The 57,671-nt window shown below is 64.3% G+C and carries 48 protein-coding genes and 1 pseudogene (2 of these 49 only partly in view); 32 read left to right on the top strand and 17 right to left on the bottom strand.

Features of this window, described 5'->3' with window-relative positions; translation table 11 throughout:
* Positions 1 to 420 carry the 3' portion of an alpha/beta fold hydrolase gene (locus B4M43_RS02120; protein WP_296263727.1) on the top strand. 357 nt of this gene lie to the left of the window's left edge, so the window shows 420 of its 777 coding nt (coding positions 358–777); the start codon falls outside the window, past its left edge; its stop codon occupies positions 418 to 420.
* Complete coding sequence (locus tag B4M43_RS02125; protein ID WP_296263730.1) at positions 420 to 1,217, top strand: SDR family NAD(P)-dependent oxidoreductase; 798 nt, start codon at positions 420 to 422, stop codon at positions 1,215 to 1,217. Before B4M43_RS02120 ends, B4M43_RS02125 begins: the two co-directional genes overlap by 1 nt.
* A 367-nt stretch (positions 1,218 to 1,584) precedes the next feature.
* Here B4M43_RS02125 and B4M43_RS02130 read toward each other — a convergent pair whose 3' ends face one another.
* From B4M43_RS02130 to B4M43_RS02150, 5 genes are all read right to left on the bottom strand, one after another.
* Entirely contained in the window at positions 1,585 to 2,934 is a 1,350-nt protein-coding gene (locus B4M43_RS02130; protein WP_296263926.1) for an NAD(P)/FAD-dependent oxidoreductase, read from the bottom strand.
* Positions 2,835 to 4,412: an aldehyde dehydrogenase (NADP(+)) gene (locus tag B4M43_RS02135; protein ID WP_296263732.1), complete on the bottom strand. Its 1,578-nt coding sequence runs from the start codon at positions 4,410 to 4,412 to the stop codon at positions 2,835 to 2,837. The genes B4M43_RS02130 and B4M43_RS02135 overlap by 100 nt, the downstream gene beginning before the upstream one ends.
* Before the next feature lie 91 nt (positions 4,413 to 4,503).
* Entirely contained in the window at positions 4,504 to 5,451 is a 948-nt protein-coding gene (locus B4M43_RS02140; protein ID WP_296263735.1) for a dihydrodipicolinate synthase family protein, read from the bottom strand.
* Positions 5,452 to 5,493: 42 nt separating this feature from the next.
* A complete protein-coding gene (locus tag B4M43_RS02145; protein WP_296263737.1) occupies positions 5,494 to 6,420 on the bottom strand; it encodes a 4-hydroxyproline epimerase in 927 nt (308 codons plus the stop codon).
* A gap of 22 nt (positions 6,421 to 6,442) precedes the next feature.
* The gene (locus tag B4M43_RS02150; protein ID WP_296263739.1) at positions 6,443 to 8,059 is read right to left on the bottom strand and encodes an APC family permease; all 1,617 of its coding nucleotides are present in this window, start codon (positions 8,057 to 8,059) and stop codon (positions 6,443 to 6,445) included.
* 242 nt (positions 8,060 to 8,301) lie between these two features.
* Between B4M43_RS02150 and B4M43_RS02155 the strand changes: the two genes are divergently transcribed.
* On the top strand, positions 8,302 to 9,075 hold the full coding sequence (locus B4M43_RS02155; protein ID WP_296263742.1) for an AraC family transcriptional regulator: 774 nt from the start codon (positions 8,302 to 8,304) through the stop codon (positions 9,073 to 9,075).
* Positions 9,076 to 9,101: 26 nt separating this feature from the next.
* On the opposite strand, the gene B4M43_RS02160 is transcribed toward B4M43_RS02155, so the two are convergent.
* Positions 9,102 to 9,632 (bottom strand): hypothetical protein, encoded by a 531-nt coding sequence (locus B4M43_RS02160; RefSeq protein ID WP_296263744.1) that lies wholly within the window; start codon positions 9,630 to 9,632, stop codon positions 9,102 to 9,104.
* Between the two features lie 413 nt (positions 9,633 to 10,045).
* Between B4M43_RS02160 and B4M43_RS02165 the strand changes: the two genes are divergently transcribed.
* The 4 genes from B4M43_RS02165 to msrA are packed head-to-tail and all read left to right on the top strand — an operon-like array spanning position 10,046 to position 14,562.
* Positions 10,046 to 12,115 (top strand): ATP-binding cassette domain-containing protein, encoded by a 2,070-nt coding sequence (locus tag B4M43_RS02165; protein WP_296263927.1) that lies wholly within the window; start codon positions 10,046 to 10,048, stop codon positions 12,113 to 12,115.
* Between the two features lie 16 nt (positions 12,116 to 12,131).
* The gene (locus B4M43_RS02170; RefSeq protein WP_296263746.1) at positions 12,132 to 13,181 is read left to right on the top strand and encodes a glycine betaine ABC transporter substrate-binding protein; all 1,050 of its coding nucleotides are present in this window, start codon (positions 12,132 to 12,134) and stop codon (positions 13,179 to 13,181) included.
* Entirely contained in the window at positions 13,178 to 14,098 is a 921-nt protein-coding gene (locus tag B4M43_RS02175) for a homocysteine S-methyltransferase family protein (protein ID WP_296263749.1), read from the top strand. The genes B4M43_RS02170 and B4M43_RS02175 overlap by 4 nt, the downstream gene beginning before the upstream one ends.
* Positions 14,095 to 14,562, top strand: coding sequence for a peptide-methionine (S)-S-oxide reductase MsrA (gene msrA / locus B4M43_RS02180; RefSeq protein ID WP_296263751.1), 468 nt, complete (start codon positions 14,095 to 14,097; stop codon positions 14,560 to 14,562). Before B4M43_RS02175 ends, msrA begins: the two co-directional genes overlap by 4 nt.
* A gap of 130 nt (positions 14,563 to 14,692) precedes the next feature.
* Here msrA and B4M43_RS02185 read toward each other — a convergent pair whose 3' ends face one another.
* A complete protein-coding gene (locus B4M43_RS02185) occupies positions 14,693 to 15,388 on the bottom strand; it encodes an SOS response-associated peptidase family protein (RefSeq protein ID WP_296263754.1) in 696 nt (231 codons plus the stop codon).
* A gap of 200 nt (positions 15,389 to 15,588) precedes the next feature.
* Positions 15,589 to 16,458 carry a DMT family transporter gene (locus tag B4M43_RS02190; RefSeq protein WP_296263757.1) on the bottom strand — a complete coding sequence of 290 codons (870 nt, stop codon included), beginning with the start codon at positions 16,456 to 16,458 and terminating at the stop codon, positions 15,589 to 15,591.
* Positions 16,459 to 16,577: 119 nt separating this feature from the next.
* On the opposite strand from B4M43_RS02190, the gene B4M43_RS02195 reads away from it, so the two are divergent.
* Entirely contained in the window at positions 16,578 to 17,960 is a 1,383-nt protein-coding gene (locus B4M43_RS02195; RefSeq protein ID WP_296263760.1) for a PLP-dependent aminotransferase family protein, read from the top strand.
* A 159-nt stretch (positions 17,961 to 18,119) separates the two neighbouring features.
* Here the strand turns inward: B4M43_RS02195 and B4M43_RS02200 are convergent, their stop codons facing one another.
* The gene (locus B4M43_RS02200; protein WP_296263762.1) at positions 18,120 to 19,367 is read right to left on the bottom strand and encodes an FAD-dependent monooxygenase; all 1,248 of its coding nucleotides are present in this window, start codon (positions 19,365 to 19,367) and stop codon (positions 18,120 to 18,122) included.
* A gap of 119 nt (positions 19,368 to 19,486) precedes the next feature.
* Between B4M43_RS02200 and B4M43_RS02205 the strand changes: the two genes are divergently transcribed.
* On the top strand, positions 19,487 to 20,428 hold the full coding sequence (locus tag B4M43_RS02205; protein WP_296263765.1) for a LysR family transcriptional regulator: 942 nt from the start codon (positions 19,487 to 19,489) through the stop codon (positions 20,426 to 20,428).
* A gap of 47 nt (positions 20,429 to 20,475) precedes the next feature.
* Here the strand turns inward: B4M43_RS02205 and B4M43_RS02210 are convergent, their stop codons facing one another.
* Positions 20,476 to 20,727 (bottom strand): hypothetical protein, encoded by a 252-nt coding sequence (locus tag B4M43_RS02210; RefSeq protein ID WP_296263767.1) that lies wholly within the window; start codon positions 20,725 to 20,727, stop codon positions 20,476 to 20,478.
* Positions 20,728 to 20,934: 207 nt separating this feature from the next.
* Here B4M43_RS02210 and B4M43_RS02215 point away from each other — a divergent pair, with 207 nt between their 5' ends.
* Positions 20,935 to 24,423: a DUF637 domain-containing protein gene (locus tag B4M43_RS02215; RefSeq protein ID WP_349681644.1), complete on the top strand. Its 3,489-nt coding sequence runs from the start codon at positions 20,935 to 20,937 to the stop codon at positions 24,421 to 24,423.
* An 8-nt stretch (positions 24,424 to 24,431) separates the two neighbouring features.
* Complete coding sequence (locus B4M43_RS02220) at positions 24,432 to 24,926, top strand: DUF2247 family protein (RefSeq protein ID WP_296263769.1); 495 nt, start codon at positions 24,432 to 24,434, stop codon at positions 24,924 to 24,926.
* On the opposite strand, the gene B4M43_RS02225 is transcribed toward B4M43_RS02220, so the two are convergent.
* Positions 24,923 to 25,778, bottom strand: a protein-coding gene (locus B4M43_RS02225; RefSeq protein ID WP_414707807.1) for an IS5 family transposase whose coding sequence is annotated in 2 segments (ribosomal slippage) — positions 24,923 to 25,426 and positions 25,428 to 25,778 — 855 coding nt in all. Because the reading frame shifts where the segments join, the coding sequence is not laid out codon by codon here. The two genes, B4M43_RS02220 and B4M43_RS02225, sit on opposite strands and share 4 nt — an antisense overlap.
* 841 nt (positions 25,779 to 26,619) lie before the next feature.
* Here B4M43_RS02225 and B4M43_RS02230 point away from each other — a divergent pair.
* Complete coding sequence (locus B4M43_RS02230) at positions 26,620 to 27,612, top strand: RHS repeat-associated core domain-containing protein (RefSeq protein WP_296263773.1); 993 nt, start codon at positions 26,620 to 26,622, stop codon at positions 27,610 to 27,612.
* A gap of 287 nt (positions 27,613 to 27,899) precedes the next feature.
* Here B4M43_RS02230 and B4M43_RS02235 read toward each other — a convergent pair whose 3' ends face one another.
* Positions 27,900 to 28,049, bottom strand: a complete 150-nt coding sequence (locus tag B4M43_RS02235; protein WP_296263774.1) for a hypothetical protein — start codon at positions 28,047 to 28,049, stop codon at positions 27,900 to 27,902.
* A 93-nt stretch (positions 28,050 to 28,142) separates the two neighbouring features.
* The gene (locus B4M43_RS02240; RefSeq protein WP_296263776.1) at positions 28,143 to 30,851 is read right to left on the bottom strand and encodes a LuxR C-terminal-related transcriptional regulator; all 2,709 of its coding nucleotides are present in this window, start codon (positions 30,849 to 30,851) and stop codon (positions 28,143 to 28,145) included.
* Between the two features lie 206 nt (positions 30,852 to 31,057).
* Here B4M43_RS02240 and B4M43_RS02245 point away from each other — a divergent pair, with 206 nt between their 5' ends.
* From B4M43_RS02245 to B4M43_RS02290, 10 genes are all read left to right on the top strand, one after another.
* The gene (locus B4M43_RS02245; RefSeq protein ID WP_296263778.1) at positions 31,058 to 32,017 is read left to right on the top strand and encodes a thiamine pyrophosphate-dependent dehydrogenase E1 component subunit alpha; all 960 of its coding nucleotides are present in this window, start codon (positions 31,058 to 31,060) and stop codon (positions 32,015 to 32,017) included.
* A gap of 11 nt (positions 32,018 to 32,028) precedes the next feature.
* Positions 32,029 to 33,048 (top strand): alpha-ketoacid dehydrogenase subunit beta, encoded by a 1,020-nt coding sequence (locus B4M43_RS02250; protein WP_296263779.1) that lies wholly within the window; start codon positions 32,029 to 32,031, stop codon positions 33,046 to 33,048.
* 2 nt (positions 33,049 to 33,050) lie between these two features.
* Positions 33,051 to 34,622 carry a 2-oxo acid dehydrogenase subunit E2 gene (locus B4M43_RS02255; protein ID WP_296263781.1) on the top strand — a complete coding sequence of 524 codons (1,572 nt, stop codon included), beginning with the start codon at positions 33,051 to 33,053 and terminating at the stop codon, positions 34,620 to 34,622.
* Positions 34,623 to 34,631: 9 nt separating this feature from the next.
* A complete protein-coding gene (gene lpdA / locus B4M43_RS02260) occupies positions 34,632 to 36,029 on the top strand; it encodes a dihydrolipoyl dehydrogenase (RefSeq protein WP_296263783.1) in 1,398 nt (465 codons plus the stop codon).
* A 55-nt stretch (positions 36,030 to 36,084) separates the two neighbouring features.
* Positions 36,085 to 36,843, top strand: a complete 759-nt coding sequence (locus B4M43_RS02265) for an SDR family NAD(P)-dependent oxidoreductase (RefSeq protein WP_296263786.1) — start codon at positions 36,085 to 36,087, stop codon at positions 36,841 to 36,843.
* Between the two features lie 73 nt (positions 36,844 to 36,916).
* Positions 36,917 to 37,612 (top strand): hypothetical protein, encoded by a 696-nt coding sequence (locus tag B4M43_RS02270; protein ID WP_296263789.1) that lies wholly within the window; start codon positions 36,917 to 36,919, stop codon positions 37,610 to 37,612.
* 300 nt (positions 37,613 to 37,912) lie between these two features.
* Positions 37,913 to 38,395: a formate dehydrogenase subunit gamma gene (locus tag B4M43_RS02275; protein ID WP_296263791.1), complete on the top strand. Its 483-nt coding sequence runs from the start codon at positions 37,913 to 37,915 to the stop codon at positions 38,393 to 38,395.
* Positions 38,392 to 39,942, top strand: coding sequence for a formate dehydrogenase beta subunit (locus B4M43_RS02280; RefSeq protein WP_296263792.1), 1,551 nt, complete (start codon positions 38,392 to 38,394; stop codon positions 39,940 to 39,942). Before B4M43_RS02275 ends, B4M43_RS02280 begins: the two co-directional genes overlap by 4 nt.
* On the top strand, positions 39,939 to 42,824 hold the full coding sequence (gene fdhF, locus B4M43_RS02285; protein WP_296263795.1) for a formate dehydrogenase subunit alpha: 2,886 nt from the start codon (positions 39,939 to 39,941) through the stop codon (positions 42,822 to 42,824). Before B4M43_RS02280 ends, fdhF begins: the two co-directional genes overlap by 4 nt.
* Positions 42,821 to 43,030 carry a formate dehydrogenase subunit delta gene (locus B4M43_RS02290; protein WP_296263797.1) on the top strand — a complete coding sequence of 70 codons (210 nt, stop codon included), beginning with the start codon at positions 42,821 to 42,823 and terminating at the stop codon, positions 43,028 to 43,030. The genes fdhF and B4M43_RS02290 overlap by 4 nt, the downstream gene beginning before the upstream one ends.
* Positions 43,031 to 43,088: 58 nt before the next feature.
* Here the strand turns inward: B4M43_RS02290 and B4M43_RS02295 are convergent, their stop codons facing one another.
* The 3 genes and pseudogenes from B4M43_RS02295 to B4M43_RS21070 all read right to left on the bottom strand — a co-directional run.
* The gene (locus tag B4M43_RS02295; RefSeq protein WP_296263799.1) at positions 43,089 to 43,874 is read right to left on the bottom strand and encodes a sulfite exporter TauE/SafE family protein; all 786 of its coding nucleotides are present in this window, start codon (positions 43,872 to 43,874) and stop codon (positions 43,089 to 43,091) included.
* Positions 43,875 to 44,179: 305 nt separating this feature from the next.
* Positions 44,180 to 44,920, bottom strand: a complete 741-nt coding sequence (locus B4M43_RS21065; protein ID WP_413048418.1) for a methyl-accepting chemotaxis protein — start codon at positions 44,918 to 44,920, stop codon at positions 44,180 to 44,182.
* A gap of 117 nt (positions 44,921 to 45,037) precedes the next feature.
* Positions 45,038 to 46,150 (bottom strand): annotated as a pseudogene (locus tag B4M43_RS21070) (HAMP domain-containing protein); the annotation flags it as partial.
* 254 nt (positions 46,151 to 46,404) lie between these two features.
* Here B4M43_RS21070 and B4M43_RS02305 point away from each other — a divergent pair.
* The 4 genes from B4M43_RS02305 to B4M43_RS02320 all read left to right on the top strand — a co-directional run bounded on the left by B4M43_RS02305 (position 46,405) and on the right by B4M43_RS02320 (position 49,515).
* On the top strand, positions 46,405 to 47,868 hold the full coding sequence (locus B4M43_RS02305) for a PLP-dependent aminotransferase family protein (RefSeq protein ID WP_296263803.1): 1,464 nt from the start codon (positions 46,405 to 46,407) through the stop codon (positions 47,866 to 47,868).
* Positions 47,865 to 48,482: a hypothetical protein gene (locus B4M43_RS02310; protein WP_349681645.1), complete on the top strand. Its 618-nt coding sequence runs from the start codon at positions 47,865 to 47,867 to the stop codon at positions 48,480 to 48,482. Before B4M43_RS02305 ends, B4M43_RS02310 begins: the two co-directional genes overlap by 4 nt.
* Before the next feature lie 139 nt (positions 48,483 to 48,621).
* Complete coding sequence (locus B4M43_RS02315) at positions 48,622 to 48,876, top strand: YkgJ family cysteine cluster protein (RefSeq protein ID WP_296263805.1); 255 nt, start codon at positions 48,622 to 48,624, stop codon at positions 48,874 to 48,876.
* Between the two features lie 33 nt (positions 48,877 to 48,909).
* Positions 48,910 to 49,515 carry an START domain-containing protein gene (locus tag B4M43_RS02320; RefSeq protein ID WP_296263929.1) on the top strand — a complete coding sequence of 202 codons (606 nt, stop codon included), beginning with the start codon at positions 48,910 to 48,912 and terminating at the stop codon, positions 49,513 to 49,515.
* A gap of 90 nt (positions 49,516 to 49,605) precedes the next feature.
* Here the strand turns inward: B4M43_RS02320 and gltA are convergent, their stop codons facing one another.
* The gene (gene gltA, locus B4M43_RS02325) at positions 49,606 to 50,895 is read right to left on the bottom strand and encodes a citrate synthase (RefSeq protein ID WP_296263807.1); all 1,290 of its coding nucleotides are present in this window, start codon (positions 50,893 to 50,895) and stop codon (positions 49,606 to 49,608) included.
* Positions 50,896 to 51,247: 352 nt separating this feature from the next.
* On the opposite strand from gltA, the gene sdhC reads away from it, so the two are divergent.
* The 6 genes from sdhC to odhB form a co-directional block, all read left to right on the top strand.
* A complete protein-coding gene (gene sdhC, locus B4M43_RS02330; RefSeq protein WP_296263809.1) occupies positions 51,248 to 51,634 on the top strand; it encodes a succinate dehydrogenase, cytochrome b556 subunit in 387 nt (128 codons plus the stop codon).
* Entirely contained in the window at positions 51,628 to 51,996 is a 369-nt protein-coding gene (sdhD, locus tag B4M43_RS02335; RefSeq protein WP_119142975.1) for a succinate dehydrogenase, hydrophobic membrane anchor protein, read from the top strand. The genes sdhC and sdhD overlap by 7 nt, the downstream gene beginning before the upstream one ends.
* Positions 51,997 to 51,999: 3 nt before the next feature.
* Positions 52,000 to 53,772, top strand: coding sequence for a succinate dehydrogenase flavoprotein subunit (gene sdhA, locus B4M43_RS02340; RefSeq protein WP_296263812.1), 1,773 nt, complete (start codon positions 52,000 to 52,002; stop codon positions 53,770 to 53,772).
* A 12-nt stretch (positions 53,773 to 53,784) separates the two neighbouring features.
* On the top strand, positions 53,785 to 54,489 hold the full coding sequence (locus B4M43_RS02345) for a succinate dehydrogenase iron-sulfur subunit (RefSeq protein WP_296263814.1): 705 nt from the start codon (positions 53,785 to 53,787) through the stop codon (positions 54,487 to 54,489).
* Positions 54,490 to 54,736: 247 nt separating this feature from the next.
* Complete coding sequence (locus tag B4M43_RS02350) at positions 54,737 to 57,568, top strand: 2-oxoglutarate dehydrogenase E1 component (protein ID WP_296263816.1); 2,832 nt, start codon at positions 54,737 to 54,739, stop codon at positions 57,566 to 57,568.
* A gap of 40 nt (positions 57,569 to 57,608) precedes the next feature.
* Positions 57,609 to 57,671, top strand: the 5' portion of a protein-coding gene (gene odhB, locus B4M43_RS02355; protein WP_296263818.1) for a 2-oxoglutarate dehydrogenase complex dihydrolipoyllysine-residue succinyltransferase. It continues 1,161 nt past the right edge of the window; 63 of the gene's 1,224 nt are visible here — the first part of the coding sequence; the start codon lies at positions 57,609 to 57,611; its stop codon lies off the right edge, out of view.

Genomic DNA, 57,671 nt, shown 5'->3' on the forward strand with positions numbered 1-57,671 from the left:
GAAGACCGCGCCCAGCAGCGCGCCTATACCGCGTCGCGTGAGGAAGCCGAAGCCTTCGTCGACGATTCCAGCCACCACCGCCTGCCAGAACCGCTGCGCGAGGTGGCCATCGCCGACGCGCAAGCGGTGAACCTCGACGCCTGGCGCGCCTGGGTCGACCACGGCAGCCGCGAGGACTGGCAACCGCGCATCGGCAGCCTGCCGTACCCGGCGCTGCTGGTCTGCGGCGCCGACGACGCTCAAGTGCCAGGCGCACAGGAACAGCAGCGCACGACGCTGTCGCACTTTCCCGACAGCACCTTGCTCACCCTCCCGGGTGCCGGGCACCTGATGCCCCTGCAAACGCCCCTCGCATTGGCCAAGCCGATGCTCGAATTCGCTCACCGTATCGCTGCTCGTACCCCTGAAGGAGATCGTTGATGGACTTAGGCTTGAAGAACCGTGTGGCATTGATCAGTGGCGCGGGTGGGGGCATCGGTCTGGCGACTGCACGCCTGCTGGCCGAAGAAGGTGTGAAGCTGGTGTTGACCGATCTGGATCAGGACAAGCTCAAAGAGGCCACGGCAGACGTCGCCGGCGAGCCGTTACTGGTGGCGGCGGACATGACCGATCAGGCCGCGGTCGACGACCTGGTGAAACAGGCCGAAGCCCGTTTCGGTCAGGTCGACATCGTGGTGCACACCGCCGGCGTGACCGGCGCCAAGGGCGACCCGCTGGAGGTATCGGACGACGACTATCAAGAGGCCTGGGCCACCGACTTCTTCAGCGCCGTGCGTGTCGCCCGCGCCACCGTGCCGGCCATGCGCAAGCGCGGCTGGGGCCGCCTGGTGTGCATCACTTCGGAGAACGCCGTGCAGCCCTATTGGGAAGAGGCCGTGTACAACGTGGCCAAAGCGGCGCTGGCGGCCTTCATCAAGAACCTGTCGTACAAGGAAGCGGCCCATGGCGTGCTGTGCAACACCGTCGCGCCTGCCTTCATCGAGACCGGCATGACCAACGGCATGATGGAAAAACGTGCGAAGGAATTGGGCGTCAGCTTCGACGAGGCGGTGCAGAGCTTCCTGGAAGAGGAACGCCCCGGCATCGTCCAGAAACGTCGCGGGCAGCCGGAGGAAGTAGCGTCGGCCATCGCTTTGCTGGTGTCCGAGCGGGCGTCGTTCATCAACGGCAGCAACCTGCGCGTGGACGGCGGGTCGGTGCAGAGCGTGCAGAACTGACGCGGTTGGTTGGCGCCGTGCGAATAACGCGGCCTGAGCCAGTCAACGCTTGGCATCACTGAAAAGAAGAGTGTGTCGTCGTTCGGCCCAAGCGTCCAAATGCCGATACCTCAATGCCTGTCAGCCAGCAATCGGGGCCGCTTTGCGGCCCATCGCGGCTAATCGGAGCGCCGAACCGGCCGCTCCCACAAGTTTTCGCCTCCCCTGTAGGAGCGGCTTCAGCCGCGATGGGCTGCAAAGCAGCCCTAACGCCTCTCCTGTAGGAGCGGCTTTAGCCGCGATGGGCTGCAAAGCAGCCCTAACCAACCCTATCTCGGCTTAGCCGGCTGGTACGAGCCAAGCCCCCGTTTTCCCAGTTCCGAATGCTTCAAAACCGGCCCAGCCGGTAAGCCTGCGTCATGGACGCATCCCCGTCGGCCGCCAATGCACCGATCCACTCCGCCGTGATCGCCGCCTGGGTCAGCCCCAGGTGCTGATGCCCGAACGCCATTAACACCCGCCCCTCGCATACCTTATCGATCACCGGCAACGAATCGGGCAGGGACGGCCGCATGCCCATCCACGGCGTGGCGCCCTCGGCGCTCAGCCCCTGTCGGAACAGCCCTTCGCTCAGGCGATGCAGTTGCCAGGCGCGCTGCATGTTCGCCGGTGCATGCAATCCAGCGAACTCCACCGTGCCGGCCAGGCGCAGACCGCCGTCCATGGGCGTCATGATGAATCGGCGCTCCAGCGAGGTGACGGCGAACGGCAGGCGCTGCCGTTCGTGGGGCAGCATCAGGTGGTAGCCGCGTTCGGTGTCCAGCGGCACGCGCGTGCCGGTCAACGCGGCGGTCAGGTGCGCCGAGTGCGCGCCGCAGCACAGCAGCACCTGGCGGGCGTGCAGCGGGCCGATGTCGCTGGTCAGGCTCACCCCGTCGGCACTCACCTGGCCGCCATCGACCCGGGCCTGGACGAAACGCACACCTTGAGCCTGGGCCGCATCGAACAACGCGCGCAGCACACGGTAGGGATCGACGAAATGGCCGGTCTCGGGAAAGAACAAGCCACCGAGCAGCGCCGGATTCAACTGCGGCGCGGCGGCTTGCACGTCTTGCGCGGACCATAGCTGCACCGGCACCCGTTGCTGTTGCATGCGCGCCTTGAGCGCCAGCAGCGCTTCGCGCGACTGCCCTTGCTCGAACACCAGCAGTGAACCGTCGCGATGGAACAGCTCGCTGCGCCCGATGGAGGCCAGCAGGCGTTGCCAGGCCTGCAAACTGCCCTCGTTCAGCGTACGGATGCCCGCAACGCTGCGCCGGAACGGCGCGGGGCGCAGGTTGAGCAGCAGGCGGGTGAACCAGGGCAGGGCCTGGGGCAGGTACTTCCAGTCCAGGCGCAGCGGCCCCATGGGGTCGAGCAGCATGCGCGGCAGGCGCTTGAGGATCGACAGGTCGGCGATGGGGAACACCTGCTCGGTGGCCAGGTGCCCGGCATTGCCCCAGGACGCGCCCTGGCCGGGTGCCTGCTGGTCCACCAGCAGCACCCGGCGGCCTTGCCGAGCCAATTGCAAGGCACAGGCGACGCCGATGATGCCGGCGCCGACCACGACGATATCGGTGGCGGGGGAGTGCTCCATGCTCAGCCTTCCCGCTTGCCGTCGAGCAGACGCCGCAGGCGCAGCGGGTTGCCGAGCTTGAGCGCCTGGGGCAGCAGCGTGTCGGGGAAGTCCTGATAGCAGACCGGTCGCAGGAAACGCAGGATCGCCGCCGTGCCCACCGAGGTGGTGCGCGCATCGGAGGTGGCCGGGAACGGCCCGCCATGGACCATGGCGTCGCACACTTCCACACCAGTCGGCCAGCCGTTTACCAGAAGGCGACCGGCCTTGCGCTCGAGCGTGGGCAGCAGCGCGCGGGCCGCGTCGAAGTCGGCGTCGTCCAGATGCAACGTGGCAGTCAGTTGGCCTTCCAAATGCTCGGCCACTGCCTTCATCTGCGCGTCGCTGGCGCAGGCGACCACCAGCGACGCGGCGCCGAACACCTCGGCCTGCAACGCCTTGTCGGCGAGAAATGCCTGCGCGTCAGTGACGAACAACTGCGCCTGGCCTTGGTTGGCACTCTGCGTTGGCTGACCGCTGGCCGCCGTGGTGGCTCGGGCATGGGCGGCCAGGGCCTCGATGCCGTGCTGGTAAGCGCTGGCGATGCCCGGGGTGAGCATGGTCTGCGCGGCAGCTTTGCCCAACTGCTCGCCAGCCGCATCGACGAAGCGCTGCAAGGCCGGCCCCTGGCGGGCGACCACCAGCCCTGGGTTGGTGCAGAACTGGCCGGCGCCTTGGGTGAGCGAGGCGACGAAGCCCTGCGCCAGGCTTTCGCTACGCGCTTGCAGTGCGGCCTGGAACAGAAACACCGGGTTGATCGAACTCATCTCCGCATACACCGGAATCGGCTCCGGCCGCGCCTGGGCGGCTTGGCACAGCGCAAGGCCGCCGCTGCGCGAGCCGGTGAAACCCACGGCCTTGATCCGCGGGTCGCCGACCAACGCGATGCCCACTTCGTTGCCCACCCCGTACAGCAGCGAGAACACGCCTTCCGGCAGGCCGCACCCCTGCACGGCGCGCGCCACCGCCTGGCCCACCAGCTCGCTGGTGCCGGGGTGGGCGCTGTGCGCCTTGACCACCACCGGGCAGCCGGCGGCCAGCGCCGAGGCGGTGTCGCCGCCGGCCACCGAAAAGGCCAGCGGGAAGTTGCTGGCGCCGAACACTGCCACCGGTCCCAGGGCGATCTGCCGTTGGCGCAGGTCGGGGCGCGGCAGCGGTTGGCGTTCGGGTTGCGCCGGGTCGATGCGCACGTCGAGCCATTCGCCGGCACGCACCACGCGGGCGAAGAGGCGCAACTGGCCGCAGGTGCGCGCGCGCTCGCCCTGGATACGCGCCTGGGGCAGGCCGCTTTCGGCGACGGCGCGCTCGATCAGCGCGTCGCCGAGCGCTTCGATCTGCTCGGCGATGGCTTCGAGCAGGTGCGCGCGTTGCTCCAGTGAGGTCTCGCGCAGTGCGTCGAAGGCCGACTCGGCCAGGGCGCAGGCCTGGGCCACCTGCGCCGCGCTGGCGCCGGGGTAGGGCGGTTGCAGTGCCTGACCGCTAGCCGGGTCGATGGCGTGAAGGGGGGCTTGGGTGCCGGTGACCGATGTCTGGCCGATCAGCAGAGTGCCGGTGAGGGTCATGGGGCGTCCTTGGTCTCGGAGAAAGGTAAAGCGCTGCCTGGCGCGGCGTGTGCGATACGCAGTCGCACGTGCGCCAGACAGCCTGTGGTCATCAGGCCAGGTTCTGCTCGGCCGACCAGTTGGCGTACCAGCTGCGGAACAGCGCGTATTGCTGTTCGGCGTAGTTGCGTTGCGCGTCGGTCAGGGCGTCGGTCTCGTTGAAGTGCAGGGCGTACTCGCGGTCGCCGTTGAGCACCATCAGGTGCTTGTAGTACAGCACCAGGTCGCAGCCTTCATCGAACGACGACAGCACACCCAAGGCGGCCTCCAGCTCGCGTGCCAGGCGGCGGGCGCGGGCGTCGCCCTTGGCCGCCTGCTTGCTCAAGCCCACCAGCTGCAGCACTTCGCGCGGCAGGGCGTTGCCGATGCCGGTGATGGCGCCGGTGGCGTTGCAGTTGACGAAGCCATGCACCACCTGAGTGTCGACGCCGACCATCAGCGTCACGGCGTCGTCCTGGGAGGTGATGTGCTCGGCGGCGTAGCGCAGGTCGGCGCCGCCGCCGAACTCCTTGAAGCCGATCAGGTTGGGGAATTCACGGCGCAGTTCGAAGAACAGGTCAGCGCGGGTGGCGAAGCCGTAATACGGGCTGTTGTAGATCACGGCGGGAAGGTTCGGCGCCGCGGCCAAGATCGCCGAGAAGTGGTGTTTTTGCGCGATCGGAGAGGCGCCGCGGCTGAGCACCCGTGGAATCACCATCAGCCCGGCCGCGCCGACCTTGGCCGCGTGGGCGGCATGGGCCACGGCCTCACGGCTGTTCACCGCACCGGTGCCGACGATGGTCGGAACGCCCGCCGCCACCAGCCGGGCCACGCCTTCCTGGCGTTCGGCCTCGCTCAGCAGCGGCCAGTCGCCCATCGAGCCGCAGTAGACCACGGCGCTCATGCCGGCCTCGATCAGTTCGTGGCCCTTGCGCACTAGGGCGTCGAAGTCCGGCGTGCGGGCGGCGGTGCAGGGGGTCATGAGGGCGGGCATGGTGCCGCTGAAGATGTTGTTGTCCACGGTGTTAGCTCCTGTTCGGTTCGAGTTGGAAAAGCGCTGGGCTCAGATGCCCCAGGCGAAAGGGTCCTGTTCGTCGATCAGCAAGGTGCTGTCGGCGGTCATGTAGGCGCGGCCGGTGATGAACGGGCGGATGTGCTCGCCGTCGCGTTCGTAGCGGCCCTGGAACTGGCTGCCGGTGATGCTCGCCTGCACCCATACCTCGCCCTCGGCCAGCGCGCCGTCGGCGGCCAGGCACGCCAGCTTGGCGCTGGTGCCGGTGCCGCAGGGCGAGCGGTCGTAGGCCTTGCCGGGGCACATGACGAAGTTGCGGCTGTCGGCCTGGGGGTCGTCGGCGAACAGCTCGACGTGATCGATGGGCGCGCCGTGTTCGCCGGTGATGCCTTGGTTTTCCAGGGCCTTGAGCAAGGCCCAGGTGTAGTCGGTGAGGGCGTCGCGGTTGTCCAGGTCGAGGCGCTGGCCATGCTCGCCGACCAGGAAGAACCAGTTGCCGCCCCAGGCGATGTCGCCGTGCACCACACCGTGGCCGGGCAGGTCGACGGCCACCTGCTGGCGGTAGCGGTAGGACGGTACGTTGCCGACGGTGACGCTGTCGTCGTCGTGCAGGGTGGCGCTGACCTGGCCGACCGGCGTGTCGATCAAGTGCACGCCGGGGGCGATGCGGCCCAGGTGCCGCAGCGAAGCGATCAGGCCGATGGTCCCGTGGCCGCACATGTTCAGGTAGCCGGCGTTGTTGAAGAAGATCACGCCGCAGGTGGCGCCGGGCGAGACGGGCGGGCAATACAGCGCGCCTACCAGCACGTCGTTGCCGCGCGGCTCCAGCAGGCAGGCGCGACGCCAATGGTCGTGCCGTTCGCGCAGCTCGTCGCGCTGCTCGGCCATGTCGCGCCCCAGCAGCGCCGGAAAGCCGTCGAGCACCAGGCGCGTGGGCTCGCCACCGGTGTGTGAATCGATGATGTGGATGGTCTTCATGGGCTTATCCGTCGGCAAGAGGTCAGGGGGCCAGTGCAGCGTTGTGCGGCCCGGTCGGCGCGTCGCTGGCGGCTTCGCTTTCGTCATCGCCTTCCAGCCGCACCAGGTGCGCCGGCACACCGGTGGCCGCGCCCCAGTAGTAGATGCCCAGGGCGCAGGCGGCCACGGCCAGGGTGTCGAGCGGGTGGCCGATCACGCCCAGGCCGCCGAAGCTGCCCAGCCACGACAGCAGAATGGTCACGGCGTAGAAGCCGATCAGCCAAGCCGACGAGCGCACCTGCTGGCCCAGCGACAGATGCTGGGTGGGCACGAAACGGGCGCACAGCAGGTACAGCACGAACATCAGGATCTGCAGGGCCAGCAGCCACGACACGGTGTTCCAGCCCGACCAGTAGACGATCAGCGCGGCGATGATGAACGACAGCGGGCCCAGCACGCCCATGCCCTTGACCCGGAACGGGCGCGGCATGTCGGGGGCGTTGCGGCGCAGGGCGGCCACCGTCACCGGCGCCACGGCGTAGCTCAGCACCAGCGCGGCGGAGACCACGTTGATCAGCGCCTCCCACGAAGGGAACGGCAGGGTCCAGAACACCGCCAGGGCGAAGGTCAGCCACAGCGCCGGGCGCGGGATGCCCGACTGCTCGTCGATGCGGGTGAAATAGCGGAAGAAGGTGCCGGTCTGCGCCCAACCGTAGACCACCCGAGGCGTGGCGTTCATGTAGATGTTGCCGCAGCCGCTGGGCGAGATCACCGCGTCGGCCACCACCAGGTACGCCAACCAGCCCACGCCCAGGGCCAGGGCGATGTCGCGGTAGGGCAGGGCCAGTTCCTTGGACACCGCGGCCCAGCCCTGGGTGAGCATTTCGGTCGGCACGCTGCCGAGAAACGCCAGTTGCAGCAGCGAGTAGATCGCGGTCGACAGCAATACCGAGAGGATCAGCGCGATGGGGATGGTGCGCTGCGGGTTCTTCACTTCGCTGGCCACCGAGATGATCGGCGTCAGGCCCAGGTAGGCGAAGATCACGCCGCCGGCCGACACCGCCATCTCCACGCCCGACAGGCCGAACGGGGCGAACCCCTGCACCGCGAAGTTTTCCGGCTTGAAGAAGGTGAACAGCACGCCGATCACCAGCAGCGGCACGATGAACTTGAACACGCTGACCAGGTTGTTGGCCTTGGCGAAAGTCTTCACGCTGCGGTAGTTGAGCACGAAGAACAGCCCGAGCAGCGCGAACTGCACCAGCCAGCCGAGCACCGTGGGGTCGCTGGAGCCGGCCTTGGTCAACTGCGGAAACCAGGCCGCCGCGTATTGGCGCGAGGCGACCACTTCGATGGCGATCAGGCTGGAAAAGGCGATCAGGGTGATGAAGCCCATCAGGTAGCCCAGCAGCGGGCCGTGGGAGTAGACCGGGTAGCGCACCACGCCACCGGCACGCGGCAGCGCGGCGCCCAGCTCGCAGTAGACGATGCCGAGCAGCAGCACGGCGAAGCCGCCGAGGAACCACGACAGGATGCCCGCCGGGCCGGCGATGGCCGACACATGGCTGGCCGCGAACAGCCAGCCCGAGCCGAAGATGGCGCCGAGGCCGATGAAGGTGAGGTCGAGCAACGACAGCTGTTTCTTGAATTTGCCTGACATGGGTTCGCCTTGTTGTTGGTTATTGGGTAGGCAGGTCTGATGTCACGAAAGGTGGCGCAGGGGCCGCGTTGTTGTAGGCGGTGGGCGGCTTGCGTAGGGCATAGCCTGAACCGATCGGGGCAAGGGTTCTTGATGGTTTTCTGCAAGGGTCATGACGAAATCGGCACAGTCGCCACAAAGCGCTGGCGCGCGCGCAGACCGTGGGGCTAGGCTCCAGGCCTCTTCGCACAAGGGCTCGCGAGATGACCGACACCCCCCTGGGCAGCCTGTTTCCGTACCTGGAGCACTACCGGCCGGCCAATCTCGAAGCCTTGCTCGCTGGGGTTTCGCTGCTGCTGCCGATCCTCGACGCCATTCCCAACGCGGCGATTTTCATCAAGGACCCCGCCGCCCGTTACGTGCTGGCCAACACCACCCTGGTGCAGCGCTGCGGGCTCAAGCGTTTGCAGCCGTTGCTGGGCAAGACCAGCGCCGAGGTCTTTCCGGCGCAACTCGGCCCCGGCTACACCGAGCAGGATCGCCGTGTGCTCAAGGACGGCCGGGTGCTGGAAGACCAACTGGAGCTGCACCTGTACGGCAGCCGCGAGCCCGGCTGGTGCCTGACCCACAAGCGCCCGCTGTACGGCCAGGCCGGCGACATCATCGGCTTGGTGGGGATTTCCGTGGATCTGCAGTCGGCCGCCCACACCCACCCGGCCTACCAGCGGCTGGCGGCAGTGGACGAACACATCCGCCAGCACTTCCACCAGCCGATCAGCCTCGGCGAGCTGACCCGCATCGCCGGCATCTCGGTGGCCCAGCTGGAGCGCTACTGCAAGCGCGTGTTCCACCTCACGCCGCGGCAGATGATCCACAAAGCGCGGCTGGAGCAGGCCCACCGACTGTTGCATTCGGACTTGCCGATCACCGAGGTCGCGCTGCGCTGCGGGTACACCGACCACAGCGCGTTCAGCCGACAGTTCAAGCAGTTGACGGGGTTTACGCCGCGCGAGTATCGCAAGGCGACGGAAGGATAAGTGCGTGGGTCGCTGTCAGGAGCGCGTCACCTGAGCTTCATGTGCAACGGGTTTCGATAGCGGCTGCGGTACAGATGTCTATCGGCGTTGGCTTTGTGAAAAGACAACAAGCCACTGATGAGGCAACAGAATACGATCATTCCACACAGCGTCTGGTAATGCGCGAACGTGGAAACCAGAGTGATGGTAGTGGGAAGCGCCAGGATGCCCATAGCTACGCCCGAGCCGACTCTAAGTATTGCAACAAAACCGCTGCTGGCTTCCATCAAGACGTTATAGAGGCCATTGAAAAAGTCGTTGCGTGGGTCGGTGTTAAAGCGATAGCAGCGCTTGGCAATCGGTAGCAGTAGAAAAACCAGCAAGGAGCAGCCGGCATAGTCGATCAACGCTTCATCGGCTAGCAATGCGCTGACAATAGCGTCGAAACTCTGTGAGTTTTTCCTTCCGAAGTGGTATGTCGGCAGCCCGCCTGTCAAAAGAGCTATCGCCGCCTCGCCGACAAGGATTTTCACTAGATCAGTAGCATCTTTTTTTAGATTCCTGACAGTTTTCCGCATGGTTTTCCCTTCCCTCTGCATTGTTCAGCCCATCCTGTCAGCCCGATGGGCCCCGAGCCGGCATTAGGTACGTTGCTTACTGCGCGATCAATCCCTGCCCTCTAGTCCCATCGCCATCAATAGCCTTGGCTCAGGTGTGCTGGCCGAGCCTTGGCATGTTCAATCGAGGTGTATTGATAGGTTTAAGCTAATGCTAAAAAGGTATTTGTAAGAGTTTTTTAAGATCGATTAGCTTTATGCCCGAGAAGGCGTTCCGTTGCCCAGACGGCGCTTCCTACCTCAGGCCCAGCGTTTCGAACCCTGGCCTGACGCTCAGCTAATTTCTGATCTGGAGGGGGCGCCTCGCCCTCGTCTGGAGTCGCTTGCCCGGAGCTCCTGTGACACGCATTCAAACTTCTTCGGCGACCGCCCGGATCGACGCGCCTCGACCCTTCGCGCAACCCCATGACGACCCCTCGGACGAGGGCGAGGTCGTGCTCGAGTTGCGCGGCATCACCAAAGCCTATCCGCGCAAAGGCCCCTCGGTGTCGCCCGCCGTCAGCGACGTCAGCCTAAAGGTGCGGCGCGGTGAAGTGCTGTGTCTGATGGGGACCTCCGGAAGCGGTAAGTCCACACTGTTGCGCCACATCAACCGCCTGATCGAGCCTTCGAGCGGCGAGGTCCTGATCGATGGCCAGGCCATCAGCGATCTGAGCCACAAGGCGTTGCGCGATCTGCGCTCGCGGCGTATCGGCATGGTCTTCCAACATTTCGGCTTGTTGCCCCACCGTACGGTGCTCGACAACGTCGCTTTGCCCCTCGAGTTGCGCGGTGAGCCCGAGTCGGTTCGCCAGGCGGCGGCGCTCGCGCAATTGCAGGCGGTCGGGCTCGACGGGTGGGGCGAACACTACCCGCACGAGTTGTCCGGTGGCATGGAGCAGCGTGTCGGCCTGGCCCGGGCCTTGGTGACCGATCCGGACATCCTGTTGATGGACGAGCCGTTCAGTGCGCTGGACCCGACCATCCGCCGCGACCTGCAACGGCACTTTCTGGAGCTGGTGCGCGAGCGCGGCATCAGCACTTTGCTGGTCACCCACGATCCGCTGGAAGCCGTCCGCCTGGCCGACCGCATCGCCGTGCTGCGCAAAGGCCGGCTGGTACAGTTGGGCGCGCCCAAACAGCTGCTCGAGCAGCCGGCCGACGCCGAAGTGGCGAATTTCTTCCGTGACTGCGGCCCGAGCCCTGCACCTGTGCGCCGCGTCGAACCCCTCGACGCCATCGACCCTGAGGCATCCAAGGCTGCCCATCGAGCGCCAGAAGCGCATGCCGGCTTGCCCGGGTGGAAGGCCCTGTTGCTGGGGCCCGCCGCGCTGGCCGCACGGGGCAAGGGCGGTCTTTTCTGGCTCGGCTTCGCCGCAGAACTCGCCGCGCTGGCGGCATTCGGCCAAGGCATCGCCAGCGCGTCGTGGCTGACGGTCGTGTTGGCAGCGGTCGTCTTCGCCGCCAGTCGCTTCACGGCGTGCTCGTTGAGCCGCCAGCCAGTGCGGCGCAGCCTGGGGGGCTGGGGCTTGCCCCTGGCCGTGCTCACCGTCAGCCAGGCCCTGGTGATCTGGCGTGTGCTGACGCCCGATGCCACCGGCCTGCTCGTGCAGTTCCCGGCCAACCGCTCGTTGCTGCTGCTGGCCGCACAGAGCATCGACCAGTTCATCGGCTGGTCGCAGGGCACTTTCGAAAACGCCTTCGTCGGCATCATCGTTGCGGTGCGCACCGTCATCGAAGGCATCGAGCAACTGCTGGGCTGGTTGCCATGGCCGGTGTCCGCCTTGGCGCTGGTGTTCCTGTCATGGCGTTCGGCCGGCTGGGCGCTGGCGCTCACCAGCAGCGCCGCGCTCCTGTACATCGGCCTGTTCGGCTTCTGGGAACGCACCATCGCCACGCTGGCGCTGGTCGGTTCGTCCGTGTTGATCGCCCTGCTCATCGGCGTGCCCACCAGCATTCTGTTGGCCAAGCGGCCGCTGGTGCGGCGGGTGTTCACGCCGTTGCTGGACGTCATGCAGACGCTTCCGACCTTCGTCTACCTGATTCCTGCCGTGGCGTTCTTCTCCGTGGGCAAGACCCCTGCCGTCATCGCAACGGTGATCTTCGCCCTCGCGCCGATGATCCGCTTGACCTCGCTAGGCATCCAGGAGGTGCCCAAGGATGCCGTGGAGGCTGCCGTCGCCCATGGTGCCAGCCCTTGGCAGACCCTGATCAAGGTCCAGTTGCCCTTGGCGCGTCGCTCGTTGTTGCTGGGCATCAACCAGACCCTCGTCATGAGCCTGTCGATGGTGGTGGTGGCTGCGCTGATCGGCGCCGGAGGCCTGGGTTACGACGTGATGACCGCGCTGCGCAACATCAAAGGCGGGGAAGGTGTGCTGGCCGGTATAGCCATCGTCCTGTGCGCGCTGATCCCCGACCGAATCATTCAATCGAGCTTGCGCAAGCAAGACCCCGCACATCTCTGAAGCAGTGAGGCTCCATATGAAGACACACCTATTGCGCAAGCTGGGGGCCACCGCATTGCTGGCCGCCTTGGCACTCCCGACGACGGTCATGGCCAAAGAAAAAATCATCATCGGCGAGCAGAACTGGACCGGTGCCATCGCGATTCAACACATCCTCGGCGAAGTCATCGGCAGTCGGCTCGACGGTGACGTGTCGTATCTGGCAGGCGACGTGCCGGTGCTGTTCAGCGCGGCCGCCAAAGGCGATGGCTCGGTCGACGTGTTGACCGACATCTGGCTGCCCAACCAGTCGGCTGCGTGGGCCAGGTACGTCACCGGCGGTACGCGCTCGCTGGTACCGAACGCCCACCCGTACCTGGGCGAGCAGGGGTTCTACATCCCCGGCTATCTGCAGGACAAGTATGGCGTGAAGTCGATCTACGACCTGAACAAGCCCGAAGTGGCGAAGCTCTTCGAGCCGCTGGGCGGTGGCAAGGCCGAACTGCTGGTGGGCCCGGCCGGGTGGGAGTCCACTTACATCGGCCAGATCAAGGCGAAGGATTACGGGTTCGCCGACAAGTTCGAGTCGGTGTCCACCGAAGCGTCGGTGACTTACGCAAAACTGGCTGCCGCCTACAAGGCGCAACGCGGTGTGGTGTTCTACGCCTACACCCCGGACTGGATCTTCTCCGCCTTCGATCTGCGCCGCCTGGAAGAGCCGGCGTTCGACGGCTACGCCCAGGACAACAAGAAAGACGACCCGCTCTACAAAGCCGACGGTTGCTGGAAGTTCATCAGCCCGACCGTCGATCCGGACTGGCTGAACAAGAGCAAGGTGACCTGCGCCTTCCCGGATGCCAAGGTCTATGTGCTGGCATCCACAGCCTTGCAGAAGCGTGCGCCGAAAATCGCCGAGTTCCTGCATAACTTCGCCATCGATCCTGCGCAGCTCAATGGCCTGATCCAGAAGATCGAGAAGGAGCAGGTGCCGGCCGACGTCGCAGCCAAGGCTTGGGTCCAGGCCAACGGCGCCACGGTCGAGCAGTGGTTGTCAACGCCAGCGCCCACCCTGAGCGCGGCGCAATGAACCAAGTCAGCGTGCGCTTGCTCGACGGCGGCATGGGGCGCGAGCTCAAGCGCATCGGGGCACCGTTTCGCCAACCGGAATGGTCCGCGTTGGCGTTGATCGAGGCGCCCCGGTTCGTTCTTCAGGCCCATCAGGCCTTCATCGCGGCCGGTGCGCGGATCATCACCACCAATAGCTACGCCGTGGTGCCGTTCCACATCGGCGAAGCGCGCTTTGCCGAGCAAGGGCACGCGCTGGCCGACAGCGCAGGGCGTCTGGCGCGTCAGGCTGCCTCGCACAGCCCCGAACCGGTGACCGTGGCCGGCTCGCTGCCACCGCCGTTGGGGTCCTACCGGCCGGACCTGTTCGACCACGGGCGCGCGCTCGCCATCCACCGGCAACTGATCGCCGGGTTGCGTGCGCATGTCGACGTCTGGCTGGCCGAAACCCAAAGCTCCATCGCCGAGGTACGGGCCGTCGCGCAAGCGTTGGATGCCGAGCCCAAGCCGCTGTGGGTGTCGTTCACGCTGCTGGAAGAGGTCGATGCGCCCGCGCGGTTGCGCTCTGGCGAGGCTGTGGCCGACGCGGTGCGTGTGGCGGTCGAGTTGGGCACGCAGGCGGTACTGTTCAATTGCAGCCAGCCGGAAGTCATGGCGGCGGCCCTGGCCGAGGCGCGAAGCGTCGTTCTGGCGCTTGGCCAACCCGTCGAACTGGGGGTCTACGCCAATGCGTTCGCGCCGGTCAGCGCAGAGGCCGAAGCCAATAGCACATTGCTCGAGATTCGCGACGACCTGGGCCCCGAACCCTACCTGCAGTGGGCGCGGACCTGGGTCGCAGCGGGTGCCAGCATCGTTGGCGGCTGCTGCGGGATCGGCCCGGAACACATCGAACGATTGCACCTTCATCTAGTGAATCAACAAGAGGTCGCCGGAACATGACGGCAGTTCAACAACACAGCAGTCCAGAGCAGGCAACCTTCGGCGCCGGCTGTTTCTGGGGCGCGGAAGCCGCGTTCAGGGCGTTGCCGGGCGTGCTCGACAGCCGGGTCGGTTTTGCGCGGTCGGCGACGGGAACCTCCGAGCAGATCGAGGTGGTGCAGGTGGACTTCGATCCCGCCGTCATCACTTACAGTCGGCTGATCGAACACTTCTGGACCTTGCACGACCCCACCTCCGTCGACCGCCAAGGCGCGGACGTCGGGGTCAAGTACCGGTCTGCGGTGTTCTACAACAGTGCCGAACAAGCCGATCTGGCAGCAGCCGCCAAGCAGCGTCTGGAGGACTCGGGGCAACTGGGCAAACCGGTGGCCACCGTCATCGTGCCTTTGGGCGAGTTCGAACTGGCGGACGAAGATCAGCAGCGGTACCTGGAAAAGCACGGCGCCAGCAGCTGCTCGATCTGAATCGAGCCCGGCTCTGACAGGGTTCATCGAACCGGTCCAGGTTTTCGCAGGCGCAAGAGACGATCGTCGTGGCGCTTGCGAAAAATCGGGTAGTGTTTCGATCCCCATTCGGACGGGCATGCGGCGCCCCTTAGTCCGCCGCCAAGGGTGCGATGAGCTGCGGGCCGTCGTTGCGTACATTGCCGACTGCGCTGTCCACGGCATGCCAGGTGAAATCCGTGGCCCGCCGACACCCGTCGCGCACGATCGCTTCGGCGCGCGCGGCCAAGGTGCTCGGATCCAGCCATTCCCGTGCCAGTTGCGGGGTGAGGACCAGCGGCTTGCGGTCATGCACGTCGAGCAGGCCTTCGTCGGCGGCGCCGGTGAGGATTACGAAACCGTCTCGCCCGCTGTGCTCGGCATCGTCCGAGACCTGTGCCAGCGCCGCGAAGAACAGCGGCTCGTCGTTGGCGGCATGGATGTAGTAGGGCTGCTTGCGCTTGCCGCCGTCGGCGGCGGCGACCCATTCGAACCAGCCGTTGGCCGGCGCCAGCGCACGGCCGTGGGGCCAGAGCGATTTGAAGAAGCGCCCGGTGAGCACCGTTTCGCCGCGCGCGTTGATCGGCACCGGGCCTTTGCCGTTAGCCCAGTGCGGTGCCCAGCCCCAGGTCACGCGGTCGATGCTCAGGCCGTTTTCCAGTCGGCGGATCAACTCGACCTTACTGCGCGGCGCGACGTTGTAGCGGTCGATGCGCACTTGGTCATAACCGTTGACCACCGGCAGGTCGAGGTCGAGCTGGCGCAGGTAGTGGTCCATGTCTTCGTACAGCGAGTAGCGTCCACACATCCTTCACCTCGGTGCGTTGGTCGGCGATACCCGGCAGGGATCGACGGGGCAGGGGGCGCACGTATTTGTGTGCATGTGCAGTCTGTGCTGGCGCGCACGCCATGACCATCGCCTTGCGCAGCCCCCTGACAGGCGGCCTGCCGCGCCTGCCTCCGCCGGCATCAAACCCGGCGACTCGCAGGTGTCCAGGCGTGCGCCCTTCACTTGGCATATCGCTTCGCCCCGGCCACGCACGCCACCGCACCCAGCGTGACCGCCAACATCGCCCAACTGACATGCTCGTGCAGCAACACCGCCGCCAGTCCAAGGCCCATGAAGGGTTGCAGCAGTTGCAGTTGGCCAACCGCCGCGATGCCACCTTGGACCAGCCCCCGGTACCAGAACACGAACCCAAGCAGCATGCTGAACAGCGACACGTAGGCAAAGCTGAACCACGCTGGCGCGCTGACCTCGGCGAAGCTGCCCAGCGCCGGAAAAGTAGCGAGCGTCACCAGCAGCATCAGGGGTGCCGCCACCAGCAGCGCCCAGCTGATCACCTGCCAGCCGCCCAAGGTGCGCGACAGACGCGCCCCCTCCGCATAGCCCAATCCGCACACGACCACTGCGGCCAGCATCAGCAGGTCGCCCACAACCGACGCTTGCGCGCCGTTGCTCGACGCATAGCCGACCACCAGCCCGGCGCCGATCAGGGAGAACACCCAGAAGAGTAGCCGCGGTCGCTCGCCGCCGCGCAGCACGGCAAAGCCTGCGGTGCACAGCGGCAGCAGCCCGACGAAGACGATGGAGTGGGCGGAGGTGACATGCTGCAAGGCCAACGCCGTCAGCAGCGGGAAACCGATCACCACGCCCAGCGCCGTCACCACCAATGACCCCACATCAGCGCGTCTGGGCAACGGTTGCCGCAGCGCGAACAGGAACAGCGCGCTGACCAGCGCGGCGATCGTCGCCCTGGCGCAGGTCAGGAAGGTGGGTTCGAAGGTGGCCACCGCCACCCGTGTGGCCGGCAGGGAGCCTGCGAAAATGGCCACGCCGATGAAGCCGTTGATCCATCCGCTCGTCGATTTTTCCATTGGCACGTCCTCGTTCAGGGCGGGCAGTACATCACTGGCAGGCTTACCAGGGCCAGGCACAGTCCGTTACAATTCGGCCGAACTGTTATGCCTATCCATCCAAGACAGTTGGGGATTCGATGAAACGTAGCGGCACGCGCATTCAAGCGGTCATGGGCGAAATCCAGTCCAAAGTCGCTTCCCGCACCTACACCCCAGGCGCCAGAGTGCCCTCGGTGCGGGCCATGGCCCAGGCGTTGCAGGTCTCTGTCTCGACCGTGCTCGAAGCCTATGAGCGGCTGATGGCCGAAGGCGTGCTCAGCGCACGTCCAGGCTCGGGTTTCTACGTCGCAGGGCCTGTGGCGCCGTTGGCGCTCACCGAGCTCGGCCCCAAGCTCGACCATGCCGTCGACCCGCTGTGGATCTCGCGCCAGTCGCTCGAAACCTCCAGCGATGCCTTGAAACCGGGGTGCGGCTGGTTGCCTGCCGCCTGGATGTACGAGGCGGGTGTGCGCAAGGCGCTGCGCGCCGTGGCGCGCGCCGATGCGCCGACGCTGGCCGAATATGCCTCGCCCCTCGGGCATCCGCCGCTCAGGCAGTTCCTGTCGCGGCGCCTGGCGGGTACGGGGATCGAAGCCGCGGCGGGGCAGATCCTGCTGACCGAATCCGGCACGCACGCCATCGACCTGATTTGCCGGTTTCTGCTGGCGCCGGGTGACACCGTGCTGGTCGACGATCCGTGTTACTTCAACTTCCACGCCCTGCTCAAAGCCCACCGCGTGAAGGTCGTGGGCGTGCCGTACACGCCAACCGGGCCGGACGTCGAGGCCTTTGGCGCCGCCCTCGGTGCGCATGCGCCGCGGCTCTACATCACCAATTCCGGCCTGCACAACCCGACCGGTGCCAGTCTTTCTCCCGTCACCGCACACAGGCTGCTGAAACTGGCCGACGCGTCCGATCTGGTGATCGTGGAAGACGACATCTTCGGCGACTTCGAGACCACCCCCGCGCCGCGGCTGGCCGCCTTCGACGGCCTGTCCCGGGTGATCCAGATAGGCAGCTTTTCCAAAACCGTTTCCGCCTCGATCCGCTGCGGCTACATCGCGGCCCGCCGCGAGTGGATCGACAGCCTGGTCGACCTGAAGATCGCCACCACCTTCGGCGGCGGCCGGCTGGCGGCGGACATCGTCCACCACGCCCTCACCGATGGCGGATACCGAAAGCACATGGACGGTGTGCGCCTCAGGCTCGCCCACGCCAGGCAGAAAACCCTGGCGCGGCTTCAGGCCATCGGCATCGAACCTTGGTTGGTGCCCCAGGCGGGCATGTATCTGTGGTGCCAGTTGCCTGCGGGCAGGGATGCCGCGACGCTGGCCAAAGCGTGCCTGGAAGAGGGCGTGATATTGGCGCCGGGCAATGCCTTCAGCCAGTCGATGACGGCGGGGGATTTCCTGCGATTCAATGTGGCCCAGTCGGAAGATGGCAGGATCTTCGAGGTGGTGAAGCGGGCGTTGCGCGCCTGAACGCGTAGCGAATCCACGCTCGCTGGAAGGTCGAACCGCAACGCGGCGGACTGAGCCGACGGCGCCCATGGCCATGCAGCCCGTCGCATCCAAAGCGGCGGGTAGTGCATGTGGCACCAAGCCGACGAAGCGAACCTCATCGGCGTTCGAGCATTGCCATCATTCGGTGCGGTACAGGCTGTCGACGCTGCCGCTTTCTACCGGTTTGCTGCCAACGACATCCTGCATCGGCAGGCCCTGCGCCCAGCCGGCCGCCAAAGCCTGCACGTCGCGCACAGGGTCGGACGCCTTGGCCCTTTCGTTACGCAGGCGACAGGCTTCGGGGTCCGTGGCGAACAGGCCGCGTGCGAAGACGCGGCCTTGTTCGGCCAGCCTTGCGGTTTTTGGCGCGCGGATGTTGGCAAAGGTTTCGAAGACGTCCTGCAAGCCTCCCTGGCTGTTCTCCAGGCACCGGGCCAGATGCCATGCATCCTCGAGTGCCTGGCAGGCGCCTTGTCCGGACGTCGGCAAAGGCGCATGCGCGGCGTCGCCGATCAGCAGGACGTTCGCTCGGCTCCAGGTGTCCAGTGGCTCCAGGTCATGTACCGCAATCAACCGGATGGCCTCCTCCGGGGTCGCGCGGATGACCTTCGAGACCTGCTCCGGCCACTGCGCGAACAGGCTTTCGAGCTCCTTGCGCGCACTGGCGGCGGGCGTGGCCGCTTGCAAGGGCCGTGTCTGCGCTGCGGCCCAATACACCAGGTCGGGGCGAACCGCGACGCAGCCAAAGCGCTCGCCCGTGCCCCAGAAGTCCTGGATCGACATGTCCTCCACCAGCGCCATTGACGCCTGTGCCACGCCGACCCAATTCACGAAGCCTTGGTAAACGGGGGTGTTGTCCCCTGCGACGAACCTGCGCGCCACGGAGGCCATGCGCCCATCGGCGCCGATGAGCATATCCGGGCGGATGCTGGCGCCTTGTTCGAAATGGGCTATGGCTTTGCCGTGATCGTCCAGCTCGATGCCCGTCGCCCGCCGTCCGAATTCCACGACGATGCCTGCTCTGGCCGCATGGTCGAGCAACACCGCCTGCAAGTGCCTGCGCAGCACGGTGTAGGTGGGGTAGCCCATGGTGCGGTCGAGCAGACCGATGTCCAGGCCGCCCAGTGCGTTGCCCGCCGCATCGTGGCGACGCATCGCCTGCGGACGGCCGCCGAGGCGCTCGATGTCGTGCAGCAGCCCCAGTTGCGCCAGCACGAAGCTGGCATTGGGCCAAAGCGTCACGCCGGCACCCAGGGTCGCCGGCACCGTGCGCCGTTCATACACCCGTGGCCGGTAACCCTGCTGGTGCAAGGCCAGCGCTGCGCTCAAGCCCGCTATGCCGCCGCCCAATATTGCACTGTCCACGCGGACTGTCTCCTCGATCATGCCGTGCTCCGTGCACGGCTGTGCGCCCCGAATCGGACGGAACCGCAGCTTAGATTTCGCCGTTACTGAGCACTAGCGTGCAAGAATGGGACGCTTTCATACCTCAAACGGGATAATCGATGCGCGATGCACTCGATCTGAATACGGTGCGGGTCTATGCGGCAGTGGTCGACGAGCAGAGCTTTGTCGGCGCCTCGCGGCTGTTGGGCATGCCGTCCTCCAACGTCAGCCGCCACGTCGCGGCCCTGGAGCGCACACTCGGCGTGCGCCTGCTGGAACGCAGCACCCGCCACTTGCGCATGACCGAAGCCGGTCGGCTGCTCTACGAACGTGCCAAGCCTTTGCTCGACGCTTTGCTGTCCACGCAGGAAGCGCTAGGTGCGGCGCAGCGCGAACTGCGCGGGCCTTTGAAAATGTGCATGCCCACGGAGGCGCCCAGGCTGCTGGCGCCCATCCTTGCCGAGTTTTGCAGCCTGCACCCTGGCATCGAGCTCGAGTGCGATACCCGCATGACGGGGTTGGAATCGCTGCGCGAGGATGTCGACCTGTCCATCGTCTTCCACAGGGGGCAGCAGGAAGACAGCACGTTCATCACCCGCGAACTCGCCACATTGCCGAGCATCGTGGTGGCCGCGCCTTCGTTGCTCGCCAAGACCGGCCTACCGCGGCATGTGCGCGAACTCAAGGCCTTGCCCTGCATCACCACCCTGAGTGCGCTGAAGGGCCAACCTTGGCAGTTTCTTGATGCCTCCGGCCGGATCGTCAAAGTGCCGGTGCGCAGTCGCTACCGCGTCAACAGCGGCGAACTGGCCGTGGCGGGCGCACGGCAAGGCATCGGTTTCGCGATCGTGGCGGCCCATCCCTGCCAGGAGGATCTGGCTGCGGGCCGATTGCAGGAGGTGACGCTGGACTTATGCCCTGCGCCGTTGCAGTTGCTGGGGGCCTACAGCCACCGCCATTCCGTGACCCGGCGGGTCCGAGCGCTGCTGGAATTGATACAGCTGCGGTTGGCGGGAGCGGGTGGCCCGTGCACTGGCCCTGAACCTTCTGGCGCGGTCTAGACCGAGGTGACGAAGCTCGGTTGCGAGTGGCGACCCAGCGCTACGGATCAACGCCCAGCCGATTTTTCCTCGAGCCGTGCCTGCACGGCATCGTCGAACAGGATGTAGAGCGCTTCGACCTGTGGGCCGCGGATCTTCTTCGCGGCCTCCATGGCCTGCACGAATTCGATCTGAATTTGCGCTTCCTGGGCGATCTCGTCGGCGTCGTTGGCATCGTCCAAGGCGCGCATCAAGCGTTCGATGGGGGTGCGCAGGTCTTTGGCGATGCGCAGGGTGTCCAGTTGTTCGTTGAGGTTCATGGGTAGTCCCGGCAGATGAGGTGTTGAGGGGGAGCGTGTCATAGTTCTGGGTATTCGGCTCGTATCGAGTCAAGGCGTCTGGACAGGCGATGCTGTCCTCTCCACGTATTGACCCCGTACAGCGCTAAAACGCTCTGTCTGTTTCTGTAGGCCTCAAGGCCCATAGCTGGACCAACAGCAGCTTACTGCAGGCACGCCGCCCAGCAAGTGGCCGCGCTGACCCACGACATCGTGTGGATGGAGCAGGTCGAGGTCAACGGCCAGAACGTGCTCGCCCCGGTGCTCTACCTGGCCCACGCAAAAGGCCGCCTGGCGCCCAACGGCGCGTTGATCCAGGGCCGCGACGTCAACCTGATCACCGGCGGCGAGCTGAATAACGTCGGCACCTTGCGTGCCACCAACCACCTCTCCGCTAGTGCCGCCAACATCCGCAACAGCGGGCTGATCGAAGCCGGGGGCCGGGTGGAGATGCTCGCCACCGAAGCGATCCGCAATGCCCAGGGCGGCATCATCGCCGGGCGCGACGTGAGCCTGACGGCGCTGACCGGCGATGTGATCAACGAGCGCAGCGTCAACCGCCTCGAAGGCCGTGCCCGTGGTGAGCACGTGACCCAGGACTTGGTCGACAGCGCCGCGCGCATCGAGGCGGCGAACGCCCTGACCATTACCGCCGGGCAAGACATCGGCAACGTGGGCGGCGTGCTCAAGGCCGGTGGCGACCTCAGGCTGGACGCCGGTCGCGACCTGTACATCGGCAGCCAGGAGGGCGTCGACAGCCACGAATACCAGCGCCGCCGTGTGAGCGGGCATGACACCCGCATCACCCAGTACGCCAGCGAAGTGACCGCTGGCGGCAACCTGGCCGCCACCGCCGGCCAGGACCTGAGCATCGTCGCCAGCGAGGTAGAGGCCCGCCGGGACCTGGCCTTGCAGGCTGGCCGCGACGTGACCTTGGCTGCGGTGGCCAACGAGACCCACAGCTACGCCAAGGGCAAGAAAGGCCAGACCCGGTACGAACGTCAGGAAGACGACGTCGCGCAGCAGGCCGCCGTGGTGAAAGCCGGTGGCGACCTCGCCATTGATGCCGGCCGCGACCTGCGCCTGGTGGCAAGCCAGGCCAGCGCCGGGGGTGAGGCTTACCTGGTGGCCGGCGACAAGCTCGAACTGCTGGCGGCGAACGACAGCCAGTACTCGCTGTACGACATGAAAAAGAAGGGGAATTGGGGGAGTAAAGAGACCCGGCGCGATGAAGTCACCGACGTCCAGGCCATGGGCAGCGAGGTGCGCAGCGGCGGTGACCTGACGCTGGCGAGCGGTGGGGATCAGCTTTATCAGGGCGCTAAGGTGATCTCTGGGGCGGATCTGATGCTCGATAGCGGTGGGAGCGTGACGTTCGAGGCGGTGAAGGATCTGCGGCAGGAGAGTCACGAAAAAAGCAAAGGCGATCTTGCCTGGAACAGCATGAAGGGCAAGGGCAACACCGACGAAATCCTGCGTCAGAGTCAGCTTTCGGCTAACGGCGACATGCTCGTGCGGGCAGTGGATGGCCTGAAGGTCGATGTCCGGCAGGTCAATCAGCAGACCGTCAGCCAGAGCATCGATGCGATGGTCGAGGCCGACCCTCGGTTGGCATGGCTGAAGGACGCCGAGCAGCGCGGGGACGTGGACTGGCGGCAAGTGAAGGAGGTACACGACTCCTTCAAATACAGCCACTCCGGCCTTGGCGCTGGGGCACAGATCGTTATCGCGATCATCATCACGTACTTCACCGCTGGAGCGGCGAGCACCCTGGTGGCCGGTGGGGCCACGACGGCCGGGGCCTCTGCGGCCGCGACCAGTGCAGGTGGCATTTGGGCCGCAGGTGCCGGTGCTTCCTTGCAAGGTATCGGCTGGGCCAACGCTGCGGTTACAGCCGGCGCGGTGGGCATGACCAGCAACGCGGCCATCAGCACAATCAACAACAGAGGCAACCTGAGCCTGGTGCTCAAGGACGTGACCTCCAAGGATGCGCTGCGCGGCTATGCCGTGGCGGGTGTAACGGCCGGGCTGACGACAGGGCTGTTCGATGGATGGACAGGTACCGAGACTCAAGGCACAACTGCTGCCGGTACGGCTGGGGTGACTGCCAACACCACCACCGTGCTGGCGCAGGGTGGGTTGTCCAGCGTAGGTGGCCTAGGTCGATTCGCAGGAAATCAAGTGCTGCAAAACGGTACGTCGGCCGTACTCGACCGGGCGCTCGGAGGAGACAGCTCGTTTAGCGATGCGTTACGCAACAGCTTGGCGAACACCTTTGCAGCCGCAGGCTTCAACTGGGTGGGCGATATAAGCGCAGAAAACAAGCTCGATTTCGAAAATGGAGGATTACCCAAAACCGTTCTGCACGCCCTCATGGGTGGGCTTGCCGCCGAAGCGGCTGGCGGAGACTTCCGGATCGGTGCCTTGTCGGCAGGTGTGAACGAAGCAGTGGTAGGAAGGCTTGCCGATCAGTACACCCAACTGCAAGGGGATGAAAAGGATCGGCTGCTGGTGATGAACTCGCAGATCCTCGGTGTGTTGACGGCGGCGGCGGCAGGCGGTGAAGTAAAGGATCTGCAGACCGGATCATGGGTGGCGGGGAGTGCGACTTCTTATAACCGCTTGCTGCACGATGCGGAAAAGAAGGCGCTATCCGCAGAAGCGGGGGATTTGCAGAAGCGGTTGGGCAAACCTGGGACGGATGTCTCTTGGGAAGACTTGTTGCTGCTGGCGGCCAACGCGCAGGTGGACCAGACCGAGCTAGCACGGCTGAATGCCCTCATTGGAATGTATGATCCAGCCAGCCCCGAAGGTCTGCATTTCGTAGAGAATCTGCAGGCGGCCCAGCAAAGCATTGATAAATTAGCTGCGCAAAATACGGTACTGACATGGAAAGACGGCAGCCCCATTACGGCGAACGGAGCTGAGGTCAAGGCATTCCAGGCCACGGGAAAACAGGCGCTCGACCATGGGCTGTTCAATACCGATTCGAAGTGGACGCAGGCCACAGGTAATAGTTGGGCTGGCGATGTCGAGGTAGTACCCGAGGCCTGGAAGCGACAGTTTGGCGATAAAAATGCTGCCATTTATCTGCATGAAATTGGACAGGTTTCCAGCAGCCCTGAAGAGATGAAAGATCTGGTGGACCGCGTTTCGGCTGTGGTCTCTGGAGGGGTACAAGATGTAACGATCGACTTGGACATCGCGCTGGCGATGACAGGGACAGGGGCTGTATTGCGTGCGTTGTTGGCTAAGCGGGTAATTCGAGCAAGAGCCGAGGCTGGGGAGAAAGCGCTATCTGATGTTGCATCCGCTTCCGAGATAGAAGGCAGAGGTCCTGCGTCAAACGCTGCCTTATTTGAAAAGCTGAGAGCGGGTTATAGTGCACAAGAAATTAAAAATGCACAACCTATCGGTAGTGCCCTGAAAGACGATCCTCTTCATCGTGCCCCGAGTTATGTCACTGAGCAGATTCCGGAGAAGGGGAGGTTCTTTACCATTCGTGGAGGGGATGGTAAAACATACAACCTCACTCAGATGGAAGGCGAAGTGGATGGCAAATTAGGAATATTTGAATGGCTTGTAAATTCAAAGGGAGAGTTAACGCATCAAAGGTTCATTCCTGCCGGAAGAATCACAGGGACGCCTAACCAGGTTCCATCGCGGCTACCGAAATAAGAGGGCATATGCATATAAAATTAGATGGAGGCTTCTGTTTTGCAGAAGCTCCTTGGTTAAGTTGGAAGGATATCGAGTATGGGTTGAAAAATGATTTTATGACGGCGAAAGAAGTTGTTGAATATACTGTTAGAAAGCTGTCTAGTGAGTCTTCTGCAGAGCATTACACTTTGGCCTGCCTAGAGGGTGAGGATGAATTCCATGTTCAGGAATCTGTGAGCTGTCTGGCAGGCAGGGAGCTAAGTGGGGAGGTGGGTTCAGAGAGGGTGTGGGTGTACTTAGTTTTTCTATGGGTTTTTGTAAATAAAGATAAATTCCAAGATCCTTTAGCTGTTATTGAGGAGCTGTACGCAGATTTTGATTACCCGGATTTTATAGCGCCAGCTGTTCGATATATGCCGGCAGAAGATTCTTCTTTGCAGGGCGACGATCAACTATTGGTAAAGCTCTCTAATATTTTGGATGTCTATGGTAGAGAGCTTCGGAGTAATCGATCGGGCTAGGCACTGTACGAAACAAGGCGTCGTGGACACAGCATGGCGCGAGCCAGCGAGACCATCGATGCACAACTTTTTGCAAGCTTGTCGAAGCGCCTCACCAGTCGGCGATTCTCTTTCAGCCAGCCGAACATGCGCTCGATGACATTGCGTTGTCGATACTTGGGCCGGTCGAACAACCTGGACAAGCCTGGCTTAGGCTTGCGCTTCATCGAGCGCATTGCAATAACAGGCTGTATGCGGCAGCGGTCGCAGTATTGGCGCAGTGCCTCTGCGTCATAGCCTTTGTCGGCGAGCAGCCACTTGCAGCGTTTACGAGGTCGCCCGCGCTGGGCGGAAGGTATGCTGACACCATCGAGCAGCGGCTGTGCATAGCTGATATCACTGGCTTGACCGCCAGAAAGGAGGAAACGCAACGGTACCCCGTTGGCGTCGCAGAGCATGTGGATCTTGGTCGTCAGGCCACCTCGACTGCGGCCTAGAGCGTGATCGGCAGGATCGTCAGATTCCTTTTTTTCGAGCACCTGACGAGGCCCGAGTGGCACGCACTGCGGTCGAGTCGATCATCCAGGTCTGCAGATCAATCAAACCTTGCTCGTTCAGCTTCAGGTGCAAGCGCTTGAGCATCCGATCGAGTGCCCCGTTGTTTCGCCAGTCCCGAAACCGTTGATACACGGTCGACCAGGGGCCGAAACGCTCCGGCATGTCACGCCAAGCAGCGCCGGAACACAGTATCCAAAGCACGCCATCGAGCATCAGGCGGTCACTTACTCGAGGCCGGCCACGCCTACGGGTTTCGATGAAAAGATCGGAGACCGCATCCCAGGCCTCATTCGAGATTTCGTACCGCTTTGCCATCACAGGATTCCTTTCCGTTGATGGCCGGGGAATGTACAAAATCATTGGGGGCGCGGGGCGATAACTGGGTTTCTACGAATTTCGTACAGAGCCTAGGCTGGACGCCGGTCGCGACCTGTACATCGGCAGCCAAGAGGGCGTCGACAGCCACGAACATCAGCGCCGCCGAGTGGGGTGAATTTCCTTCTGTCGGTCTAGATAAGCATTTTTTTTCAGCTGTTGATTAGACGGTTAAGTGTTAGGTGGCTCTACGTCTTACGTAAATTTTTGAGGCTATAGGGCACGGCCAAAAGTCAGTTCACGAATGGATGAATTATTCAATCCTCAGAACATCCAAGGTGCATCCTTAACTACCGAACATCAGGATTATGGAAGTACGTATCCATGGTTAACCTAAACTCCGCCTCAAATTCGAGCCGACCTCCAAGCGTCGAAAGTGTCGAATCGAAAACTCGCCCTCCGTTACTTTCTTAACGTGGATGCGTCGCCAGGTTGCGACTCAGAATCATTAGGTAGGGGCCTCATATAGGGCCTGTCGAACCGCGCAGCGTCAAGCTGCCAGCGTTTGAAAAGACTATGACGATGGGGTTTCGGCGGCGCGCAGGGACGCAATGGATCGTGTTCTTGCTGATGATATGAGCAGTTAGAAGTGTCAGAGGTCTTATGGATGCTGACATGAATGAAGTTTTTAACGGAATCCCTAGGCACTTGACCCTGAACGGTCGGTCAGGTGATTACGGATTATATGTCCCTGGTATTTTTATCAGGTGCGTGGCTTGGGTAGAGGCGATAAGCTTCTTTGTAATGGCGTTCAGATTGTGGCGGTGTCCAAGGGGGGGCTATGCCCAAGAAAGAAAAAATTGTGAAACATAGATTTTATCAGGGGCCTCATTTTTCAACAGAGTTGGGAGATTCAGAGGTTTACTCGGTATTTAGAGTTCAGCGTCAACTTCTGGCGCAAAAAGATGCTGGGGACATAGGGGCGCTGGCAACTGATAACGGTGGTAGCATTTTAGCAGTGGATGAGAAAAATGTTCGTCGGGCCTATAGCTATACACTTTACGGACTTCGATCATTAATATGTGGCAAGCGCGATCTCTTGGGTTTCAATGGAGAATTGCAAGAATATTTTACCCACTACTATATGCTCGGCAATGGTCATCGAGGTTTGCACCGGCACGTATTCTTAAGCCCAGACGGGCTGAGCCCATTTGGCAAAGGTGGCATCAATGCATATGCGTATGGCAGTGGCGATCCGATAAATTATATTGATCCCTCGGGGAGATTCATATTATTTAAAGCGGCGGCCATGCTTTTATCAACGATGGCCGGAGCGTTTTCGTGGGGGGCAGCACTTTTTACCGGTAGTCGAGTGGCGCAGGTTACAGGTGGTATTGCGGTTGGGGCAGGCTTGGCTGCAGCGGCTAGTATAACTACAAACACAGCCAATTCATTGGTGGCTACTTCAGCGTCGGCAGCTGCTCTTTCGATTCGCGCGAATTTTAGACAAATGGCTTTCAACGCTCGGATGGAAATCTTCAATACTCTTCGTCATCCGGCGGCAAATACGCCTAACGTGACAAGCCACTTAACATTAGCTGCGCGCGCGGCGCTCGCATTGCCTAAAGCAGGCCTGAAGATCGCTAACACAATGAACTTCAATAATATCAACGACCCTGCGGTTATTGCGGTGCTTAAGCAAGGGCCGGCCTATGTCAGAGCTGCTATGGCTGCCCAGAGCTCTCCGAATATAGATGCATTTATCGGCAAGCTAAAAGAGATGGACACTGATGGACTTCCTTCAGAAATCACAGCACTGATTCGTCAGACTTAAAACAACCTGAATCCTCCGTCACTGCAAGGGCAAGCCCTTAATGTAGGCTTGCCCGGTCCATGGAGGCGGAGTTTACGGGTTGTAAGTGAGCATTCCGGGGCTGTTTTCAACGCAGCATCACCGAATATCAAGGCTTTTCGTACAGAGCCTAAGTATTCAGTCCCAGAAAGTCATGGTGCATCCTGACCCGCAGCGCCTTGCACCACTGCCTGGTGCGACACGGGGTCAGCCAAGCGCGGTAAATTCGACAATACAGCGATAGGCTATCTGCACACCGATGCTCGGAGCTACGTCTTGAGACCGGCAAGCAGCACCTGTTCGTGACGGTTGATCGCGTTATGAAGTTCACCTACGCCGCGTTCTTCGACGCCGCTACCCAGCGTAATGTCGCTGAGTTTGTGCGCCAGGTCGTGCAGACTTTTTTTTTCAAGATCCACACCGTCCTGACTGACAACGGTGCGGCTTTCGCCGAACCCAGCGCTCGACTTGCAACAATAGGCAAGGGCGCACCGCACAATCAGCCATCCCCTTCAATCCAGCAAACTCAACGCCCGCGCCCGATGCAACGCCTGTATCCGGCTAGTCACCTCAAGCTTGGCGTACACATTCTTCAGGTGCCATTTCACTGTCTCGCTCGAGATGTCCAGGCTGCGCGCGATCTCCTTGTTCGACTGCCCCCGGGCGACCAACTGCAATGTCTGGCTTTCCCGTTCGCTGAGATTCAAGGCTGCCCCCGGCGACGCCTCGGGCACGCTCTGCAACACCTGCTGGGCGTACGTCTTGACCGAGGCGCCGAGCGTGGCGCACCGCTCCAGCAGAGGCACCACTGCAGGGCCGGCATCCAGCAGCGTCCGCTGCAAGCCTCGCCGCTGGCCCACCTCCAACACGGGGAGCATCACTTCGGCCGCGCGCTTGGCCTGGCCGCTGCACCACAGGTTGGTCGCCCCCTGCGTACGGGCGCGCAGGCTTTCCAGGGTCTGGCCGGCCCGTTCGTCGTCCTCGGCCTGCTCCGCCCAGCGCTGCGCGGCTTCGGCGTGCTGCCCCTCGGCGGTGAGCAGCCAGGCGTGGCCGATTCGCCGGCATCGCTCGAGGGCGTGATGAGCGTCGGTATCGCTCGGGTGCTCAGCGCTCAGGCGCGTCAGTTGCTGGCACAGCTGCCGGGCCTGGGCAGGCGCGTTGGCCAGCACCTGTAGCCGCACCTGTTCGGCCAGCAGCAGGCCCTGCAGGCGTGGCCAGCGGCGCAGGGTGGCCAATTGCTGGGCGTGCTCCAGCAGGCGCATGGCCTGGCCGGGGTCGCCCGTTTCCAGGGCGCAGCGGGCGAGGGCGCGGTAGGCGCTGAACAGCGCGTCCAGGGGCGCGATGGCATCGATCCGATGCAGCCGCGGTTGCAGCTCGCGGGCCAGCGTCTGCCAATCGCCGCGTTCGTACCACAGCTCGGCGAGCAGGGCGGTGAGGGTGGCGCTGCCGCTGGACTGTGCGCCGGTGAGGTGTTCGGCGTGGCTCAGGGCCTGGCGATAGTGATGCTCGCCACCCTCGAGGTCGCCTTGGCGCACGTGGGTCAAGCCAAGGATGAATGCCCGGTAGACGCTGACGAACAGGTTGTCCGCCGGGCTGCTCGGGCAGGGCATGTGCCGCTGCACCGCTTGCGCATCAGCGTAGCGCCCACGCACCAGGTAGCCGTAGCTGAGGATGTTGCACACCAGCCCATCGACCCAACGGTCGCCGCACGGCACCTGGGCCAGCAGCGGTTCGACCTGGGCCAGGCCGACACTCAGGCGTTCCGCGAACGAGGCATTGATGGCGCAGATGACCTGGTGCTTGACCAGCAGGCGCGGGTTGAGGCCTGGGCTGGTCAACAGGGGTGCCAGGTCCAGCAGCAGCCGTTCGGCTTCTGCGAAACGGAAGCGGTGGGCCAGCGCCCAGCTCAGGTTCAGTTGCAGGTCGATGCGTTGTTCGTCCGGTGCCGCCAAGGCACTGGGGGGCAAGGCTTGCAGCCAGCGCACCAGAGTGTCGACGTCGCCTTCCTCGGCCAGCGACTGCGCGCCTTTGTCGGCACAACCGGTGGGGTTGCCCGACTGGCCGGCGGCCAAGGCATGGCGGATGGCCTCGGCCCAGTGCTGATGGGCCGCCAGCCAGTTGCTGGCGCGCTGGTGCAGCTGCGCGACGTCGAGGCCGCTGCTGGCCAGCCGCTGTTGCAGAGTCTCGGCGAACAGCGCGTGGTAGCGAAACCACTGGCCCTGGCCATCCAGGCACGACATGAACAGGTTGTGCCGTTCGATGAAGGCCAGCATCCGCTCGCCGTCGTCGCGCCCGGTCAGCGCATTGCACAAGTCAGGGGTGAAGCGGTTGAGGAGCGAGGTCTGCATAAGGAAATCACGCACCTCGGCCGGCAGCGGTGCCAGCACCACGTCTTGCAGGTAGCTGCCGATCATCCGTGAACCCCGCACCAGGTGCGCCCAGCGCTCACCGGAGGCGGCACTGGCAGCGGTGGACAGGGAAGCCATCTGGAGGCCGGTGATCCAGCCTTCGGTCAGGTGCAGCAGGCGTTGCAGTTCGGCCGTGTCCAGGCGCAGTTCGGTGGCGCGGGCGAAATAGCGCTCGGCCTCCTCGAGGGTGAAGCGCAACTGGTCGGCGTCGATCTCGACCAGCTGCTGGCGGGCGCGCAGGCGGCTCAGCGGCAAAGCGCTGGCCGTACGGCTGCCGAGCGCCAGGTGCAGGCAGGCAGGGGCGTGCAGCACCAGTTCGAGCAGGTCGTGCTCGATGGCCGGATGGCGAACCAGGTGGGCGTCGTCCAGCACCAGGTACAGAGGGTTCCGACGCTGTCCCAGGTGGTTGATCAGGGTACGCATGAAGCCTTCGGTCGCCGCGCTCGCGGTGCCATCGGGCGCGTTCAGGCTGGGCTCGACGCTGCCCAGGGCGGCCAGCAGGTAGCGGCGGAAGTAGGTGGGGTCGTCGTCCTGTTCGTCCAGGCTCAGCCAGGCCACTGCGTGGCCCTGGTCGAGCAGGCACTGGCGCCATTGGCTGAGCAAGGTCGTCTTGCCGAAGCCGGCGCCGCCACAGACCAGCGCCAAGGTGCGCTGGTGCAGGCGGTCGAGGCTGTCGAGCAGGCGCGTGCGCAGCAGTTGCGTGCCGGCCGCGCGGGGTGGGCCGAGTTTGGTGCCGATCAACGGCAAGCCCTGGCCGAGGCTATGGACGCTGTGGCCGTAGGCCGGGGCGCTAGGGGGTATCAGGTGATCCATCGACGGTCATCCTGCGGCGGTCGGGTGGCGATCATTGTTGTTGTAGACACGCGTTTGGCAAGGGTAATCCGCGCGGGGGGTGTTTGCCTCCCCCCCAACCGGGTGGTTATGGGCTTGGGCAGAGTTTCCTACCGTAGGCCAACCCTGTCGTCGGCCGGCTGATCCGGACCGATCCTTTCTAACAACAACACAGATGAGGGCGAGCCATGCTTAGCAAGGCCCAACTGCTCCAGGCCTACCGCAAGATGCGCGAGATCCGCGTGTTCGAAGAGCGCCTGCACCACGAGAACACCACCGGCGACATCCCCGGCTTCATCCACCTCTACAGCGGCGAAGAAGCCATCGCGGTGGGCGTGTGCGAGAACCTCACCGATGCCGACTACATCGGCTCGACCCACCGCGGGCACGGCCACTGCATCGCCAAAGGCTGCGACCTGCACGGCATGATGGCCGAGATCTTCGGCAAGGCTTCCGGGCTGTGCCGCGGCAAGGGCGGCTCGATGCACATCGCCGACCTGAGCAAGGGCATGCTCGGCGCCAACGCCATCGTCGGCGGTGCGCCGCCCCTGGCCATCGGCGCGGCGCTCACGGCCAAGACCCTGGGCACGCGCAACGTGGCGGTGTCGTTCACCGGCGACGGCGGCTCCAACCAGGGCCTGGTGTTCGAAGCCATGAACATGGCCGTGGTGCTCAAGCTGCCCGCCGTGTTCGTGTTTGAGAACAACGGCTTCGGCGAGGCCACCGGGCACGACTACGCCGTGGGCGGGCGCGACATCGCCAGCCGCGCGGCAGGCTTCGGCATGCCGGCGGTGAAGGTCGACGGCACCGACTTCTTCGCCGTCTACGAGGCCGCCGCCCACGCTGTGGAGCGCGCCCGCAACGGCGAAGGGCCGAGTGCCATCGAAGCCGTGGCCCATCGCTGGCACGGCCATTTCGAAGGCGACCCGATGCTCTATCGCGCCGACGGCGAAGTGGAACGCCTGCGCCGTGAGCATGACCCCTTGCAGCACTTCATCCAACGCGTAGGCGATCAGCTGAGCGCCGAGGAGCTGCGCGCCATCGACGACGAGGTCCAGGCCCAGGTCGACGACGCCGTGACCAAGGCCCGCGCCGCCGAGTACCCCTCGGTCGACAACCTGCTGACCGACGTCTACGTCGCCTACTGAGGAGCTGCACCATGGCAATGCGTACTTATCGTGAAGCGGTCAAGGAAGCCCTGGCCCAGGAAATGCAACTCGACCCCCGTGTGGTGGTGATCGGCGAAGACGTCTGCGGCGGCCAGGCCGGCACCGCCGAGGTGGGCAGCAAAGGCGAAGCCTTTGGCGGTGTGCTCGGCGTGACCAAAGGCCTGTGGAGCGAGTTCGGCTCGTCGCGGGTGATCGACACGCCGATCACCGAATCGGCGATCATCGGCATGGCCGCCGGTGCGGCGGTGACCGGCCTGCGCCCGGTGGCCGAGCTGATGTTCATGGACTTTTTCGGCGTCTGCCACGACATGCTCTACAACCAGGCGGCCAAATTCCGCTACATGTTCGGCGGCAAGGCCAAGGCGCCCCTAGTGGTGCGCGGCATGATCGGCGCCGGCTTTTCCGCCGCTGCCCAGCATTCGCAGTCGCCCTACAACATCTTCGCCACCACGCCGGGGCTCAAGGTGGTGGTGCCGTCCAACCCCTACGACGTAAAAGGTCTGCTGATCCAGGCGATCCGCGACGACGACCCGGTGGTGTTCTGCGAGCACAAGCTCCTCTACGACCTCAAGGGCGAAGTGCCCGAACACAGCTACACCATTCCCTTCGGCGTGGCCAACTACACCCGCCAAGGCACCGATGTCACCGTCATCGCCCTGGCGGCGATGGTGCACAAGGCCAACGAAGTGGCGGACAAGCTCGCCGCCGAAGGCATTTCGGTGGAAGTGGTCGACCCGCGTACCGTGTCGCCGCTGGACGAAGAGGGCATTCTCGAATCGGTGGCCTCCACCGGGCGCGTGGTGATCGTCGACGAGTCGGCCGCGCGCATCGGCTTTGCCCACGACGTGGCGGCATTGATCGCCTCCCAGGCGTTCTACCACCTCAAAGCGCCGATCGTCATGGTCACCCCGCCGCACACCCCCGTGCCGTTCTCGCCGGTGCTGGAGCAGGCCTGGATTCCCAGCGCGCAACGCATCGAAGCCGCCATTCGCACTGTGATGGAGGGCTGAGCATGAGTGAGATCCGCGCGATCGAAGTGCCCAAATGGGGGCTGTCGATGGAGGAGGGCACGCTGACCAGCTGGCTGATCGAGGAAGGCGCTGCCTTCGCCGAGCAGCAGGAAGTGTGCGAAATCGAAACCAGCAAGATCGCCAATGTGCTGCAAGTGCCGTTCGCCGGGGTGTTGCGGCGCAAGGTGGCACAGCCGGGCGACACCATCGCGGTCGGCGGCGTGCTGGGCGTGGTGGCCGAGGCTTCGGTCAGCGAGGCCGAGATCGATGCTTATTTGGCCCAGCGGAGTGGTGCACCGGCCGTGGCCGACGCGGCGCCGTCCGCGCCTGCCGCGCCACCGTCCACAGCGCCGGAGGCGACGGCAGCGCATGCGGACGCGCAGGCGGGCAAGCACGTCCAAGGCAACGATCTGTCTCGGCCCGCCCCTGCCGCCGCCCGAGCGCAGCCGACGTCCGCCCCTGGCGAAGCCGACTGGCAGATCCCCCAGGCCTTACGCGGAGTCAGTGCGCAGGATGCCTTCGCCACGCCCCATGCCCTCAAGCTGGCCGCCGAGCTCGGCCTCGACCTGGGTCAGGTGCCGGGTTCGGGCCGGGGCGCTCGGGTCAGCGTCGCCGACATCGAGACCGCCGTGCGCGCCGCCGGCGGCCAGGTCGCCCGCCGTGCGCCCGTGCACAAGGCCGCGCAGCCGGCAGCCTCGCGTGCCGACGACAGCCAGGTCGCCGCCACGCCTCTGGCCCGGCGTCTGGCCCAGCAGTGGGGCATCAACCTGCACGATTGCCGCGCCACCGGCAGCCGTGGTCGGGTGTGCAAGGCCGACGTGCAGGCACAACGCAGCACCGTCGCGCCGTCGCCGAGCAGCGCCGCGCAGCCTGCCAGCAAGCCGGAAGCCTTCGACACCCTGCCCATGAACGGCATGCGCAAGGCCATCGCGGCGCGCTTGCAGGCTTCCAAGCGCGAAGCGCCGCACTTCCGCCTGCATGCCGATTTCGACATGGAGCGGTTGCTGGCGCTGCGCACCGAGATCAACGCCGCAGTGCCGGCGGTCAAGCTGTCGGTCAACGACCTGCTGATCAAGGCCTGCGCCCAGGCGCTGATTGAGGTGCCTGGGGTCAACGTGCAGTACGACGCCGAGCGCCAGGAGATCCGCCGCTACGCCGATGCCGACATCGCCGTCGCGGTGGCGCTGGACGGCGGTCTGATCACGCCCATCGTGCGCCAGGCCAACCGCAAGTGCCTGGCCGAGGTGTCGGCCGAAATGCTCGCCCTGGCTACCCAGGCCAAGGCCGGCATGCTCAAGCCCGAGCAGTTCCAGGGCGGCACCTTCAGCCTGTCCAACCTGGGCATGCTGGGCGTGCGCCGTTTCGACGCCATCATCAACCCGCCGCAAGGCGCGATCCTCGCCATCGGCGCGGGCGAACAACGGGTGGTGGTGCACGAGGGGCAACCGGCGGTGCGCATGCAGATGAGCGTGACCCTGTCCTGTGACCACCGGGTGATCGACGGGGCGCTGGGCGCGGCCTTCCTCAAAGCGCTCAAGCAACGGGTGGAAAATCCCACCCTGATGCTGGTCTAGGAGGCCACCATGCACGACACATTCGATGTACTGATCGTCGGCGGCGGGCCCGGTGGCTATGTGGCGGCGATCCGCGCAGCGCAACTGGGCCTGCGCACCGCGCTGGTGGAAAAGCAGCATCTGGGCGGGATTTGTCTGAACTGGGGCTGCATCCCTACCAAGGCCATGCTCAAGGGCGCCGAAGTGGCGCATACCCTGCGCCACCTCGACACCTTCGGCTTCAGCGCCGACAACGTGCAGTTCGACATCCGCACCCTGGTCGCGCACAGCCGCCAGGTATCCACCACCCTCACGGGCGGGATCGCCCATCTGCTGAAGAAGAACGGGGTGACGCTGTTCGAAGGGCGCGCCCGGCTGACCGGCAAGGGGCAGGTCAGCGTGACCTTGGCCGAAGGCGAGCAGGCGTTGCGGGCCAAGCACGTCATCCTCGCCACCGGTGCCCGCCCGCGGCCGCTGCCGGGCCTGGTACCCGACGGCGAGCGGATCTGGAGCTATTTCGAGGCGCTGGTGCCGCAGCAGGTGCCGGCCTCGCTGTTGGTGGTCGGTTCCGGCGCGATCGGTGTGGAGTTCGCCAGCCTCTATGCCGACCTCGGCAGCGCCGTGACCCTGGTGGAGCTGGCGGGGCAGATCCTGCCCGCCGAAGACCAGGAGGTGGCCGCCCTGGTCCGGCGCGAGTTCGCCCGGCGTGGTATTCGGGTGTTGACCCAGGCGAGCGTCGGCGCCGTGCACAGCGAAGGCGAGCAGGCGCACTGCAGCGTACGCCTGGCCGATGGCCGCGAAGAGCGCATCAGCGTCGAGCGCGTGCTGCTCGCTGCGGGTATCCAGGCCAACCGCGAAGACCTCGGCCTCGAGGCTCTGGGGGTGGAGATCGAGCGCGGCTTCGTTAAGACCGACGCCTGGTGCCGCACCAACGTGGCCGGCCTCTACGCCATCGGTGACGTCGCCGGCGCGCCGTGCCTGGCGCACAAGGCCAGCCACGAAGGGGTGCTGTGCGTGGAGAAGCTGGCCGGTGTGGCCGGCGTGCATCCGCTCGACAAGGCCTTCGTGCCCGGCTGCACCTACGCCCGGCCACAGGTCGCCAGCCTGGGCCTGACCGAGGCGGCGGCGCGGGCCACCGGCAGGTCGCTGAAAATCGGGCGCTTCGACTATCAGGCCAATGGCAAGGCCCTGGCGATGGGCGAGGCGCAGGGTTTCGTGAAGACCATCTTCGATGCCGACAGCGGCGAGCTGCTCGGCGCGCACATGGTCGGCCCGGAAGTAACCGAGCAGATCCAGGGCTTCGGCATTGCTCACGCGCTGGAAGCCACCGAACAGGCCCTGGGCCAGGTGGTGTTCGCCCACCCGACCTTGAGCGAGGCCATGCACGAGGCGGTCCTGGCCGCCAGTGGCCGGGCCTTGCACCATTGACCCCCGTACGGCGCCAGCGGGCGCCGTGCCCCTTCGTTCGCACAAGGACACCGCGATGCTTCGATTTCACGACAAAGTGGTACTGATCACCGGCGCCGCCGCCGGCATTGGCGAAGCCACGGCGCGACGCTTCGCCGAAGAGGGCGCCCAAGTGGTGCTGGCCGACTGGAACCTGGCCAAAGCCCAGGCCGTAGCCGCCGAGCTGCCGGCCGAGCGCGTCCTGGCCGTGCAGGTGGACGTCTCGGACCTGGCGTCGGTGCAACGGATGGTCGAGGCCACCGTGGCGCGCTTCGGCGGGCTGGACGTGCTGGTCAACAACGCGGGCGTGCACATCCCTGGCACCACGCTTGAGACCAGCGAGGCCGACTGGCGCAAGATCGCTTCGGTTAACATCGACGGGGTGATCTTCTGCAGCAAGTTGGCCCTGCCGCACTTGATCGAGCGCCGCGGCAACATCGTCAGCACGGCTTCGGTGTCGGGTCTGGGCGGGGACTGGGGCGCGGCCTTCTACTGCGCCAGCAAGGGTGCGGTGGTCAACTACACCCGCGCACTGGCGCTCGACCATGGCGCCCAGGGCGTACGCGCCAATGCGGTGTGCCCGAGCCTGACCCGCACCGCCATGACCTGGAGCTGGGAGCAGTCGATCCGCGACAGGTTCAACGAACGCATTCCCTTGCAGCGCGAAGCCTTGCCGAGCGAAGTGGCTGCGGCGATCGCCTTTCTGGCCAGCGACGACGCCAGCTTCGTCAACGGCGTCAATCTACCGGTGGACGGCGGCGTGACGGCCTCGGACGGCCAGCCCAAGGTGTCCTGAGCGGCGAGTGGGGGCGTTGCATTGCGGGGCCGGCCGGGGCACCCTGGGCGCCCCTTCGCACTGGAGCGTCGCCATGGACATCGACACCCTTAAACAGCGCCTTGGCCGCCCTGCCACACGGCTGGTGGCCGGTGGCTTTCGCCCTACCGAGGGCGTCGACGAGAGCTGGCTGGGCCGTGTGTATCTCTTCGCGCCCGACGAAGACCTGCCTCTGGACGCCGCCGGCCAGCCCATGTTGCCCATCGCCCAATTCCACCTGCCCAGCCTGATACCGCCCACGCCTTCGCTCGACGGGGTGCGGGTACTGACGCTGTTCATGTCGCGACGCTTTCCCGAACCTTTCGAACCCATGGGCGACAACTGGCTGATCCGCGAGTATGGCGAGCACGACACGCTGGTGCGCAAGGCGCTGCCTGTCCCCGATTCACCGCTCAAGGCCTTTCCCGTCAAGCCCCACCCGGTCGAGCGTGATTGCCCGCTATGGGATGGCGGCGGCGTGCCGCTGGAGCTGGAGCGCGAAGTCCTGGCGCGGATGCGTGCGGGCGAGATCGAAAGCTATTACGACCTCACCACCCACTGCTACGAGCACAAGTTCGGCGGCTTCCCGTCGTTCTGCCAAGCCGGTGTCGAGCCGCAGGAGGGCTTCGAGTTCGTGTTCCAGGTGTCTTCCGACGCCAAGATCAACCTGAATGTGGTCGACAGTGGCAGCCTGCTGTTCTGGAGGCACCCGCAGTCGGGCGAGTGGGCGTTCTACTACGACTTCTACTGATGCCGCATGCGATCCCAGGCCGCTCTGCGCAGGGTGAGCCTTTCTCCTACACAGGCTTGAGACATCGCCCTGGACAGGGTCGCTTTCAGCGCAAGGCTTGTCGCGCGCGAACTACCGAAAGTTCAAAAAAGTGCCATGCTTTCAGGATGCCGTCGGACTGGGCGCGTGAAGACGCCGGCCGTCGGCAAGGAGGGCGACCGTGACCCACGCCACCGTGACGGGGCCGGACGCCGCAGCTGAACACCGCTAGGCGCTTGGCCATCGGAGGATGACAGCGCCTGGGTTGCCGAGGTTTGCTGTATGCCTGATCAATTGCACCACCTGCCCCTGATCCACCGCATCCTGGAACGTGAACGCCACACCCCAGGTGCTCTCTTGCCCATCCTTCACGCCATCCAGAACGGCGTGGGGTATGTCCCCGACGACGCCGTGCCCGCCATCGCCCATGCGCTCAACCTGAGCCTGGCCGAGGTGCGTGGCGTGATCAGCTTCTACCACGACTTTCGTACCACACCGCCCGCCCGCCATACCTTGCGCCTGTGCCAGGCCGAGTCGTGCCGCAGCCGCGGCGCCGAGACGCTGGCCGCGCAAGTGCGCGAGCAGCTGGGCGTGGACGACCACGGCACCACGGCCGATGGCGCGCTGAGCCTGCGGCCGGTGTACTGCCTGGGTGCCTGCGCCTGCTCGCCGGCTCTGGAACTGGACGGCCAGGTGCATGCACGCCTGACCCCCGAGCGCGTGCGCGAACTGGTCGACGGCTGCCTGACGGAGGTGACGGCATGAAGCTGTTCATTCCCTGTGACTCGCTGGCCCGTGCCGTCGGCGCCGACGCCCTGGCCGAGGCGCTGAGCCGTGAGGCCGAGCGCCGTCAGTTTCCGCTGACCGTCCAGCGCACCAGCTCGCGCGGACTGTACTGGCTCGAACCGCTGGTGGAGGTCGACAGCGACCAGGGCCGCCTGGGTTTCGGCCCGGTCGGCGCCGCTGATGCCGCCAGCCTGCTCGATGCGTTGACGGGCCATGCGGCCGAGCATCCCTTGGCCCTGGGCCCGGTCGAAGACATGCCCTACCTGAAGACGCAGCAGCGTCTGCTGTTCGCCCGCGCTGGCATCACCCGGCCGCTGTCCCTGGACGACTACCGCGCCCATGGCGGTTTCGAAGGGTTGTCCAAGGCGGCCCTGATGCCTGGCGAAGAGGTGGTGGCCCAGGTGCTCGACTCCGGCCTGCGTGGCCGTGGCGGTGCGGCGTTCCCTGCCGGCATCAAGTGGCGCACCGTGCGTGAGGCACGCGCCGAACAGAAGTACATCGTCTGCAACGCCGACGAAGGCGACTCGGGCACCTTCGCCGACCGCATGCTGATGGAGGGCGACCCGTTCCTGTTGATCGAAGGCATGCTCATCGCCGGCCTCGCCGTCGGGGCCAGCAAGGGCTACATCTATGTGCGTTCGGAATACCCCGATGCCGTGCAGGCGCTCAACGAGGCGGTGATCCTCGCCCGTGAGGCGGGCTATCTGGACAGCACCGGCCGTGGCGTCGCCTTCGACCTGGACGTGCGGGTCGGGGCGGGCGCCTACATCTGCGGCGAGGAAACCGCGCTGCTGGAGTCGTTGGAAGGCAAGCGCGGCATCGTCCGCGCCAAGCCGCCGCTGCCGGCGCTGCAAGGCCTGTTCGGCCAGCCGACCCTGGTTCATAACGTGCTGACCCTGGCCTCGGTGCCGACCATCCTGGCCCGCGGCGCGCCGTACTACCGTGACTTCGGCGTCGGCCGCTCGATGGGCACCTTGCCGTTCCAGCTCGCCGGCAACGTCCGCCACGGCGGGCTGGTGGAGCGCGCCTTCGGCCTGACCCTGCGCGAGCTGGTCGAAGGCTACGGCGGCGGCACCGCCAGCGGCCGACCGCTGAAGGCCGTGCAGGTCGGCGGCCCGTTGGGCGCCTGGGTGCCGCCGGAGCACTTCGACACGCCGTTGGACTACGAAGCGTTCGCCGCCATCGGCGCGATGCTCGGCCACGGCGGCGTGGTGGTCGCCGACGACACCCTGAACCTCGCCGGCATGGCCCGCTTCGCCCTGGCGTTCTGTGCCGAAGAATCGTGCGGCAAGTGCACGCCGTGCCGGATCGGCTCGACCCGTGGCATGGAGGTGGTCGATCGGTTGATCGCCAGCACCGACGCCGCCTACCGCGAAGACCAGGCCAACCTGCTGCGCGACCTGTGCGACACGATGCAGTACGGCTCGCTGTGCGCCATGGGCGGCATGACCGCCTACCCGGTCGCCAGCGCGCTCAAGCACTTCCCCGCCGACTTCGGTCTGGCCCCTCAGGAGGCTGTGCAATGATCCAGTATTTCGATCCCGCCAACGACGTCGACCTCGGCACGCCGGCGCGCCTCACCGACGTGCAGGTCAGCCTGGTCATCGACGGGCGCAGCATCAGCGTGCCGGCCGGCACCTCGGTAATGCGCGCCGCTGCCCTGATGGGCACCACCATTCCCAAACTGTGCGCCACTGACAGCCTGGAAGCCTTCGGTTCGTGCCGCATGTGCATGGTCGAAGTCGAAGGCATGCGCGGTTATCCGGCTTCCTGCACCACCCCGGTGGTCGAGGGCATGGTGGTGCGCACGCAGACCCCGCGCCTGGCCGACCTGCGTCGCAACGTCATGGAACTGTACATTTCCGACCATCCGCTCGATTGCCTGACCTGCTCGGCCAACGGCAACTGCGAACTGCAGACCGTGGCGGGGCAGGTGGGGCTGCGCGAGGTGCGCTACGGCTACAGCGGTGAGAACCACCTCAGCGAAGCCAAGGACGTCTCCAACCCGTATTTCGACTACGAGCCGAGCAAGTGCATCGTCTGTAGCCGCTGCGTGCGCGCCTGCGAGGACATCCAGGGCACCTTCGCCCTGACCATCACCGGGCGCGGCTTCGATTCCCGTGTGGCGGCGGCCGGCGGCGACGACTTCCTGACCTCCGAATGCGTGTCGTGCGGCGCCTGCGTGCAGGCCTGCCCGACCGCTACCCTGACCGAGAAGAGCCTGGTGCAGCTCGGCCAACCCGAGCGCGCGGTGATCACCACCTGCGCCTATTGCGGTGTCGGGTGCTCATTCCGCGCCGAAATGAAAGGCGATCAGCTGGTGCGCATGGTCCCCGACAAGCAGGGCGGCGCCAACCATGGCCATGCCTGCGTCAAGGGCCGCTTCGCCTGGGGCTATGCCACGCACCCGGACCGCATCACCAAACCGATGATCCGCAAAAGCCTGCAAGACCCTTGGCAGGAAGTCAGCTGGGACGAGGCGGTGACCTACGCCGCCAGCGAGCTGCGCCGCATCCAGCTCAAGTACGGGCGCGACTCGATCGGCGGCATCACCTCCAGCCGTTGCACCAACGAAGAAGCCTACCTGGTGCAGAAACTGGTGCGCACCGCGTTCGGCAACAACAACGTCGACACCTGCGCCCGGGTGTGCCATTCGCCGACCGGCTACGGCCTGAAACAGACCCTGGGCGAGTCGGCCGGCACGCAGAGCTTCGACTCGGTGATGAAAGCCGATGTGATCCTGGTGATCGGCGCCAACCCCACCGACGCCCACCCGGTGTTCGGCTCGCAGTTGAAGCGTCGCCTGCGCCAGGGTGCGCGCTTGATCGTCATCGACCCGCGGCGCATCGACCTGGTCGACTCGCCCCACGCCCGCGCCGAGCTGCACCTGCAACTGCGCCCCGGCACCAACGTGGCCATGCTCAATGCGCTGGCCCACGTCATCGTCACCGAAGGCCTGCTCGACCAAGCCTTCGTCGATGCGCGCTGCGAGACCGAAGCCTTCGGGCGCTGGCGCGATTTCGTCAGCCTGCCCGAACACGCTCCGGAACTACTCGGCCCGCTCTGTGGCGTACCGCCCGAACAGATCCGCGAGGCCGCGCGGCTCTACGCCACCGGCGGCAACGCCGCGATCTACTACGGCCTGGGGGTGACTGAACACAGCCAGGGCAGCACGGCGGTGATGGGCATCGCCAACCTGGCCATGGCCACCGGCAACATCGGCCGCGAAGGGGTGGGGGTGAACCCGCTGCGCGGGCAGAACAATGTGCAGGGCTCCTGCGACATGGGCTCGTTCCCCCATGAGCTGCCGGGATATCGGCACATCTCCAACGAAGCGGTGCGCAGCCAGTTCGAACAGGCTTGGGGCGTGACCTTGCAGCCCGATCCCGGCCTGCGCATCCCCAACATGTTCGAGGCCGCGCTGGACGGCAACTTCAAGGCGCTGTACTGCCAGGGCGAAGACATCGCCCAGAGCGACCCCAACACCCAGCACGTCACGGCGGCGCTGACCGCCATGGAATGCGTGATCGTGCAGGACATCTTCCTCAACGAAACCGCCAAGTTCGCCCACGTGTTCCTGCCGGGCAGCTCGTTCCTGGAAAAGGACGGCACCTTCACCAACGCCGAACGGCGCATTTCGCGGGTGCGCAAGGTGATGGAACCGATGGCCGGCAAGGCCGACTGGGAAGGCACCATGGCCCTGGCCAACGCCCTGGGCTACAAGATGGACTACCGCCATCCGTCCGAGATCATGGACGAGATCGCCCGCCTGACGCCTAGCTTCCATCGGGTCAGCTATGCCGAACTGGAGCGCCGCGGCAGCCTGCAATGGCCCTGCAACGACAACGCGCCGGACGGCACGCCGACCATGCACATCGAGCAGTTCGTGCGCGGCCAGGGGCGTTTCATGCTGACTGGCTACGTGCCCACCGACGAGAAGGTCAATAGCCGCTACCCGCTGCTGCTGACCACCGGGCGCATCCTCAGCCAGTACAACGTCGGCGCGCAGACCCGGCGCACCGGCAACAACGCCTGGCACGCCGAGGACCGTCTGGAGATCCACCCGAGCGACGCCGAGAGCCGCGGCATCGACGATGGCGACTGGGTCGGCATCGGCAGCCGCTCCGGGCAGACCGTGCTGCGCGCGCGGGTCAGCCAGCGGGTCGCGCCGGGGGTGGTGTACACCACCTTCCACTTCCCCGAATCCGGGGCCAACGTGATCACCACCGACAACTCCGACTGGGCCACCAACTGTCCGGAATACAAGGTCACGGCGGTGGAGGTGGCGAAGGTCTTTCATCCTTCGGAATGGCAGAAGCGCTACCAGCACTTCAGCGACGAACAGCGCCGCCTGCTCAAGGAACGGCGCCAGCGTGACACCACCGAAAATGCCGAGGTACGCCGATGAGAAACGACGACAACCTGGTCAAGATGGCCAACCACATCGCCCACTACTTCGATAGCGAGCCGGACCGCCAATTGGCCGTGCAGGGGCTGCGCCAGCACCTGCACAGTTTCTGGACGCCGGCGATGCTCAAGCAATTGGACGAGAAGGCGCAGGGGGAGGCTGCGCAAAGGCTCGACCCGTTGGTGGTCAGGGCCTTGCAGGTCTGAGGCGCAAGGCCGTGTAGGCGAATGCAGCGGGTGGCCGCAACCCCTGTCGTCCGCTGCCTTAGAATGCCAGTTTGCACCCGATCAGCAGCAGCATGCCGGCCAGGCAGGGGCGCAACACCGCATCGGAAATTCGCCCGGTCAAGTGGCTGCCCAGATAGATGCCGGGCAGCGATCCGAGCAGCAGATAGCCCAGCAGCGACCAGTCCATGTTGCCCATGCTGGCATGGCCCAGGCCGGCGACCAGGGTCAAGGGTACGGCGTGGGCGATCTCGGTGCCGACCAAACGGCGGGTGACCAGGAAGGGGTAGAGCAGGAACAGTGCCACCGTGCCCAGGGCGCCGGCGCCGATGGAGGTCAGCGTGACCATGATGCCCAGCACCACGCCCGTGACCACCGTGAGGATGTTCAACGCACGTTCGCTCAAGTGATAGTGGTCGCCCGCATGGCGGCTGGCGAAGGCTTGCAGGCGCGACTTGAACAGGATGGCCAGTGCGGTGAGGATCAGCACAGCCGCCAGGCCTTGCTTGATCACGGCATTGAGTGCCGAGGTGTCGGCGTGCAGGGTGCTGAGGAACCATAGGGTCAGCGCCGCCGCCGGCACGCTGCCCAGGCTCAGCCAGCCGGTGATCTTCCAGTCGATGTTCCGGTTGCGGCCATGTACCCAGACGCCACTGGCTTTGGTGATGGCGGCGTAGAGGAGGTCGGTGCCCACGGCGGTCGCCGGGTTGATGCCGAACCAGAGCAGGATCGGCGTCATCAGGGAGCCGCCGCCGACGCCGGTCATGCCGACGATGAAACCTACGATCAAGCCTGCGATGGTGAAACCGAAAGAACCTACATCCATACGTTACTCGACTGCCCAACTATGCCCGTTATCGGATGGCAGCCAGCATATAGATTGTTTTTATAGCGAAATAGACTTCTTGGTTATGAGGTTATAACCGTACCAATGCATGGTTATAGGCAACGCCTGGTGTGCCACGCTGCGTTCAATTGGCTTGCGACGGGGTGCGGCAGGGCATGCTCGGTGTACCGCTGGCCAGCGGGCCGCAAGCGGGGGCTACGGAATGCCACAGCCCCTTGCAAGCGAATTGAACACGTCACAGGCTCGCGCCTTCGGCAACGGGCGCGATCCTGTGACGTTGCCGGTCAGATCCGGAAACTGCCCACCAGGTGCTTGAGTCGCCCGGCCTGCTGGCTCAGGGCGTCGCAGTGGCGCAGGGTTTCGTTGAGGTTTTCCACGCCCTGCTGGTTGAGCGCGTTGATCTGGGTGATGTCCAGGTTGAGGCTCTCGACCACGGCGGTCTGTTCCTCGGTGGCGGTGGCCACCGACTGGTTCATGCCGTCGATTTCGCCGATGCGCGAGGTCACGCTGGCCAGGCGCTCGCCGGCCTCGTTGGCCACTTGCACGGTCTGTTCGCTGGACACCTGGCTGGCGTGCATGGTGTGCACCGCTTCGCGCGAGCCCACTTGCAGGCTGGTGATCATGCGGTGGATTTCTTCGGCCGATTCCTGGGTCCGGTGGGCCAGGTTGCGCACCTCGTCGGCGACCACGGCGAAGCCACGGCCGGCCTCACCGGCGCGGGCCGCTTCGATGGCGGCGTTGAGCGCCAGCAGGTTGGTCTGCTGGGAGATGCCCTTAATCACGTCGAGGATCTTGCCGATGTCGTCGGTGCTGGCGTTGAGCACTTCGATCTGCTGGCACGACTCGCTGATCTTCTGCGACAGGCTGGTCATGGCGCTGATCGCCTCGTCGACCACCTGGCGCCCGCCGTTGGCCTGCTCGCTGGCGCCACTGGCGTGTTGCGAGGCGTCGGCGGCGTTGCGGGCGATTTCCTGGGTGGCGGCGCCCAGCTCGTTGATCGCCGCGGCCACGCTGTTGGTGCGCATGCTCTGCTCTTCCGAGCCGGAGATCGAGGCGTTCGACGAATTGACCACCTGTTCGGACAGGTCATGCACCTGGCGCGTTGCCGAGGCCACTTCGCTGATCGAAGTATGGATACGCTCGACGAAACGGTTGAACGACTCGGCCACTTCGCCGAACTCGTCCCGCTGTTGCACCTCCAGACGCCGGGTCAGGTCGCCTTCGCCATCGGCGATGTCGCGCATGGCGCGGCCCATGACGGTCAAAGGGCGCATCAGCACCGGGATCAGCAAGCCCAGCAAGGCGATGATGGCGACCACCGCCACGAGCATGGCGATGATGGCCGAGGTGCGGAACTTGCCAAGGGCCGCGTAGGCCTTTTCCTTGTCGATCGACAGGCCGATATACCACTGCGCCGACGGCAAGCCGCTGACCGGGGCGAAGGTGATCAGGCGCTCGCTGCCGTTGAGGGCGACGTCCTGCAATTTGTCGTTGAGGGTCAAGGCGCCGGTGTAGATGTCCTTGAGGTTCTTCATCACCAGGGTCTTGTCGGGGCTGACGATGACCTGGCCTTCGCGATCGACCAGGAAGGCGTGGCCGATGCCGCCGAAGTCCACGGAGTTGATGATTTCCACCAGGGTGTCGAGGGTCAGGTCGCCACCGACCACGCCCAGCAGGTCGTTGCTGGTTTTGCTCTTCACCGGTGTGGCGATGGTCACCACCATGCCGCCCACGGCGCCTTCATACGGCGGCGTCAGCACGGTCTGGCCGGCCTGGGCCGCGGCGCCGTACCAGGGGCGCTTGCGCGGGTCGTAATCGGCCGGCATGGTCACGTCGGGGCGCTGCGTGAACACGCCGTTGGCCTGGCCCACATAGGTGAAGAGGAAATTGCGCGTATAGGAGGGCTGGTCGACCAGACCGCCCAGGTTGTCGCCGGCGCCTTGCTGGGCGATGTCCTGGGCCAGGTTCTCCAGCACCAGGATGCGGCCGCTCATCCAGTTCTGCACACTGCTGGCGGTCAGGGCGCCGGACTGGCGCATCGAAGTTTCCAGATTCTGCGTGATGGTATTGCGCTGCAAATAATCGTTGTAGAGCGTGAACAATGCGAACGCGAGGACCACGATCGCGCACGCGCTCAGGAGAATCTTGTGGCGAAACTTCAGGTTCATGTTTCGAGACCTTGCCATTAAAAGGGAGGAGCCGCGCAACGGCGCGCGGGCAGTGCCTGTCAGCTCGCTATCGGCATGCCGTGACATTGTCTGAGAGGCCGGCGCACAAGACTTTATCGTCAGGCGACGAACGGTCAAGCCCTGCTTTGGCGAGGCCTGCGGTTTTGTCTATCGGTCGTTTCTGCGAAGGGTGCGAAACGCCCGACGAGGGCTGGTCGTAGCGGCTGTGCAGGTGAATAATCGCGCAGCTGTTCCCATACACTTTGCAACTGTTACGGTATCCTTAAGCCGGCGCTGCGCCAGACAAGAACAATGAAACTCGTGACCCGAGAGTCCGCCCCATGACCAACCTGTTGCTCTACCAGCGAATCGCCCAGCAATTGGCCGAAGACATTCGCCGCGGTGTCTACCAACCGGGCGAGCGCGTGCCCTCGGTGCGCAAGATGAGCGCCCAGCTCAATGTCAGCCATGCGACGGTGTTGCAGGCCTACGCCAACCTCGAGGACCAAGGCCTGATCCGCGCCCGTCCGCAGTCCGGCTACTACGTGCACCAGACCCCGGCGCTGACCGCGCCCACACCGGACATAGCCCGGGTCGAACGGCCGGGGCTGGTGACGCGGGCGAGCATCATCCAGCAAGTGCTGGCCGAAGCGCGGCGCGATGGGGTATACGCGTTCGGGGCCGCCGTGCCGCATGTCGACTACTTGCCGGTACGTGCCTTGCACCAGCAATTGGCCAAGGTCACGCGCTTTCACAGCCCGCGGGCCTTCAGCTACATGTTCAGCCCCGGCTTCGAACCGCTGCGCCGGCAGATCGCCATTCGCATGCGCGATGCCGGAGTGCTGGTCGACCCTCGGGAGGTGGTGGTCACCCATGGTTGCGTGGATGCGCTGCAGATGGCCCTGCGCGTGCTGACCCGCCCCGGCGATCTGATCGCCGCCGAGTCGCCGACCTACTATGGATTGTTGCAGCTGGCCGATCTGCTGGGCTTGAAAGTCATCGAGATTCCCAGCGACCCCTCCACCGGCATCAGCCTGGAAGCCTTGCAGCTGGCGGCCAACCAATGGTCGATCAAGGCCCTGGTGCTGACCGCGCGCCTGAGCAATCCGCTGGGCGGCACCATCCCCGAAGAGCGGCAGAAGCAATTATTGCGTCTGGCCTCGGACTTCGACATCCAGATCGTCGAGGACGACATCTACGGCGAACTGATGTTCGAGCAAGGTCGTACCAAGGCCTTGAAGGCGTTCGACCGCCTGGACCGCGTCATCTACTGCTCGAGTTTTTCCAAAACCTTGTCGCCGGGCGTGCGGGTAGGGTGGATGATTCCGGGACGCTATCAAGACGAGGTGCAGCGCTTGCAGACCTTCACCACCCATTCGGCGTGCAGCGTGACGCAGATGGCCGTGGCGTCCTATTTGGAAAACGGCGGTTACGACCGCCATCTGCGCTACATCCGTCAGGAATACCGCAAGAATCTCAGCGCTTACCAACTGGCCGTACAACAGCATTTTCCGGAGGGGACGCAGATGACGCGGCCTACCGGCGGCTTCATCCTGTGGGTCAGCCTGCCGGGGCGGGTGAACACCCAGGAGCTGCATGTGCGGGCGCTGGAGCAGGGCATCAGCATCGCGCCCGGCCTGATTTTCAGCAACACCGAGCAATTCAACCACTGCATCCGCCTCAATTGCGGTATTCCATGGAACAACGAGTCCGAGCGCGCAGTCATTACCCTGGGCCTGCTGGCCCAACAGCTATGCAAGGAGGCCGCCGGCACGCTGTATCGTTCGCTATCTGAAACCTCTTGAGAACAACCGGGCTGCTTCATGCGGTGCAGCCGGGTTTCGAGGCTTTGCAAGTGGGGCGTAGGCTTGTCAGGCAGTTGGGTAAAGTGGAGCATGTCCACATCGCTATCACGGTATGGTTGCCGATGGAAATTCTACGTCGTATCGCATTGGTGCTTCTGTTGGCACCGCTTGGGTTGACCATGCACAACGCGCAGGCGGCGCAGTCGTCGGCGCCGCCAGCGAGCGGTGCGGCGTCTTCGAGCGCAACGCCTGCCAAGGCGGCTGACAAGCCTTCGATCAAGACCAAAGCCAAGGCCAAGAAGCCAGTCAGGAAGAATCGCACGGCAGCCAAAGCCGCTGCGAAGGACGCCCGTACTACCGTGTCCGACCGAATCGATTTGAGTTTGCCTAAAGATATGGTCAAACAGCTCAAGCCTGAGGTGGACACCTCGCCGACGGCGAAAACCGTACAAACGCCGCTGCTGCCTGCCATGTTCCCGGACACGCCCAGTAGCAACGACAGCAGCTTCCAGCTCAATGGGCGTCTGATCAGCAACGAAATGCAATTACAATTGCGCAACGACAGCCGCCGCGATCTCGAAGGCGCCGCCATCGAGTTTCAGTTCCGTCAGTAGGCCAACTGCCCTCAACATGAACCTGCCGAACTGACTGCTCGGTCACGGCAGGTTATTGCCGGCCGGTAATTTCAAACGTTCGTTTGAGCCGCTACTATCCAAGCCACGCTTGCCATTTTTTCCAGGAGTTCGACCGTCCATGAATTGTCGTGAGGGCTGCGGCGCCTGCTGCATTGCCCCCTCTATCAGTTCCGCCATTCCCGGCATGCCCGACGGCAAGCCGGCCGGCGTGCGCTGCCTGCACCTTTCCGTGGTCAACTTGTGCGGCCTGTTCGGGCTGCCCGAGCGGCCCACGGTATGCGGTGGGTTCAAGGCCGAGGCTGATGTCTGCGGCACTGACCGGGAAGACGCGATCAGGATCATCGGCTGGTTGGAGAAAGTCACGGCGGCGTAAGCGAGTGGATCATCGACAATAAGGAACAACATGATGAGATCGATCAAGCGTATTGCTCTGCTGTGTAGCGTCGGCGCGTTGCTGGCGCCCCTGGCCCAGGCGCAAACCTGGCAGGTCGCCAAGGACGAGGAGGGGATCAAGGTTTCGCTGAGTGAAGTGGCCGGTTCCAAGTACAAGGCCTACAAAGGGGAAACGCTCATCAAGGCGCCACTGGCCAAGGTGCTCGCCGTGCAGGAAGACGTCGCCGGCGCCTGTGCCTGGGTGCATGAATGCAAGATGCAGAAGCTGCTCAAGCACGAGGGTGACCAGACCTGGACCTATACCCAGTTCAACACGCCCTGGCCGGTCACCCCACGCGACTCGGTCTTGCGCATCACCACGTCCAAAGGCGCCGATGGCAGCGTGACCCGAAACATCGAAGAAGCGCCTACGTTGCTGCCGGAGGAGAAGGGCTTCGTGCGTGTGGCGCAAGTGGAAGGATTCTGGAAGATGGTGCCGGAGGGCGAGGGCACCCGCGTCACCTATCAAGTCCACACCGAGCCAGGTGGTAGCGTGCCTTCGTGGTTGGCTAACAAGTTCGTGGTCGATGCACCGTTCAATACCCTCAAGCACCTGCGTGAGCGCGTCGAACGGCCTTAAACGGCCGGGCAACGAAAAAGCCGGAGCCCTCGTCGGGTTCCGGCTTTTTCGTTTGGCCCGCGTTGACGGGCCAGCGAGGCTGAAGACAGCTTAGGTGCGGTCGTTCAGGTCGGTGATGTCGCGTTTTTGCTCGCCGGTGTACAGCTGGCGCGGGCGACCGATCTTGTACGGGCTCGAGAGCATTTCCTTCCAGTGGGAAATCCAGCCGACGGTCCGCGCCAGGGCGAAGATCACGGTGAACATGCTGGTCGGAATGCCGATGGCCTTGAGGATGATCCCCGAGTAGAAATCGACGTTCGGGTACAGCGAGCGCTCGATGAAGTACGGATCGGTGAGGGCGATCTCTTCCAGGCGCATGGCCAGCTCCAACTGCGGATCGTCCTTGATGCCCAGCTCGCGCAGCACTTCGTCGCAAGTCTGTTTCATCACGGTGGCGCGCGGGTCGCGGTTCTTGTAGACGCGGTGGCCGAAGCCCATCAGCTTGAACGGATCGTTCTTGTCCTTGGCCTTGGCGATGTAGGTGTCGATGTTCGAGACATCGCCAATCTCATCGAGCATGGTCAGCACGGCTTCGTTGGCGCCGCCGTGTGCCGGGCCCCACAGCGCGGCGATGCCGGCGGCGATACAGGCGAACGGGTTGGCCCCGGAAGAACCGGCCAGGCGTACGGTGGAGGTGGAAGCGTTCTGCTCATGGTCGGCGTGCAGGATGAAGATGCGATCCATGGCCTTGGCCAACACCGGGCTGATCGGTTTGATCTCGCACGGGGTGTTGAACATCATGTGCAGGAAGTTTTCGGCGTAAGTCAGGTCATTGCGCGGGTACATCATGGGCTGGCCCATGGAGTACTTGTAGACCATCGCGGCGAGGGTCGGCATTTTCGCGACCAGACGCACAGCGGAAATTTCCCGGTGCTGCGGGTTATTGATGTCGAGCGAGTCGTGGTAGAAGGCCGACAGCGCGCCGACCACACCGCACATCACGGCCATGGGGTGGGCATCGCGGCGGAAACCGTTGAAGAAGGTTTTCAACTGCTCGTGAACCATGGTGTGGTTCTTGACGTTGCTGACGAACTTGGCTTTCTGCTCGGCGTTGGGCAGTTCGCCGTTGAGCAGCAGATAGCAGGTTTCCAGGTAATCGGATTTCTCGGCCAGTTGCTCGATGGGGTAACCCCGGTGCAACAGCACGCCTTTATCACCGTCGATGTAGGTGATCTTCGACTCGCAGGCGGCGGTCGCCATGAAGCCTGGGTCGAAGGTGAAGTGGCCGGATGCCCCCAACCCGCGGACGTCAATGACATCTGGACCCACGGTGCCGGTTAAAATCGGCAGGTCGACGGGGGCAGTGCCCTCGATGATCAACTGCGCTTTTTTGTCAGCCATGTGGCCTCCTATTAATGCTTGAAATCATCTGACAGACCCCCCACGCAGGGCCCGCACCACTATAGAGGGATAAATTCATATGTCAATTTGCCTAAAGGCTGCTTGAAACCTCGCTCAAGCCTTGTTTTTTCAGGGATTTCCCGCCCGTTTACGCCTTTTGCGGGCAGATGGCAATGCGCTCTTTGGGCGAGCCCCTCACGTTGTCATGAGCAGCCTAACTGTCTATACTCGGCAGCCGACTCCCAAGGGCTTTCCCTGGCCCGCTTCGATGGGTGTCGTGCTCTCTGAATGGTGGGTACCTGACCAGTACACTTACCAACAACTTTGCCCTGCTTGCTAGGGGCTCTTCAGTGTGAAAAAAGCCGTGAAAAGCCAACGACCTGTAAACCTAGACCTAAGGACCATCAAACTCCCCATCACCGGCGTAACGTCATTTCTTCACCGCGTCTCCGGCATCATTCTGTTCCTCGGCCTGGGCATCATGCTTTATGCATTGTCCAATTCGCTCGAGTCGGCAGATGGCTTCGACGAAGTGAAGGCATACATGACCAGTCCGCTGGCCAAGTTCGTGGCGTGGGGCCTGCTGTCTGCCCTGCTGTATCACCTGGTTGCCGGCGTGCGCCACTTGATCATGGACATGGGCGTCGGTGAAACGCTGGAAGGCGGAAAGCTGGGCTCGAAAATCATCATCGCCATTTCCGTGGTGCTGATCGTGCTGGCAGGAGTTTGGATATGGTAACCAACGTCACGAACCTTTCGCGTTCGGGCCTCTATGACTGGATGGCGCAGCGTGTTTCTGCGGTCGTTCTCGCGGCTTATTTCATTTTCCTGATCGGATACCTCGTCGCGCACCCGGGCATCGATTATGTCCAGTGGCACGCGCTGTTCTCCCACAATGCGATGCGTATCTTCAGTCTGCTCGCCCTCGTGGCCCTCGGCGCTCACGCCTGGGTCGGCATGTGGACCATCGCCACCGACTACCTGACGCCGATGGCGCTGGGCAAATCGGCCACGGCGGTACGTTTCCTGTTTCAGGCGGTCTGCGGCGTCGCGATGTTCGCGTACTTCGTCTGGGGTGTACAGATTCTCTGGGGTATCTGATCCATGGCTAGTGTTCCTACTATTTCCTTCGACGCCATCATCATCGGTGGTGGCGGCGCCGGCATGCGCGCAGCGCTGCAGCTGGCCCAGGGCGGTCACAAGACTGCCGTGATCACCAAGGTCTTCCCGACCCGTTCGCACACCGTGTCCGCCCAGGGCGGCATCACCTGCGCCATCGCCTCGGCCGACCCGAACGACGATTGGCGCTGGCACATGTACGACACCGTCAAGGGCTCCGACTACATCGGCGACCAGGACGCGATCGAGTACATGTGTCAGGAAGGCCCGGCCGCGGTGTTCGAGCTGGACCACATGGGTCTGCCGTTCTCGCGTACCGAAACCGGCCGCATCTACCAGCGTCCGTTCGGCGGTCAGTCCAAGGACTTCGGCAAAGGCGGCCAAGCGGCCCGTACCTGCGCCGCGTCCGACCGTACCGGCCACGCGCTGCTGCACACGCTGTACCAGGGCAACCTGAAAGCCGGCACCACGTTCCTCAACGAGTACTACGCGGTCGATCTGGTGAAGAACCAGGACGGCGCCTTCGTCGGCGTGATCGCCATCTGCATCGAAACCGGCGAAACCCTGTACATCAAGGCCAAGGCCACCGTACTGGCCACCGGCGGCGCAGGCCGTATCTACGCTTCGACCACCAACGCCCTGATCAACACCGGCGACGGCGTCGGCATGGCGTTGCGTGCAGGCGTGCCGGTGCAGGACATCGAAATGTGGCAGTTCCACCCGACCGGCATCGCCGGCGCCGGTGTGCTGGTCACCGAAGGGTGCCGCGGTGAAGGCGGTTACCTGATCAACGCCCATGGCGAACGCTTCATGGAGCGTTACGCGCCGAACGCGAAAGACCTGGCCGGCCGCGACGTGGTCGCCCGTTCCATGGTCAAGGAAATCATCGCCGGCAACGGCGTGGGCCCGAACAAGGACCACGTACTGCTCAAGCTCGACCACCTCGGCGAGGAAGTGCTGCACAGCCGCCTGCCAGGCATCTGCGAGCTGTCCAAGACCTTCGCCCACGTCGACCCTGTGGTCGCGCCGGTCCCGGTCGTTCCAACCTGCCACTACATGATGGGCGGTGTGGCCACCAACATTCACGGCCAGGCCATCACCATGGACGCCGAGGGTGTCGACCACATCATTCCGGGCCTGTTCGCCGTGGGTGAAGTGGCGTGCGTATCGGTCCACGGTGCCAACCGCCTGGGCGGCAACTCGCTGCTCGACCTGGTGGTGTTCGGTCGTGCCGCCGGTCTGCACCTGGAGAAGGCGCTCAGCGAAGGCATCGAGTACCGCGACGCCAGCGACACCGATGTCGACGTGGCGCTGAACCGTCTGGCCAAGCTCAACGAGCGCACCACTGGCGAAGACGTGGCAACCTTGAAGCGCGAACTGCAAAGCTGCATGCAGAACTACTTCGGTGTGTTCCGCACCGGCGAGTACATGCAGAAGGGCATCGCCCAGCTGCAGGATCTGCGTGAACGAATCGCCAACGTCAAGATCAATGACAAGTCGCAAGCGTTCAACACCGCGCGTATCGAAGCGCTGGAACTGCAGAACCTGCTGGAAGTTGCCGAAGCTACCGCCATTGCGGCCGAAGCGCGTAAAGAGTCCCGCGGCGCCCATGCCCGCGAAGACTTCGAGGACCGCGACGACGAGAACTGGCTGTGCCACACCCTGTACTACCCGGGTGAGAAGCGCGTAGCCAAGCGCGGCGTCAATTTCGCGCCGAAGACCGTACCGGCCTTCGAGCCTAAAGTCCGGACTTACTAAGAGGTGGCCGACATGTTGAAAGTTGAAGTGTATCGCTACAACCCGGATACCGATTCGGCGCCGAAGACTCAGGTGTTCGACGTCGACACCGGCGGTAAGGACTTGATGGTGCTGGACGTTCTGGCGCTGATCAAAGAACAGGACGAAGGTTTCTCCTACCGCCGTTCCTGCCGCGAAGGGGTCTGTGGCTCCGACGGCATGAACATCAACGGCAAGAACGGCCTGGCCTGCATCACGCCGCTGTCGGCCGTGGTCAAGGGCAACAAACTGGTGGTTCGCCCACTGCCCGGCCTGCCCGTGATCCGCGACCTGGTCGTGGACATGAGCATCTTCTACAAGCAGTACGAGAAGGTGAAGCCGTTCCTGCAGAACGACACGCCGGCGCCGGCCATCGAGCGCCTGCAGTCGCCTGAGGAGCGCGAGAAGCTCGACGGGCTGTACGAGTGCATCCTGTGCGCCTGCTGCTCCACGTCGTGCCCATCGTTCTGGTGGAACCCCGACAAGTTCCTCGGCCCGGCCGCCTTGCTGCAGGCCTACCGCTTCCTGGCCGACAGCCGCGACACCAAGACCCAGGAGCGCCTGGCGTCCCTTGATGACCCGTTCAGCGTGTTCCGCTGCCGCGGGATCATGAACTGCGTGAACGTCTGCCCTAAAGGTCTGAACCCGACCAAGGCGATCGGCCACGTACGCAACATGCTGCTGCACAGCGGCACTTGATTCAGCAGTAGATGCAACCGCAAGACACCAACGTGCGGACCGCAAGGCCCGCACCGAGGTGAAACTCGGGCAAGAGCTGACAAAGCTCGCGCTCTTACCTATGAAGATATGAGACCAGCAGGGGCTTCCGGGCTGGTACCCGGAAAATCTGCAGGATCTTCGGTAGCGTGGTTCGGCCGCGGTATTGGGCTTTTCCACGAACATCGAGGCGCTTGCCGATCAGTCCCCTAACCGAGGGTGACCAAGCATGCAAGAAAGCGTGATGCAGCGCATGTGGGATAGCGCCCACCTTTCAGGTGGTAACGCTGCATATGTGGAAGAGCTCTACGAACTCTACCTGCACGACCCTAACGCTGTGCCAGAAGAGTGGCGCACCTACTTCCAGAAGTTGCCCGCCGACGGCAGCACCGCTACCGACGTATCGCACTCGACGATCCGCGACCATTTCGTGCTACTGGCAAAGAACCAGCGCCGCGCCCAACCGGTTTCCGCCGGGAGCGTGAGCAGTGAACACGAGAAGAAGCAGGTTGAAGTACTGCGACTGATCCAGGCCTATCGCATGCGCGGTCATCAGGCTGCCAAGCTCGACCCCTTGGGGTTGTGGCAGCGTCCCGTGCCCGTAGACCTGTCGATCAATCACTACGGCTTGACCAGTGCCGACCTCGATACGACCTTCCGTGCCGGCGACCTGTTCATCGGCAAAGAGGAGGCGAGCCTACGCGAAATCCAGGAGGCCTTGGAGAAGACATATTGTCGCACCATCGGCGCCGAGTTCACCCACATCGTCGATTCCGAGCAGCGCAGCTGGTTCCAGCAGCGTCTGGAAAGCGTGCGTGGCCGTCCTGACTTCTCCGCCGACGTGCAGGCCCACCTGCTCGAGCGCGTCACCGCCGGCGAAGGCCTGGAGAAATACCTGGGCACCAAGTACCCAGGCACCAAGCGCTTCGGCCTGGAAGGCGGCGAGAGCCTGATCCCGATGCTGGACGAAATGATCCAGCGTTCCGGCTCCTATGGCACCAAGGAAGTGGTCATCGGCATGGCCCACCGCGGCCGCCTCAACGTGCTGGTCAACACCTTCGGCAAGAGCCCGCGCGAGCTGTTCGACGAGTTCGAAGGCAAGAAGATGAACGAGCTGGGCTCGGGTGACGTGAAATACCACCAGGGCTTCTCCTCGAACGTGATGACCAGCGGCGGCGAAGTCCACCTGGCCATGGCGTTCAACCCGTCCCACCTGGAAATCGTTTCGCCCGTGGTCGAAGGTTCGGTGCGCGCCCGTCAGGACCGCCGCAACGACAAGACCGGCGACAAAGTGCTGCCGATCTCCATCCACGGCGACGCGGCCTTCGCCGGTCAGGGCGTGGTGCTGGAAACCTTCCAGATGTCGCAGACCCGCGGTTTCAAGACCGGCGGCACCGTGCACATCGTCATCAACAACCAGGTCGGCTTCACCATCAGCAACCCGCTGGACTCGCGTTCCACCGAGTACTGCACCGACGTTGCCAAGATGATCCAGGCGCCGATCCTGCACGTGAACGGGGACGACCCGGAAGCGGTGCTGTTCGTCACACAACTGGCCATCGACTACCGCATGCAGTTCAAGCGTGACGTGGTCGTCGACCTGGTCTGCTACCGCCGTCGCGGCCACAACGAGGCCGACGAACCGAGCGGCACCCAGCCGCTGATGTACCAGCAGATCACCAAGCAGCGCACTACCCGTGAGCTGTATGCCGAGAAGCTGATCCAGGCCGGCCGCATCGATGCCGAGCGCGCCCAGGCCAAGATCGACGAGTACCGCAACGCGCTGGACAACGGCCTGCACGTGGTCAAAAGCCTGGTCAAGGAGCCGAACCGCGAGCTGTTCGTCGACTGGCGTCCGTACCTGGGCCATGCCTGGACCGCGCGCCACGACACCCGCTTCGACCTCAAGACCTTACAGGACCTGTCGGCCAAGCTGCTCGAGCTGCCGGAAGGCTTCGTCGTGCAACGCCAGGTGTCGAAGATCTACGAAGACCGTCAGAAGATGCAGGTCGGCGGCTTGTCGATCAACTGGGGCTACGCCGAAACCATGGCCTACGCCACCTTGATCTTCGAAGGCCACCCGATCCGCATCACCGGTCAGGACGTGGGCCGCGGCACCTTCTCGCACCGCCATGCGGCGCTGCACAACCAGAAGGACGCCAGCACCTACCTGCCGTTGCAGAACCTCTATCCGGGCCAGCCGAAGTTCGACCTCTATGACTCGCTGCTGTCGGAAGAAGCGGTCCTGGCGTTCGAATACGGTTACTCGACCACCCAGCCCAACGCGTTGGTGATCTGGGAAGCGCAGTTCGGCGACTTCGCCAACGGTGCGCAAGTGGTGATCGACCAGTTCATCACCAGCGGCGAGCACAAGTGGGGCCGTCTGTGCGGTCTGACCATGCTGCTGCCGCACGGCTACGAAGGGCAGGGGCCGGAGCACTCCTCCGCGCGTCTGGAGCGCTACCTGCAGCTGTGCGCCGAGCACAACATCCAGGTCTGCGTGCCGACCACGCCAGCGCAGATCTACCACCTGCTGCGCCGTCAGGTCATCCGTCCGCTGCGCAAGCCGCTGGTGGTGCTGACGCCCAAGTCGCTGCTGCGCCACAAGCTGGCCATCTCGACCCTGGAAGATCTGGCCGAAGGCTCGTTCCAGACCGTGATCCCGGAAATCGACACCTTGGACCCGTCCAAAGTCGAGCGCATCGTGCTGTGCAGCGGCAAGGTCTATTACGACCTGCTGGAAAAACGCCGTGCCGAAGGCCGTGAAGACATCGCCATCGTGCGTCTGGAACAGCTGTATCCGTTCCCCGAAGACGACCTGGTCGAGATTCTGGCGCCGTACACCAACCTCAAGGCCGCCGTGTGGTGTCAGGAAGAGCCGATGAACCAAGGCGCCTGGTACAGCAGCCAGCATCACATGCGTCGCATTCTGGGTCGCCACAACCAGGCACTGACCCTCGAATACGCCGGCCGTGACGCTTCTGCCGCGCCTGCCTGTGGTTACGCTTCCATCCACGCCGAGCAGCAAGAGAAATTGCTGAACGCCGCGTTCACCGTCTAACGCTTCGCGCACTGAAACCGAATTTAAGGAAACACTGCTAATGGCTATCGAGATCAAAGCCCCAACCTTCCCGGAATCGGTCGCCGACGGCACCGTCGCCACC

Source organism: Pseudomonas sp. UBA6562, assembly GCF_002434265.1.
In the GTDB taxonomy this organism is placed as follows: Bacteria; Pseudomonadota; Gammaproteobacteria; order Pseudomonadales; family Pseudomonadaceae; genus Aquipseudomonas.

Coding starts and splice junctions, on each gene's coding strand:
- B4M43_RS02125 (WP_296263730.1), top strand. CDS start 420: ATGGACTTAGGCTTGAAGAACCGTGTGGCATTGATCAGTGGCGCGGGT.
- B4M43_RS02135 (WP_296263732.1), bottom strand. CDS start 4,412: ATGACCCTCACCGGCACTCTGCTGATCGGCCAGACATCGGTCACCGGC.
- B4M43_RS02145 (WP_296263737.1), bottom strand. CDS start 6,420: ATGAAGACCATCCACATCATCGATTCACACACCGGTGGCGAGCCCACG.
- B4M43_RS02150 (WP_296263739.1), bottom strand. CDS start 8,059: ATGTCAGGCAAATTCAAGAAACAGCTGTCGTTGCTCGACCTCACCTTC.
- B4M43_RS02155 (WP_296263742.1), top strand. CDS start 8,302: ATGACCGACACCCCCCTGGGCAGCCTGTTTCCGTACCTGGAGCACTAC.
- B4M43_RS02160 (WP_296263744.1), bottom strand. CDS start 9,632: ATGCGGAAAACTGTCAGGAATCTAAAAAAAGATGCTACTGATCTAGTG.
- B4M43_RS02170 (WP_296263746.1), top strand. CDS start 12,132: ATGAAGACACACCTATTGCGCAAGCTGGGGGCCACCGCATTGCTGGCC.
- B4M43_RS02175 (WP_296263749.1), top strand. CDS start 13,178: ATGAACCAAGTCAGCGTGCGCTTGCTCGACGGCGGCATGGGGCGCGAG.
- msrA (WP_296263751.1), top strand. CDS start 14,095: ATGACGGCAGTTCAACAACACAGCAGTCCAGAGCAGGCAACCTTCGGC.
- B4M43_RS02185 (WP_296263754.1), bottom strand. CDS start 15,388: ATGTGTGGACGCTACTCGCTGTACGAAGACATGGACCACTACCTGCGC.
- B4M43_RS02190 (WP_296263757.1), bottom strand. CDS start 16,458: ATGGAAAAATCGACGAGCGGATGGATCAACGGCTTCATCGGCGTGGCC.
- B4M43_RS02195 (WP_296263760.1), top strand. CDS start 16,578: ATGAAACGTAGCGGCACGCGCATTCAAGCGGTCATGGGCGAAATCCAG.
- B4M43_RS02200 (WP_296263762.1), bottom strand. CDS start 19,367: ATGATCGAGGAGACAGTCCGCGTGGACAGTGCAATATTGGGCGGCGGC.
- B4M43_RS02205 (WP_296263765.1), top strand. CDS start 19,487: ATGCGCGATGCACTCGATCTGAATACGGTGCGGGTCTATGCGGCAGTG.
- B4M43_RS02210 (WP_296263767.1), bottom strand. CDS start 20,727: ATGAACCTCAACGAACAACTGGACACCCTGCGCATCGCCAAAGACCTG.
- B4M43_RS02220 (WP_296263769.1), top strand. CDS start 24,432: ATGCATATAAAATTAGATGGAGGCTTCTGTTTTGCAGAAGCTCCTTGG.
- B4M43_RS02230 (WP_296263773.1), top strand. CDS start 26,620: ATGCCCAAGAAAGAAAAAATTGTGAAACATAGATTTTATCAGGGGCCT.
- B4M43_RS02240 (WP_296263776.1), bottom strand. CDS start 30,851: ATGGATCACCTGATACCCCCTAGCGCCCCGGCCTACGGCCACAGCGTC.
- B4M43_RS02245 (WP_296263778.1), top strand. CDS start 31,058: ATGCTTAGCAAGGCCCAACTGCTCCAGGCCTACCGCAAGATGCGCGAG.
- B4M43_RS02250 (WP_296263779.1), top strand. CDS start 32,029: ATGGCAATGCGTACTTATCGTGAAGCGGTCAAGGAAGCCCTGGCCCAG.
- B4M43_RS02255 (WP_296263781.1), top strand. CDS start 33,051: ATGAGTGAGATCCGCGCGATCGAAGTGCCCAAATGGGGGCTGTCGATG.
- lpdA (WP_296263783.1), top strand. CDS start 34,632: ATGCACGACACATTCGATGTACTGATCGTCGGCGGCGGGCCCGGTGGC.
- B4M43_RS02265 (WP_296263786.1), top strand. CDS start 36,085: ATGCTTCGATTTCACGACAAAGTGGTACTGATCACCGGCGCCGCCGCC.
- B4M43_RS02270 (WP_296263789.1), top strand. CDS start 36,917: ATGGACATCGACACCCTTAAACAGCGCCTTGGCCGCCCTGCCACACGG.
- B4M43_RS02275 (WP_296263791.1), top strand. CDS start 37,913: ATGCCTGATCAATTGCACCACCTGCCCCTGATCCACCGCATCCTGGAA.
- B4M43_RS02280 (WP_296263792.1), top strand. CDS start 38,392: ATGAAGCTGTTCATTCCCTGTGACTCGCTGGCCCGTGCCGTCGGCGCC.
- fdhF (WP_296263795.1), top strand. CDS start 39,939: ATGATCCAGTATTTCGATCCCGCCAACGACGTCGACCTCGGCACGCCG.
- B4M43_RS02290 (WP_296263797.1), top strand. CDS start 42,821: ATGAGAAACGACGACAACCTGGTCAAGATGGCCAACCACATCGCCCAC.
- B4M43_RS02295 (WP_296263799.1), bottom strand. CDS start 43,874: ATGGATGTAGGTTCTTTCGGTTTCACCATCGCAGGCTTGATCGTAGGT.
- B4M43_RS21065 (WP_413048418.1), bottom strand. CDS start 44,920: ATGCGCACCAACAGCGTGGCCGCGGCGATCAACGAGCTGGGCGCCGCC.
- B4M43_RS02305 (WP_296263803.1), top strand. CDS start 46,405: ATGACCAACCTGTTGCTCTACCAGCGAATCGCCCAGCAATTGGCCGAA.
- B4M43_RS02315 (WP_296263805.1), top strand. CDS start 48,622: ATGAATTGTCGTGAGGGCTGCGGCGCCTGCTGCATTGCCCCCTCTATC.
- B4M43_RS02320 (WP_296263929.1), top strand. CDS start 48,910: ATGAGATCGATCAAGCGTATTGCTCTGCTGTGTAGCGTCGGCGCGTTG.
- gltA (WP_296263807.1), bottom strand. CDS start 50,895: ATGGCTGACAAAAAAGCGCAGTTGATCATCGAGGGCACTGCCCCCGTC.
- sdhD (WP_119142975.1), top strand. CDS start 51,628: ATGGTAACCAACGTCACGAACCTTTCGCGTTCGGGCCTCTATGACTGG.
- sdhA (WP_296263812.1), top strand. CDS start 52,000: ATGGCTAGTGTTCCTACTATTTCCTTCGACGCCATCATCATCGGTGGT.
- B4M43_RS02345 (WP_296263814.1), top strand. CDS start 53,785: ATGTTGAAAGTTGAAGTGTATCGCTACAACCCGGATACCGATTCGGCG.
- B4M43_RS02350 (WP_296263816.1), top strand. CDS start 54,737: ATGCAAGAAAGCGTGATGCAGCGCATGTGGGATAGCGCCCACCTTTCA.